At 46.2% G+C, this 57,671-nt stretch carries 54 protein-coding genes, 1 riboswitch and 1 other annotated feature (2 of these 56 cut by a window edge); of the genes, 51 read left to right on the top strand and 3 right to left on the bottom strand.

Features of this window, described 5'->3' with window-relative positions:
* From ACTNBF_RS02795 to ACTNBF_RS02775, 5 genes are all read left to right on the top strand, one after another.
* Positions 1-774: the 3' portion of a YihY/virulence factor BrkB family protein gene (locus ACTNBF_RS02795; protein ID WP_427820197.1), read on the top strand. It extends 60 nt beyond the left edge of the window; the window shows 774 of its 834 coding nt (coding positions 61-834); its start codon lies off the left edge, out of view; it ends in the stop codon at positions 772-774.
* Positions 775-813: 39 nt separating this feature from the next.
* Positions 814-1,032 (top strand) — a binding site (T-box leader).
* A gap of 78 nt (positions 1,033-1,110) precedes the next feature.
* The gene (gene pheS / locus ACTNBF_RS02790) at positions 1,111-2,130 is read left to right on the top strand and encodes a phenylalanine--tRNA ligase subunit alpha (RefSeq protein WP_427808562.1); all 1,020 of its coding nucleotides are present in this window, start codon (positions 1,111-1,113) and stop codon (positions 2,128-2,130) included.
* 558 nt (positions 2,131-2,688) lie between these two features.
* Positions 2,689-5,109, top strand: a complete 2,421-nt coding sequence (gene pheT / locus ACTNBF_RS02785; protein ID WP_441016800.1) for a phenylalanine--tRNA ligase subunit beta — start codon at positions 2,689-2,691, stop codon at positions 5,107-5,109.
* Between the two features lie 82 nt (positions 5,110-5,191).
* Positions 5,192-6,217, top strand: coding sequence for a tRNA preQ1(34) S-adenosylmethionine ribosyltransferase-isomerase QueA (gene queA, locus ACTNBF_RS02780; protein ID WP_427807192.1), 1,026 nt, complete (start codon positions 5,192-5,194; stop codon positions 6,215-6,217).
* Positions 6,218-6,242: 25 nt separating this feature from the next.
* On the top strand, positions 6,243-7,598 hold the full coding sequence (locus ACTNBF_RS02775; RefSeq protein ID WP_427820830.1) for an MATE family efflux transporter: 1,356 nt from the start codon (positions 6,243-6,245) through the stop codon (positions 7,596-7,598).
* Here ACTNBF_RS02775 and ACTNBF_RS02770 read toward each other — a convergent pair.
* Positions 7,595-8,215: an HAD family hydrolase gene (locus ACTNBF_RS02770; RefSeq protein WP_427820831.1), complete on the bottom strand. Its 621-nt coding sequence runs from the start codon at positions 8,213-8,215 to the stop codon at positions 7,595-7,597. The two genes, ACTNBF_RS02775 and ACTNBF_RS02770, sit on opposite strands and share 4 nt — an antisense overlap.
* Before the next feature lie 265 nt (positions 8,216-8,480).
* Here ACTNBF_RS02770 and ACTNBF_RS02765 point away from each other — a divergent pair, with 265 nt between their 5' ends.
* The 15 genes from ACTNBF_RS02765 (at position 8,481) to cobK (ending at position 21,374) form a co-directional block, all read left to right on the top strand.
* Entirely contained in the window at positions 8,481-9,659 is a 1,179-nt protein-coding gene (locus ACTNBF_RS02765; protein WP_427807195.1) for an ABC transporter substrate-binding protein, read from the top strand.
* A gap of 91 nt (positions 9,660-9,750) precedes the next feature.
* Entirely contained in the window at positions 9,751-10,635 is an 885-nt protein-coding gene (locus ACTNBF_RS02760) for a branched-chain amino acid ABC transporter permease (protein WP_427807196.1), read from the top strand.
* 9 nt (positions 10,636-10,644) lie between these two features.
* Positions 10,645-11,724: a branched-chain amino acid ABC transporter permease gene (locus ACTNBF_RS02755; RefSeq protein WP_427807267.1), complete on the top strand. Its 1,080-nt coding sequence runs from the start codon at positions 10,645-10,647 to the stop codon at positions 11,722-11,724.
* Positions 11,725-11,726: 2 nt separating this feature from the next.
* Complete coding sequence (locus ACTNBF_RS02750; RefSeq protein ID WP_427820833.1) at positions 11,727-12,485, top strand: ABC transporter ATP-binding protein; 759 nt, start codon at positions 11,727-11,729, stop codon at positions 12,483-12,485.
* Between the two features lie 14 nt (positions 12,486-12,499).
* Entirely contained in the window at positions 12,500-13,210 is a 711-nt protein-coding gene (locus ACTNBF_RS02745; RefSeq protein WP_427807198.1) for an ABC transporter ATP-binding protein, read from the top strand.
* An 11-nt stretch (positions 13,211-13,221) separates the two neighbouring features.
* Positions 13,222-13,842, top strand: a complete 621-nt coding sequence (locus ACTNBF_RS02740) for an AAA family ATPase (RefSeq protein ID WP_427807199.1) — start codon at positions 13,222-13,224, stop codon at positions 13,840-13,842.
* Positions 13,843-13,989: 147 nt separating this feature from the next.
* Entirely contained in the window at positions 13,990-14,295 is a 306-nt protein-coding gene (locus ACTNBF_RS02735; protein ID WP_427820834.1) for a metal-sensing transcriptional repressor, read from the top strand.
* Between the two features lie 76 nt (positions 14,296-14,371).
* Positions 14,372-16,897, top strand: coding sequence for a heavy metal translocating P-type ATPase (locus tag ACTNBF_RS02730; protein ID WP_441024647.1), 2,526 nt, complete (start codon positions 14,372-14,374; stop codon positions 16,895-16,897).
* A 221-nt stretch (positions 16,898-17,118) separates the two neighbouring features.
* Positions 17,119-17,565 carry a metalloregulator ArsR/SmtB family transcription factor gene (locus tag ACTNBF_RS02725; protein WP_441024648.1) on the top strand — a complete coding sequence of 149 codons (447 nt, stop codon included), beginning with the start codon at positions 17,119-17,121 and terminating at the stop codon, positions 17,563-17,565.
* A gap of 17 nt (positions 17,566-17,582) precedes the next feature.
* Positions 17,583-17,921 (top strand): hypothetical protein, encoded by a 339-nt coding sequence (locus ACTNBF_RS02720; RefSeq protein WP_441024649.1) that lies wholly within the window; start codon positions 17,583-17,585, stop codon positions 17,919-17,921.
* A gap of 563 nt (positions 17,922-18,484) precedes the next feature.
* Positions 18,485-18,823 (top strand): cyclic-di-AMP receptor, encoded by a 339-nt coding sequence (locus ACTNBF_RS02715; RefSeq protein ID WP_427807205.1) that lies wholly within the window; start codon positions 18,485-18,487, stop codon positions 18,821-18,823.
* Entirely contained in the window at positions 18,823-19,902 is a 1,080-nt protein-coding gene (locus ACTNBF_RS02710; protein ID WP_441024651.1) for a cobalt-precorrin 5A hydrolase, read from the top strand. The genes ACTNBF_RS02715 and ACTNBF_RS02710 overlap by 1 nt, the downstream gene beginning before the upstream one ends.
* Positions 19,903-19,913: 11 nt before the next feature.
* Positions 19,914-20,114 (top strand): hypothetical protein, encoded by a 201-nt coding sequence (locus tag ACTNBF_RS02705; RefSeq protein WP_441088713.1) that lies wholly within the window; start codon positions 19,914-19,916, stop codon positions 20,112-20,114.
* Positions 20,115-20,118: 4 nt separating this feature from the next.
* Entirely contained in the window at positions 20,119-20,556 is a 438-nt protein-coding gene (locus ACTNBF_RS02700; protein ID WP_441088712.1) for a zinc ribbon domain-containing protein, read from the top strand.
* Between the two features lie 35 nt (positions 20,557-20,591).
* Positions 20,592-21,374 (top strand): precorrin-6A reductase, encoded by a 783-nt coding sequence (cobK, locus tag ACTNBF_RS02695; RefSeq protein ID WP_427807209.1) that lies wholly within the window; start codon positions 20,592-20,594, stop codon positions 21,372-21,374.
* A gap of 52 nt (positions 21,375-21,426) precedes the next feature.
* Here cobK and ACTNBF_RS02690 read toward each other — a convergent pair whose 3' ends face one another.
* Positions 21,427-22,983, bottom strand: coding sequence for an ABC-F family ATP-binding cassette domain-containing protein (locus ACTNBF_RS02690; protein ID WP_441024653.1), 1,557 nt, complete (start codon positions 22,981-22,983; stop codon positions 21,427-21,429).
* Between the two features lie 147 nt (positions 22,984-23,130).
* Positions 23,131-23,329, top strand: a riboswitch (cobalamin riboswitch).
* 128 nt (positions 23,330-23,457) lie between these two features.
* On the opposite strand from ACTNBF_RS02690, the gene ACTNBF_RS02685 reads away from it, so the two are divergent.
* The 6 genes from ACTNBF_RS02685 (at position 23,458) to ACTNBF_RS02660 (ending at position 29,018) form a co-directional block, all read left to right on the top strand.
* Complete coding sequence (locus ACTNBF_RS02685; RefSeq protein ID WP_441024655.1) at positions 23,458-24,666, top strand: ABC transporter substrate-binding protein; 1,209 nt, start codon at positions 23,458-23,460, stop codon at positions 24,664-24,666.
* Between the two features lie 30 nt (positions 24,667-24,696).
* Positions 24,697-25,749, top strand: coding sequence for a FecCD family ABC transporter permease (locus ACTNBF_RS02680; RefSeq protein ID WP_441024656.1), 1,053 nt, complete (start codon positions 24,697-24,699; stop codon positions 25,747-25,749).
* Complete coding sequence (locus tag ACTNBF_RS02675; protein ID WP_427820618.1) at positions 25,749-26,879, top strand: ABC transporter ATP-binding protein; 1,131 nt, start codon at positions 25,749-25,751, stop codon at positions 26,877-26,879. Before ACTNBF_RS02680 ends, ACTNBF_RS02675 begins: the two co-directional genes overlap by 1 nt.
* Positions 26,864-27,391: a cob(I)yrinic acid a,c-diamide adenosyltransferase gene (locus ACTNBF_RS02670; protein ID WP_427820598.1), complete on the top strand. Its 528-nt coding sequence runs from the start codon at positions 26,864-26,866 to the stop codon at positions 27,389-27,391. Before ACTNBF_RS02675 ends, ACTNBF_RS02670 begins: the two co-directional genes overlap by 16 nt.
* Positions 27,392-27,450: 59 nt before the next feature.
* Complete coding sequence (gene yfcE / locus ACTNBF_RS02665) at positions 27,451-28,005, top strand: phosphodiesterase (RefSeq protein WP_441024657.1); 555 nt, start codon at positions 27,451-27,453, stop codon at positions 28,003-28,005.
* Positions 28,006-28,493: 488 nt separating this feature from the next.
* Positions 28,494-29,018: a hypothetical protein gene (locus ACTNBF_RS02660; RefSeq protein WP_441024658.1), complete on the top strand. Its 525-nt coding sequence runs from the start codon at positions 28,494-28,496 to the stop codon at positions 29,016-29,018.
* Between the two features lie 118 nt (positions 29,019-29,136).
* Here the strand turns inward: ACTNBF_RS02660 and ACTNBF_RS02655 are convergent, their stop codons facing one another.
* A complete protein-coding gene (locus ACTNBF_RS02655; RefSeq protein WP_441024659.1) occupies positions 29,137-30,441 on the bottom strand; it encodes a glycosyltransferase family 2 protein in 1,305 nt (434 codons plus the stop codon).
* Positions 30,442-30,619: 178 nt separating this feature from the next.
* On the opposite strand from ACTNBF_RS02655, the gene cbiD reads away from it, so the two are divergent.
* The 25 genes from cbiD to ACTNBF_RS02530 all read left to right on the top strand — a co-directional run.
* Positions 30,620-31,759, top strand: a complete 1,140-nt coding sequence (gene cbiD, locus ACTNBF_RS02650) for a cobalt-precorrin-5B (C(1))-methyltransferase CbiD (RefSeq protein ID WP_441088711.1) — start codon at positions 30,620-30,622, stop codon at positions 31,757-31,759.
* An 18-nt stretch (positions 31,760-31,777) separates the two neighbouring features.
* Complete coding sequence (gene cobI, locus ACTNBF_RS02645) at positions 31,778-32,524, top strand: precorrin-2 C(20)-methyltransferase (protein ID WP_441088710.1); 747 nt, start codon at positions 31,778-31,780, stop codon at positions 32,522-32,524.
* Positions 32,524-33,282: a precorrin-4 C(11)-methyltransferase gene (cobM, locus tag ACTNBF_RS02640; RefSeq protein WP_427820619.1), complete on the top strand. Its 759-nt coding sequence runs from the start codon at positions 32,524-32,526 to the stop codon at positions 33,280-33,282. The genes cobI and cobM overlap by 1 nt, the downstream gene beginning before the upstream one ends.
* 9 nt (positions 33,283-33,291) lie before the next feature.
* Positions 33,292-34,023, top strand: coding sequence for a precorrin-3B C(17)-methyltransferase (gene cobJ / locus ACTNBF_RS02635; protein WP_427820604.1), 732 nt, complete (start codon positions 33,292-33,294; stop codon positions 34,021-34,023).
* Complete coding sequence (cbiE, locus tag ACTNBF_RS02630; RefSeq protein ID WP_441088709.1) at positions 34,016-35,233, top strand: precorrin-6y C5,15-methyltransferase (decarboxylating) subunit CbiE; 1,218 nt, start codon at positions 34,016-34,018, stop codon at positions 35,231-35,233. Before cobJ ends, cbiE begins: the two co-directional genes overlap by 8 nt.
* Positions 35,234-36,637: a cobyrinate a,c-diamide synthase gene (locus tag ACTNBF_RS02625; protein ID WP_427820606.1), complete on the top strand. Its 1,404-nt coding sequence runs from the start codon at positions 35,234-35,236 to the stop codon at positions 36,635-36,637. It begins immediately after the preceding gene.
* On the top strand, positions 36,622-37,707 hold the full coding sequence (cobT, locus tag ACTNBF_RS02620) for a nicotinate-nucleotide--dimethylbenzimidazole phosphoribosyltransferase (protein ID WP_441024663.1): 1,086 nt from the start codon (positions 36,622-36,624) through the stop codon (positions 37,705-37,707). Before ACTNBF_RS02625 ends, cobT begins: the two co-directional genes overlap by 16 nt.
* An 18-nt stretch (positions 37,708-37,725) precedes the next feature.
* Entirely contained in the window at positions 37,726-38,487 is a 762-nt protein-coding gene (locus ACTNBF_RS02615; protein ID WP_427807225.1) for an adenosylcobinamide-GDP ribazoletransferase, read from the top strand.
* Positions 38,478-39,059 (top strand): histidine phosphatase family protein, encoded by a 582-nt coding sequence (locus tag ACTNBF_RS02610; RefSeq protein WP_441088708.1) that lies wholly within the window; start codon positions 38,478-38,480, stop codon positions 39,057-39,059. Before ACTNBF_RS02615 ends, ACTNBF_RS02610 begins: the two co-directional genes overlap by 10 nt.
* Positions 39,056-40,012, top strand: a complete 957-nt coding sequence (cbiB, locus tag ACTNBF_RS02605) for an adenosylcobinamide-phosphate synthase CbiB (RefSeq protein WP_427807227.1) — start codon at positions 39,056-39,058, stop codon at positions 40,010-40,012. Before ACTNBF_RS02610 ends, cbiB begins: the two co-directional genes overlap by 4 nt.
* Before the next feature lie 44 nt (positions 40,013-40,056).
* Positions 40,057-41,163: a pyridoxal phosphate-dependent aminotransferase gene (locus tag ACTNBF_RS02600; RefSeq protein ID WP_427807228.1), complete on the top strand. Its 1,107-nt coding sequence runs from the start codon at positions 40,057-40,059 to the stop codon at positions 41,161-41,163.
* Entirely contained in the window at positions 41,126-42,652 is a 1,527-nt protein-coding gene (locus tag ACTNBF_RS02595) for a cobyric acid synthase (RefSeq protein WP_441016756.1), read from the top strand. The genes ACTNBF_RS02600 and ACTNBF_RS02595 overlap by 38 nt, the downstream gene beginning before the upstream one ends.
* Positions 42,640-43,527, top strand: coding sequence for a hydroxymethylbilane synthase (gene hemC, locus ACTNBF_RS02590; RefSeq protein WP_427807230.1), 888 nt, complete (start codon positions 42,640-42,642; stop codon positions 43,525-43,527). The genes ACTNBF_RS02595 and hemC overlap by 13 nt, the downstream gene beginning before the upstream one ends.
* Complete coding sequence (cobA, locus tag ACTNBF_RS02585) at positions 43,517-45,121, top strand: uroporphyrinogen-III C-methyltransferase (RefSeq protein WP_427807231.1); 1,605 nt, start codon at positions 43,517-43,519, stop codon at positions 45,119-45,121. The genes hemC and cobA overlap by 11 nt, the downstream gene beginning before the upstream one ends.
* 2 nt (positions 45,122-45,123) lie before the next feature.
* Positions 45,124-46,041 (top strand): ABC transporter permease, encoded by a 918-nt coding sequence (locus tag ACTNBF_RS02580; protein ID WP_427807232.1) that lies wholly within the window; start codon positions 45,124-45,126, stop codon positions 46,039-46,041.
* A complete protein-coding gene (locus ACTNBF_RS02575; RefSeq protein WP_427820615.1) occupies positions 46,038-46,826 on the top strand; it encodes an ABC transporter permease in 789 nt (262 codons plus the stop codon). The genes ACTNBF_RS02580 and ACTNBF_RS02575 overlap by 4 nt, the downstream gene beginning before the upstream one ends.
* A gap of 3 nt (positions 46,827-46,829) precedes the next feature.
* The gene (locus tag ACTNBF_RS02570; RefSeq protein ID WP_441088707.1) at positions 46,830-48,611 is read left to right on the top strand and encodes a dipeptide ABC transporter ATP-binding protein; all 1,782 of its coding nucleotides are present in this window, start codon (positions 46,830-46,832) and stop codon (positions 48,609-48,611) included.
* A 17-nt stretch (positions 48,612-48,628) separates the two neighbouring features.
* Positions 48,629-50,236, top strand: coding sequence for a peptide ABC transporter substrate-binding protein (locus ACTNBF_RS02565; protein ID WP_441088706.1), 1,608 nt, complete (start codon positions 48,629-48,631; stop codon positions 50,234-50,236).
* A gap of 4 nt (positions 50,237-50,240) precedes the next feature.
* The gene (locus ACTNBF_RS02560) at positions 50,241-50,792 is read left to right on the top strand and encodes a bifunctional adenosylcobinamide kinase/adenosylcobinamide-phosphate guanylyltransferase (protein WP_441024674.1); all 552 of its coding nucleotides are present in this window, start codon (positions 50,241-50,243) and stop codon (positions 50,790-50,792) included.
* Positions 50,789-51,178, top strand: a complete 390-nt coding sequence (locus ACTNBF_RS02555; RefSeq protein ID WP_427807238.1) for a bifunctional adenosylcobinamide kinase/adenosylcobinamide-phosphate guanylyltransferase — start codon at positions 50,789-50,791, stop codon at positions 51,176-51,178. Before ACTNBF_RS02560 ends, ACTNBF_RS02555 begins: the two co-directional genes overlap by 4 nt.
* Positions 51,175-51,816 carry a precorrin-8X methylmutase gene (locus ACTNBF_RS02550; protein WP_441088705.1) on the top strand — a complete coding sequence of 214 codons (642 nt, stop codon included), beginning with the start codon at positions 51,175-51,177 and terminating at the stop codon, positions 51,814-51,816. The genes ACTNBF_RS02555 and ACTNBF_RS02550 overlap by 4 nt, the downstream gene beginning before the upstream one ends.
* Before the next feature lie 3 nt (positions 51,817-51,819).
* A complete protein-coding gene (locus ACTNBF_RS02545) occupies positions 51,820-52,272 on the top strand; it encodes a precorrin-2 dehydrogenase/sirohydrochlorin ferrochelatase family protein (RefSeq protein WP_427807240.1) in 453 nt (150 codons plus the stop codon).
* Between the two features lie 270 nt (positions 52,273-52,542).
* Positions 52,543-53,595: an L-threonine 3-dehydrogenase gene (tdh, locus tag ACTNBF_RS02540; RefSeq protein WP_427807241.1), complete on the top strand. Its 1,053-nt coding sequence runs from the start codon at positions 52,543-52,545 to the stop codon at positions 53,593-53,595.
* A gap of 20 nt (positions 53,596-53,615) precedes the next feature.
* Positions 53,616-54,812: a glycine C-acetyltransferase gene (locus tag ACTNBF_RS02535; protein ID WP_427807242.1), complete on the top strand. Its 1,197-nt coding sequence runs from the start codon at positions 53,616-53,618 to the stop codon at positions 54,810-54,812.
* 222 nt (positions 54,813-55,034) lie between these two features.
* Positions 55,035-57,671, top strand: partial view of an SNF2-related protein gene (locus ACTNBF_RS02530; protein WP_441024676.1) — the 5' portion only. 1,701 nt of this gene lie beyond the right edge of the window; only the first 2,637 of its 4,338 coding nucleotides appear in the window; it begins with the start codon at positions 55,035-55,037; the stop codon falls past the right edge of the window.

Here is a 57,671-nt window from a genome sequence, read left to right as displayed (position 1 = left end):
GGTGCATATGCAGCTCAGTCAGCTTATTTCTTTATTTTAAGTCTGATTCCGATCATTCTGCTTCTACTTACGATCGTACAGTATACTCCGGTTACGAAAGCGGACGTAATGACGGCAATGGTAATGGTCTTCCCGGAAAAGAATATGCAGGATTTTATTATAGGCATTGTGAATCAGGTTTATAATCAATCACGGACTGTTATTCCGGTCACTGCAGTTGTTGCACTCTGGTCGGCAGGAAAAGGCGTACTTGCGATGAGCAACGGATTGAACTATAGTTATGAGATTCGAGAAACAAGAAATTATGTGTTTATGAGGATCCGGGCATCTTTTTATACCATATTGTTTATTATTGCGATCGTACTTGGACTGGTACTGTCTGTGTTTGGAAATAGCATAAGCCTGTTTATCAATACCCGGTTTCCATTTATGAAAGAGACAACGGAGTCGATTCTTGAGATGCGTACATTTATAACGTTTGCAATCCTGCTGGGATTTTCTCTTATGATCTATCGGTTTCTTCCGAACCACAAGGTCCGGGTTAGAGAACAGATTCCCGGTGCAGTCTTTACCGCAGTGGGATGGCAGGTGATTTCGTTCATCTTTTCGATGTACCTGACTATATTCCAGGGGTTCAGCGGATTATACGGAAGTATGACGGCAATCATTCTTGTTATGCTGTGGCTGTATTTCTGCATGTATGCGATACTTCTTGGTGGCTTGCTTAATTGTATATGGCAGGAAAATAAGAAAAAGAGTGGGGAAACAGCTTGACATAAAAAAAACATATGTTACAATAATTAGGTATATGTTGAAAAGGCTTAGACCGTGTAAGTAGAGCACTGTTTTCCAACAGAGAGAGGGGATCTCCGGCTGTAAGTTCCCTCGGGTTCAGACAGGAATCGAATTTCCCACGCGAGCTGCGTTTTTGAAAGTATCAGTAGAGAACGACGTCCCTGCACGTTACGCAGTCCGAGTGCCTGTTCATTTGAGCAGGAAACAGGGTGGTACCGCGAGTTTCTCGTCCCTATCAGGGGACGAGTTTTTTTTGCCATGCAAATGTCAAAAAGGTCCGGCTGACCTTTATTTAGTTGTCAAAAGGAGGAAATTATGAAAGAAAGACTTGAGAGCATCAAACAAGAGGCGATCAGACAGATTCAGGCTTCTGATGTACCGGAAAAACTGAATGATGTACGTGTGAGATTTCTTGGAAAAAAGGGAGAACTCACCGCAGTTTTAAAAGGAATGAAGGATGTAGCACCGGAGGAGCGTCCGAAGGTAGGACAGCTTGTCAATGAGACCCGAGCAGCAATCGAAGAGCTCCTTGAAGAAACCAAGAAGAAGATGGATGCTGCGATCCGTGAAGAAAAATTAAAACAGGAAGTAATCGATGTCACACTTCCTTCCAAAAAGAATATGGTAGGACATCGCCATCCGAATACGATCGCCTTAGAAGAAGTAGAACGTATCTTCATCGGAATGGGATACGAAGTGATCGAAGGACCGGAGATCGAATATGACGAATACAATTTCGAAAAATTAAACATTCCGGCAGATCATCCGGCAAAAGACGAACAAGATACCTTCTATATCAATAAAGAAATCGTACTGCGTACCCAGACCTCCCCGGTTCAGGCACGTGTAATGGAACAGGGCAAACTTCCGATCCGTATGATTTCCCCGGGACGCGTTTTCCGTTCCGACGAAGTAGATGCAACCCATTCACCATCCTTCCATCAGATCGAAGGACTTGTCATTGATAAGAACATTTCCTTCGCTGACCTGAAAGGGACATTGGAAGTATTCGCAAAAGAACTTTTCGGACCCGAAACCAAGACTAAGTTCCGCCCGCACCACTTCCCATTCACCGAACCAAGCGCCGAAGTAGACGTTTCCTGCTTCAAATGCGGCGGCAAAGGATGCCGTTTCTGCAAAGGCTCCGGTTGGATCGAAATCCTCGGATGCGGAATGGTACACCCACATGTCCTCGAAATGTGCGGCATTGACCCCGAAGAATACACCGGCTTCGCATTCGGCGTAGGTCTCGAACGTATCGCACTGCTGAAATACGAAATCGATGATATGCGGCTGCTGTATGAAAATGATATTAGATTTTTGAGACAATTTTAGCGCTGGCAATGAGCAGTGCGAAAAAAGACTGATAAGCATACGCGGGTGCTTGCACACAAGCGAATGCTTATCCGGCTTTTTTCATAGGGCGAAGCCCGTAAAGCGAGAAGGAGCGAAGCGGATTCGAGCTTAGCACTGCGGAGAAAAACATTCAGCGAGAGAGCGAAGCGAATCGAGCTTAGCACTGCGGAGAAAAACATTCAGCGAGAGAGCGAAGCGGATTCGAGCTTAGCACTGCGGAGAAAAACATTCAGCGAGAGAGCGAAGCGAATCGAGCTTAGCACTGCGGAGAAAAACATTCAGCGAGAGAGCGAAGCGAATCGAGCTTAGCACTGCGGAGAAAAACATTCAGCGAGAGAGCGAAGCGGAATCGAGCTTAGCACTGCGGAGAAAAACATTCAGCGAGAGAGCGAAGCGAATCGAGCTTAGCACTGCAGAGAAAAACATTCAGCGAGAGAGCGAAGCGAATCGAGCTTAGCACTGCGGAGAAAAACATTCAGCGAGAGAGCGAAGCGAATCGAGCTTACCAGACACAAACAAATAAAGAGGAGAAAAAGTATGAATACTTCATTATCATGGATTAAAGCGTATGTTCCTGACCTCGATGTGACCGCCCAGGAATATACAGATGCAATGACGCTTTCAGGAACCAAAGTAGAAGGTTATGAAAAGCTGGATGCAGATTTAGATAAAATTGTAATCGGTCAGATTGAAAAAATTGAAAAACATCCGGATGCCGACAAACTGATTATCTGTCAGGTCAATGTGGGAACAGAGACAGTACAGATCGTTACCGGAGCACCGAACGTAAAAGAAGGAGACAAAGTTCCGGTCGTTCTGGACGGCGGACGCGTTGCCGGTGGACATGAGCCGGGACAGAGAGTTGCCGGAGGAATCAAGATCAAGAAAGGAAAACTCCGCGGAGTAGAGAGCTGCGGTATGATGTGCTCGATCGAAGAACTCGGCTCTGACAGAAATATGTATCCGGAAGCACCGGAATATGGAATCTATATCTTCGGTGACGATGCGGTTGTAGGAGAGAGCGCAATCAAGGCACTGGGACTGGACGATGTAGTATTTGAATATGAAATCACATCCAACCGTGTAGATTGTTTCAGTGTGGTGGGAATTGCAAGAGAAGCGGCAGCGACATTTGGCAAAGAATTTCACCCGCCGGTAGTGACTCCGACCGGAAACGATGAGGACGTTAACGATTATATCAAAGTGCGTGTGGAAAATACAGATCTTTGCCCGCGTTACTGCGCAAGAGTTGTTAAGAATATTAAGATTGGCCCGTCTCCGAAATGGATGCAGAGAAGACTGGCTTCCGTCGGAATCCGCCCGATCAACAACCTGGTTGATATCACCAACTATGTTATGGAAGAATATGGACAGCCGATGCATGCATACGATCTGGATACGATTGCCGGACATCAGATTGTAGTTCGTAATGCTGAAAAGGGAGAGAAATTTGTCACACTGGATGGACAGGAACGTGAAATGGACGATTCCGTCCTGATGATCTGTGACGGGGAAAAGGCAGTAGGTATTGCCGGTATCATGGGTGGCGAGAACTCCATGATCACCGATCATGTTCAGACCATGTTATTTGAAGCAGCCTGCTTTGACGGAACCAATATCCGTAAATCAAGCAAAAAAGTCGGACTTCGTACCGATGCTTCCGGAAAATTCGAAAAAGGTCTGGATCCGAACAATGCTCAGGCAGCCATCGACCGCGCATGCCAGTTGGTTGAAGAAATGGGAGCAGGTGAGGTTGTCGGAGGAATGGTAGATGTTTATGGCAAGAAGAAAGAGCCGGTAAGAGTACCGTTTGACGCAGATGCAATCAATGCACTTCTGGGAACCGATATTCCGGAAGCGGATATGCTCGGATATTTTGAAAAAATCGGACTGGAATATGACGCTGACGCGAAGGAAGTGATTGCACCGACATTCCGTCATGACTTATTCCGCCTTGCCGATCTTGCAGAAGAGGTTGCAAGATTCTACGGATATGATAACATTCCGACTACCCTCCCAAGCGGCGAAGCTACTACCGGTAAGCTTTCCTTCAAGAATCGAGTGGAAGACGTTGCAAAGGATATTGCTGAATTCTGTGGTTTCAGTCAGGGAATGACCTATTCCTTTGAAAGCCCGAAGGTATTTGATAAATTACTCCTTGATGAGGATGATGTGCTTCGTCAGGCAATTCCGATCATGAATCCGCTTGGGGAAGATTACAGTATTATGAGAACGATTTCTCTCAATGGTATGCTGACTTCTCTGGCAACTAATTATAACAGAAGAAATAAAAATGTACGCCTGTACGAAATGGGAAATATTTATCTTCCGAAAAGCCTTCCGCTTACGGAACTTCCGGACGAGCGTATGCAGTTTACACTTGGAATGTACGGAGAAGGCGATTTCTTCAGTATGAAGGGAATCGTAGAAGAGTTCTTCGAAAAAGTAGGTCTTCATAAGAAAGAGACCTACGATCCGAATGCCGGAAAGAACTTCCTGCACCCGGGACGTCAGGCTAACATCATTTACGAAGGAAGAGTTGTAGGATATCTGGGCGAGGTTCATCCGCAGGTGGCAGATAATTACGGAATCGGAGAACGTGCCTATGTTGCAGTGATTGATATGCCTGAAATCGTGGAACTCGCTACATTTGACAGAAAATACGAAGGCATTGCAAAATATCCGGCGGTAAGTCGTGATATCAGTATGGTTGTTCCAAAGGAGATTCTTGTCGGACAGATTGAAGAGGTGATCGAGAAGAAGGGCGGCGCTTATCTGGAAAGCTACAAACTCTTCGACCTCTATGAGGGAGCACAGATCAAACCGGGATTTAAATCTGTTGCATACTCAATTACCTTCCGTGCAAAAGACAGAACCCTGGAGGAAGCCGATGTATCTGCAGCTATGAAGAAGATCCTGAAAGCTTTGGAAGAAATGGGAATTGAATTGAGACAATAATAAGAGTAATAATCAGAGAAATGAGGAGACCGTATCTTGTATACGGTCTCTTTAATGACGTATATGCAGAAAGGAAAACAGAATGAAGAAAGAGGATTTTTATTTTGATCTGCCGGAGGAACTGATCGCACAGGATCCGCTTGAAGATCGTTCCGGTTCACGGCTTCTGGTTCTGGATAAGGAAACCGGTGAGACGGAGCACCATATTTTCCGTGAAATCGTAAACTACCTGAACCCGGGAGACTGCCTTGTGATCAATGATACAAAGGTTATTCCGGCGCGTCTGATCGGAGAGAAGGAAGGAACCGGTGCAAAGGTGGAAGTACTTCTTCTGAAACGGAAAGAGAATGATATCTGGGAAACATTGGTGAAGCCGGGAAGAAAGATGAAACCGGGAGCACGTCTGGTTTTTGGAAACGGGCTTCTGAAAGCGGAAGTGATCGGGGTGGTAGAAGAAGGAAACCGTCTGATCCGATTCGAATATGAGGGGATTTTTGAAGAAATCCTGGATCAGCTGGGACAGATGCCACTTCCGCCGTATATCACGCACCAGTTGGAGGATAAAAACCGCTATCAGACCGTATACGCAAAGCATTCCGGTTCTGCGGCAGCGCCGACAGCGGGGCTGCATTTTACACCGGAGCTATTGGATGAGATCAAGGAGAAAGGCGTGGAGATTGCCCATGTGACCCTGCATGTGGGACTTGGCACATTTCGCCCGGTAAAAGTCGAGAATATTCAGGAGCATCATATGCATTCCGAATTTTACCGGATCGAGCAGAGCGAAGCAGATAAGATCAATCGGGCAAAAGAGGAAGGACACCGGGTTATCTGCGTGGGAACAACGAGCTGCAGGACAGTGGAATCCGCAGCAGACGAAAATGGACGATTGCGAGAATGCAGTGGATGGACAGAAATCTTTATTTATCCGGGATACAAATTCAAAGTTCTGGATGCGCTGATCACGAATTTCCATCTGCCGGAATCGACCCTGATCATGCTGGTTTCTGCACTGGCAGGAAGAGAACACGTTCTGGCTGCATATGAGGAAGCAATTCGGGAAAGATACCGTTTCTTCAGTTTCGGGGATGCGATGTTCATAAGATAATGTAGTAAGGAAAAGGAAAGGGAAAATGGTAAAGGATTTGACGGTCGGAAGACCGGAGAGTGTGCTTTGGAGGTTTTGCCTGCCATTGTTCGGAAGTGTTGTTTTTCAACAGCTTTATAATATTGCGGACAGTCTTGTAGCAGGAAAATTTGTCGGAGAGAATGCGTTGGCGGCAGTGGGGAACAGTTATGAGATCACTTTGATATTCATCGCGTTTGCATTCGGATGTAACATTGGGTGCTCGGTGATCGCCTCTCAGCTTTTTGGGGCGAAAAAATACAATGATATGAAAACGGCAATCTATACGGCGCTGATTTCAAGTGGTGTATTATGTGCAATGCTGATGCTTGGAGGACTCCTGTTAGGAGGGCAATTGTTGCAGCTTATCCATACACCGGAGAATATACTTGCAGATTCCAAACTCTATCTGGACATTTATATCTGGGGATTGCCATTTATGTTTTTCTATAATATTGCAAATGGTATTTTTTCGGCTTTGGGAGATTCGAAGACACCGTTTGTGTTTCTGGCTTTATCATCTACGTCAAATATTGCGGTTGATATTCTGTTTGTCACAGTGTTGAAGATGGGAATTGCCGGAGTGGCATGGGCGACTTTTCTGTGCCAGGGGGTGAGCTGTGTGCTTGCAATGATCGTGGTGTTCCGGAGACTTGCCGGTATTCATACGGAAGGGAATCTGGATGTGTTTTCCTGGAAACTTTTTAAGAAAATTGCGGTTATCGCCGTGCCGAGTATTCTACAGCAAAGCTTTGTTTCTGTAGGGAATATTATCATACAGAGTGTGATCAACAGTTTCGGAGCGGGAGTGATTGCCGGTTATTCTGCGGCAATCAAGCTCAACAATCTGGTTATCACATCGTTTACGACTCTGGGAAATGGAATTTCCAATTACACAGCCCAAAATCTCGGGGCAAAGAAACCGGACAGAATCCGGGAGGGAATGCGTGCCGGGATCAAGATGGTATGGGGCCTGTGTGTACCGCTGGTGTTATTATACCTTCTGGCGGGCAAAATGCTTCTGCTCCTTTTTATGAATCAGGATTCGGTGACGGCACTGGCGACCGGGAATCAGTTCCTGAGGATCGTGGCACCGTTCTATTTTGTGGTATCAGTGAAACTGGTTGCTGACGGTATTCTGCGAGGAGCAGGAATGATGAAACAATTTATGATTGCCACTTTTGCGGATCTGATTCTCAGAGTAGCACTTTCGATCGTATTTTCAAAGGTGATCGGCCTTGGTCCCGTCGGAATCTGGCTGTCGTGGCCGGTGGGATGGACTTCGGGAATGCTGCTTTCAGTCTTGTTTTACAGAAAGAGTCCGTGGATGAAGAAAATGAATAAAGAAAAGAACAGCTTCTAAAGGAGAAGCTGTTCCAATTCCCGTATATTCTGAATCCGTACTTCGGCTTCCGGAACCTCGCCAAAACCGTATTCCGCAAAGATGAACGGAACACCGGCTTTTTGGCAGGCATCATAATCTCCCATGGTGTCACCGATATAGCAGACGTCTTTTAAATGGTTTTTTTCCATTAAAATGCGGATGCTCTCATTCTTGGGCCGTCCTGTCTGGCCGAAGCAGAGTGTATCTTTTACAAAAGGACCCAGGTTCGTTCCTTCAAGAAAAACTTCAATGTATCCACATTGACAATTGCTGACGATATAGAGATCAAATTTCTCGGACAGTGCCTGGAAAGCTTCCCGCACACCGGGATAAAGGGTTCCTGGCTCTGTGGCGAGCAGCCGGTTTTCGTATGCAAAGCAGAGATCTCCAAGGCGGCTGCGATCTTCCTCTGAGAAGGAAGGGAAGAGTGCGGCTGTGATTTCGTTCATGGTTTTGCCGAATAAAGATTTGATCTTTGCGGCAGTCAGATCGGCGGGAAGATCTGAATTTTCATTTATGGCCTGGTTCCAGGAACGGGCGACGACTTTAGTCGAATCCCAAAGTGTTCCGTCTACATCAAAAATAATTCCATCCATTTTTAATATCCTCCGGAAATAGTTTGTAAAATTTGTACTATTATAACATAGAAGAAAACATGCGTCAAAATTTGAATCAGGATTGTTTCTGTAAAAATGTAAAAAATAAAGACGCATTATAGAAAAAAATGAAGTTGAATTTGTGCATATTTCCTAATGCATCAAAATATGGTGTTTTTTCTATTGACAAACAGGAGGATTTGGTGTAAGATTTCAAACATAATTTTAAACAGAGTGCGCTCTGTTTGTTGGGAGGAAAAAGAATATGAGAAATGTGAAAAAATGGTTAGCCGTTGCTATGGTTGCCGCGATGACCGTATCGATGGCAGCAGGCTGTGGCTCAAAAAGTGAAGGAGAAAAAAGCAGCGGCTCAGACAGTGAAGTAATCAAGATCGGTGCAATCGGACCGGTTACCGGTGCAGCAGCTGTTTATGGACAGGCTGTTAAGAATGGTGCTGAACTGGCAGTTGAAGAGATCAATGCAGCCGGCGGTATCAACGGAGCACAGGTTGAATTCAAATTCGAAGATGATGAGCATGATGCAGAGAAAGCAGTTAATGCATACAATAACCTGAAAGACTGGGGAATGCAGGCACTCCTCGGAACCGTAACTTCAGCACCGTGTGTTGCTGTAGGTGAGGTTGCAAATCAGGACAATATGTTCCTTCTTACACCGTCAGGAACAGCAGTAGAATGTGTACAGTATGACAATGCATTCCGTGTATGTTTCTCTGACCCGATGCAGGGACTTGAATCAGCAAAATATATCGGAGAAAACGGCCTTGCTTCAAAAGTAGCTGTGATCTATGACAGCTCTGATGTTTATTCAACCGGTATCTACGAAGCATTCGTAAAAGAAGCAGCTAATCAGGATTTCGAAGTAGTTGCTGCAGAAGCATTTACATCAGAAAGCAAGACAGACTTCTCTGTTCAGCTTCAGAAAGCAAAAGACTCCGGAGCAGAACTTGTATTCCTGCCATTCTACTACTCAGAGGCTTCTCTGGTATTGAAACAGGCAGCAGGAATGAACTACAACCCGATCTTCTTTGGATGTGACGGTATGGACGGAATTCTTGCAGTAGAAGGATTTGATGCGAACCTGGCTAATAACCTGATGTTCTTAAGTCCGTTTACACCAACTTCTACAGATGAAGCAATTCAGAAATTTGTAACAGCTTTCAAAGATAAATACGGCGATACTCCGAACCAGTTTGCAGCAGATGCTTACGACGGAATTTATGCAATGAAGGCTGCAATGGAAAAAGCAGATGTGAAACCGGGAATGGCTTCATCCGATGTGTGTGATGGCCTGAAATCTGCAATGGTTGAAATCGAAATTGATGGTGTTACTGCAAAAGGTCTTACATGGGAAGCAAGCGGAGAACCGAGCAAGGAACCAATGGTTGTTAAGATTGAAAATGGTGACTACGCTGTTGTAGAATAGGATTCATTTTATGGAAGGCTATCTTATGGTAGCCTTCTGTTTTTGTACATGTTATAATATATTTCAAAAAGGAAAGGAATGTGAGAATTATATGAGTTTTATATCTTATCTCATTAATGGCATAAGTCTGGGCAGTGTTTATGCTATTATAGCGCTTGGCTATACAATGGTTTATGGTATTGCTAAAATGCTGAACTTTGCTCACGGGGATGTCATAATGATCGGTGCTTATGTGGTGCTGACTGTGATTACGGGGGCAGGGCTTCCTCCGGCAGCGGCAGTTCTCATTGGAATTGTTTTTTGTACAGTACTTGGTATATTGATCGAGACAATTGCATACCGACCGCTTTTAAATGCATCTTCTTCACTTGCTGTGCTGATTACGGCAATTGGTGTCAGCTACCTGCTTCAGAATCTGGCACTCTTGATTTTCGGAGCTAACACGAAGTCTTTTACATCTGTAGTCAAGGTACCTTCATTGGTGCTTGCAGGTGGTAAACTGACAATTTCAGGAGAAACGATCGTTACGATTCTTTCTTGTGTTGTGATTATGACCGGTATGCAGCTTTTTATCAAGAAGACAAAAGCAGGACAGGCAATGAGAGCAGTTTCGGAGGATAAGGGGGCTGCACAGCTGATGGGTGTGAATGTAAATGGAACGATTGCGCTGACATTTGCAATCGGATCTGCACTCGCGGCAATCGCAGGTGTTCTTCTTTGCTCTGCATATCCGACTCTTACTCCGTATACCGGATCTATGCCCGGTATCAAGGCTTTCGTTGCGGCGGTATTCGGCGGAATCGGATCGATTCCGGGTGCTATGATCGGCGGGATCCTTCTTGGTGTGATTGAAATATTCGGTAAAGCATATATTTCTTCACAGATGGCAGATGCAATCGTGTTTGCAGTGCTGATCGTGGTTCTGATCGTGAAACCTACAGGGCTTCTTGGCAAGAATATTCAGGAGAAAGTGTAGGTGGCAATGATGAAAAATATAAAGAAAATGAACAAAACGACAAAGAGCAATTTGCTTACATACCTGATGGTCATTGCGATTTATGCGGTTGTACAGATTTTAGTGGCTACAGGAAATGTGTCCAGTCTTCTTCAGGGACTTCTGGTGCCGCTCTGTGCATACATTATTCTGGCTGTCTCTCTTAACCTTACGGTTGGTATTCTGGGTGAACTGAGCCTGGGACATGCCGGATTTATGTGTGTGGGAGCATTTACCAGTGCATTCTTTTCAAAATGCATGGTGGATGTGATTCCATCTTCCGGAATCAGATTTTTTCTGGCACTTTTGATCGGAGCGGCTACAGCGGGAATTTGTGGAATCTTAATCGGTATTCCGGTGCTTCGGCTGAAGGGCGACTATCTTGCGATTGTAACGCTGGCGTTTGGTGAGATTATTAAAAATATTGCCAATATCCTTTTCATCGGAAAAGATTCGAACGGACTTCATTTTTCTACGAAGGATTCCATATCCCTTGGACTGGAAGAAGGCGGCAAGGTTATCATCAACGGACCGCAGGGAATTACAGGAACACCTAAGGATTCTACATTCACGATCGGTGTACTTCTGATTCTTCTGACGCTGTTCATTGTTCTGAATCTGATTCATTCACGCAGCGGCCGTGCAATCATGGCGATCCGTGATAACCGTATTGCGGCAGAATCAGTCGGAATCAATATTACAAAATACAAGTTGATGGCATTTGCGATTTCTGCCGCACTTGCGGGAGTTGCAGGAGTTATGTATTCCCACAACCTTGCGACGCTGACAGCTACAAGCAAAAACTTCGGTTACAACATGTCAATCATGATTCTTGTATTCGTTGTTCTTGGCGGTATCGGTAATATCAGAGGTTCGATCATTGCGGCAATCGTTCTGACGCTTCTGCCGGAGCTTCTGAGAGGTCTGCAGGACTATCGTATGTTGATCTATGCAATCGTTATGATCGTGATGATGTTATTCAACTGGGCGCCGAAAGCGATTGAAATGAGAGAAAAATTAGCGGCTAAACTTAAAGCCGGCAGGAAGAAAAATACAAAGGAGGCTGCATAGTTATGGCATTATTGGAAGTGAAGAATCTCGGAATCTCCTTTGGCGGTCTTCACGCGGTAAATGAATTTCATATGGAAATTGAAAAAGGGTGCCTGTATGGGCTGATCGGACCGAATGGGGCCGGAAAAACGACGGTATTTAACCTTCTTACCGGAGTATATAAACCGACAGAAGGAATCATTACACTGGATGGAGAGAATATCGTAGGAAAGAAAACGATTGATATCAACAAGGCCGGAATTGCCAGAACGTTCCAGAATATTCGTCTGTTCAAGGGACTGTCTGTACTGGACAATGTCAAGGTAGGGCTTCATAATCATCATAAATATTCGACAATTGAAGGAATCCTCCGTCTGCCGAAATATTATAAAGTGGAAAAAGAAATGGATGAAAAAGCGCTGGAGCTTCTTAGCGTGTTCGGACTTGATAAATATGCCGATACGCTTGCCGCAAACCTCCCATACGGCAAGCAGAGAGAGCTTGAGATCACAAGAGCACTGGCAACAGAACCGAAGCTGCTTCTTCTGGATGAGCCGGCGGCAGGTATGAACCCGAACGAGACACAGGATCTGATGAACACGATCCGTTTTGTAAGAGACAAATTTGACATGACGATCCTTCTCATCGAACACGACATGAAGCTGGTATCCGGAATCTGTGAAAAACTGACTGTGCTGAACTTTGGACAGGTGCTTGCTGAGGGTGAAACCAGTGAAGTGCTGAATAATCCGGAAGTAATCAAGGCATATCTGGGCGAATAGGAGGGATGACGGACATGGCAATGCTTGAAATTAAGGATATTGAAGTATATTACGGCATGATTCAGGCAATCAAGGGCATTTCCTTCGAGGTCAATGAAGGGGAAGTCATCGCTCTGATCGGTGCCAACGGTGCGGGAAAGACGACGACCCTGCACACGATCACAGGTCTTCTGTCACCAAAGAAAGGCTCTGTAATCTTCGAAGGAAAAGACATTACAAAGGTTCCGGCACATAAGATCGTGTCTCTGGGAATTGCGCATGTACCGGAAGGACGAAGAGTCTTTGCGGAACTGACCGTATATGAGAACCTGAAGATGGGCGCTTATACAAGAAAAGATAAGGACGAGATCGAGAAGACGCTGGAAATGGTCTACAAACGTTTCCCGCGTCTGGAAGAGAGAAAGAATCAGCTCGCAGGAACCCTAAGCGGCGGCGAGCAGCAGATGCTGGCGATGGGACGTGCACTGATGTCTCATCCGAAGATCATTGTAATGGATGAACCTTCCATGGGACTTTCTCCGATTCTGGTTAATGAGATCTTTGATATTATTCAGGAAGTAAGCAAGGGCGGAACGACGGTACTTCTTGTAGAACAGAATGCAAAAAAAGCACTTTCTATTGCGGACAGGGCATATGTACTTGAGACAGGTAGAATTGTTCTGGAGGGCGATGCAAAAGTATTGATGAACGATGATTCTATTAAAAAAGCATATCTTGGTGAATAGGAGGAGTGCAAATGGAAAACATTGTAATTACGGTTGCGAGACAGTATGGAAGCGGCGGAAAGACGATCGGAGAGATGTTTGCAAAGGAAATGGGGATTCCCTGCTACGGAAGCAATCTGCTTGAGATGGCATCTGAAGAAAGCGGAATTGCTGAGCATCTGTTCCGGCAGTTGGATGAAAAGCTGCAGAACAGTCCGATCCTCCGCATGACGACGGACGTCTACACAGGCGATGTGATCCCGCCGTCCAGCAGTGATTTCGTTTCGGCGAAGAACCTGTTTAATTATCAGGCGAAAATCATGAAACGGCTGGCGGAAACCGAAAGCTGTGTGATCATCGGGCGTGCGGCGGATTTTGTCCTGAAGGACTATCCGAATGTAGTCAGTGTGTTCGTCCATGCATCGGAAGAATTCAATCTTGCGAGAGCGATGGAACGCAACAGCATGACAGAAAGTGAGATGCAGAAGTTCATTGCAAAGACCGATAAATATCGTGCGGATTACTACAGGCACTATACCGGACGTGAGTGGACCGATGCGAGAAACTATGATCTCTGTCTGAACAGCGGAAAGCTGGGATTTGAGAAATGTGTGGAAGAAATCAAGGCATACATTAAAGTCAGATTTGAATAAGAATCGGGAAAAGAACCCGGAAAGAATGATGAGTGTGTCATTCTTTCCGGGTTTTTACTATTTAGAAATTTTGAAATTTTGTGAAATAATAGTTGAAATATACCCATATGGGGTATATAATAAGCGAAAAAGGAGGTGTAAAAGAAGATGGAGGAGCGAGTAGAATGTGCGTGCCATAAGACAAAGGAACGTTCTGAAAAAGAGTATAAAGATCTGCTCAATCGCCTGAACCGGATCGAAGGACAGGTACGCGGAATCAAAGGAATGGTAGAGCGGAATGCATATTGTACGGATATCCTGATCCAGGTATCGGCAGTCAATGCCGCACTGAACAGTTTTAATAAAGTGCTTCTTGCGAATCATATAAAGACCTGTGTGACAGACGACATCCGGGCAGGTAAGGAAGAGACGGTGGATGAACTGGTCGCGGTACTTCAGAAGCTGATGAAGTAGGAAAGCATACTTGAATTTCTAAGAATGATTCGTTTTTATGTAGTAAAGAATAAGAGAAAACGAAAAGGAGACATAAATGGAACAATATACAGTTACGGGAATGAGCTGTGCGGCGTGCAGTGCCCGTGTGGAAAAGGCAGTATCGAAAGTGGAGGGAGTCACGTCCTGTTCGGTGAGCCTTTTGACGAATTCAATGGGCGTGGAAGGAACTGCTTCCTCTGCCGCTATCATAAAGGCGGTGGAAGAAGCCGGTTATGGGGCGTCCAGAAAAGGAGAGACTGTGCAATCCGGAAAGAGCAGGAGTATGGAAGCGGAGGAGATGCTGAGAGATCATGAGACACCGATTTTGAAAAAAAGGCTGGTCGCATCCCTTGGATTTCTCATTGTACTTATGTATTTTTCTATGGGGCACATGATGTGGAACTGGCCGCTTTCCCCGTTTTTCGAGGGAAACCATGTTGCAATGGGGCTTTTTCAGATGCTGCTTACGATCAGCATTATGGTGATCAATCAAAAGTTTTTCATCAGTGGATTTAAAAGTCTCTGGCATAAGGCACCCAATATGGATACACTGGTGGCTCTTGGATCGGCAGCATCTTTTATTTACAGTGTGTATGCGCTGTTTGCGATGACGGATGCGCAGGTCAGAGGAGATATGGAAGCAGTCATGTACTATATGGATGAGTTTTATTTCGAATCGGCGGCGATGATCTTAACATTGATCACAGTTGGCAAAATGCTGGAGGCCCGCTCGAAAGGGAAGACGACGGATGCGCTGAAAAGCCTGATGAAGCTGGCACCGAAGACGGCTGTTGTGGAAAGAAATGGAAAAGAAATGGAGGTTTCCATCGAACAGGTCAAAAAGGGAGACATTTTCGTGGTCAGGCCGGGTGAGAATATTCCGGTTGACGGCATCGTGCTGGAAGGAATGAGTGCAGTCAATGAGGCGGCGCTCACAGGAGAGAGTATTCCGGTCGACAAGGCTGCCGGGGATATGGTGTCGGCGGCGACATTGAATCAGTCCGGTTTTATGAAATGCGAAGCTACGCGGGTAGGAGAAGATACGACATTGTCGCAGATCATTCAGATGGTAAGTGATGCGGCTGCGACGAAAGCACCGATCGCCAAAGTGGCAGATAAGGTTTCCGGTGTGTTTGTACCGGCGGTCATCACCATTGCTGTGATTACAACTATTGTCTGGCTGCTCGCAGGTGAAAGCATTGGATTTGCCCTTGCAAGAGGAATCTCAGTGCTGGTAATCAGTTGTCCGTGTGCGCTGGGACTTGCCACTCCAGTTGCAATCATGGTCGGAAACGGTATGGGGGCGAAACACGGAATCATGTTTAAGACCGCTGTGTCGCTGGAGGAGACCGGGAAAATGGAGATCGTCGCACTGGATAAGACCGGCACGATCACGAATGGAGACCCGAGGGTAACGGACATTATACCGGCAGAGGGTATTACAGCAGATGAGCTTCTTCGGATGGCATATGCGTTGGAGAAACCAAGTGAGCATCCGCTGGCAAAAGCGATCATAGCATATGCTTCCCAGAAGGAAATGAAAGCGGTGGAAGTCAAAGAGTTTCAGGCACTTCCGGGAAATGGGCTCACAGCTTTATGCGGAGAAAACAGGTTGAATGGCGGAAACTATGAATTTATCCGGAGCAGGGCAGAAATTTCCGCAGAAATGAAAAAGCGGTCTGAGGTTCTGGCAGAGGAAGGAAAGACTCCGCTGTTCTTTGCAAAGGATGAAAAGCTTGCCGGTATCATCGCCGTGGCAGATGTGATGAAAGAAGAGAGCCGGCAGGCGGTAAAAGAACTGCAGAATATGGGAATTCATGTGGTTATGCTGACCGGAGACAACGAGCGTACGGCGAAGGCGATCGGAAGGCAGGCCGGTGTGGATGAAGTGATCGCGGGGGTACGTCCGGAAGGAAAAGAAGCTGTGATCCGCAGACTTAAGAAGCAGGGAAAAGTTGCCATGGTCGGTGACGGAATCAACGATGCACCGGCGCTGACCCGTGCAGACATGGGAATTGCCATCGGAGCAGGTACGGATATTGCGATTGATGCGGCGGATGTGGTTCTGATGAAGAGCCGTCTTACCGATGTACCGGCAGCGATCCGGTTAAGCCGTGCGACTCTGAAAAATATCCATGAAAATTTGTTCTGGGCATTCTTTTATAATACAGTCGGGATTCCGCTTGCGGCGGGGGTATGGATTCCGGTCTTTGGCCTGAAACTGAATCCGATGTTCGGCGCTGCGGCGATGAGCCTTTCCAGCTTCTGCGTCGTGACAAATGCATTGCGGCTGAACTTATTCCGTATGTATGATGCGGGAAAAGATAAGAAAATCAAAAAGAAAAAAACGAAAAAAGTGGAGGAAAAATCAATGGAAAAAACAATGAAAATTGAAGGCATGATGTGCGGACACTGTGAGGCGAGAGTGAAAAAATGTCTGGAGAAACTTCCGGAAGTAGATGTGGCAGAAGTCAGCCATGAGGCAGGGACGGCAGTGGTGAAGCTGAATGCAGAGATTTCTGATGACGTACTGAGAAAGACGGTGGAAGATCAGGACTATCAGGTGATCTCTGTGGAGTAAAATGTAAGATTTGATTTCTTTGAAACGGATGAGCGGGAAAACGTTCATCCGTTTTTTCTTTGGAAAATTATGAATCGTATGTTGTTTTTGATTCTGCAATTATTTCTTGACAACTCAGCCAAATCTCTCTATAATAGCCCCACTTCGAAGGATTATTGTTTTGATTAACCGAAAAGTTAATTAATCAGGTGTACACCAACAATGGCAGGAGATGAGGAAAAGTGGTATTGAATGAATTTAATACGGAAGGGGTAAAGGTCAGCTTTGTATATATGCCTTCCTGGGAAATGTTCATGTCGATGCATGTTTTGGCTGTTCCGGAACACCACCTGGAGCGTCGGCGGTGGTATCAGCGGATTGAAAAAGAGCATGGGAACCTGGTTGAACACAAAGACGAAGGAATTCCGCAGGATTTTCTGAATGTGTTCCGTGCATTGGGAGATGAGACACGACTGAAAATTATACGTGAAATACTAAATGGAACACGGACAACGAAGGCTTTGGCAGGAAAGGTCGAAGTGACGGAGGCGGCAGTTTCAAAACATCTTAAGATACTCTGGGAAGCGGGGCTTCTGGAGAAAAAGCGGTGCGGTAACTATGTAGAGTATTATGTCTGCAGAGATGTGATTGATTTTATTCCCTATCGTTTTTATGAACTGATGCAGTAAGAAAAGAGGGAAGAAAAATGTTTCAGGTAGTTGTATCAACATATCAAAAAAACCGAATTGGAATCCGGCGGGCTATGCCATGGTCTTTTATTGTTTCAAGGATCATAACCGGCGTGACTCAGATCGTATTTCCGTTTTTTATTTACCATTATTTCCTGAAAGGGAATTTGAACGCTCAGTATTATCAGTATACAGGAGGAGCGGATTACATGACCTATGTGGTTCTTGGATCGGCAATAAATGTTCTGGCGGTATCGACACTTAGGAATGTCGGAAGAGCACTGATCACGGAATTGCATTTCCGATCCAGTACCTGCCGGAATGGATGCAGAGATTTGCACAGATTTTTCCACTAACACCGGCTGTGGAGCTGTTCAGGAATGTGGTGATACATCAGAAAAGCTTTATAGATAATAGATACCTTATATGGAGAATCCTTCTGCTGGGAGGAATTTATGCCGGACTTGGAAGTCTGTGGCTATGGAAAAAGGAACAGACAGTTGTGGAAAATATTTTCGGAAAAGAGGAATAGGTATGGAAAAAAAGTATGAGAACAAGATCGTAGCAGAACACTTAACAAAAGCTGAAAATAATATTTGAAGAATTACGTGGGCAAAGTCAGGAAGATTTGAAGCTCGAAGATATTCTGATGTACCTGATTCAGAATTCCCGGGAGGCGGTGGTGATATGAGAAAGATTTGGATTGTTTTTGCAGCAGAAATCCGAAAGCAGCAACAGCACAATTAAATGCCAGATAATTATAGAAATTATTTCGAATGCTTTGAAAAATAATTTTATATATCTTAACATGTTTAGCTTACGATGACAAGTCTCTTTTTTTGTGGTAATATACTAGATATTACTATGGAGTACCATTTATACTCCGATATCCAACAAAACCGTCAGGGGGTATGAGTCTATGAAGATGATTATGGCAATTTTACAGAAAAATGATGAGTTACAGACGATAGATGAGCTGAATACAGCAGGATATTTTGTGACGAAGCTGGCAACTTCGGGCGGATTTCTGAAAGGTAAAAATACGACGATCATGACCGTTGTAGAGGATGAAAAGGTTCCGGAAGTTCTGGAAATAATCCGCGCGAACTCCGGAGAACGTAAGACGATTACTTATGCGAATCCGGCATTGGTTTCCGGACAGGGAAGTCTGGGTGCAGCGCCGACAGTACCAATCAATATCCAGGTAGGAGGAAGTACGGTGTTTGTACTGAATGTGGAACAGATGGAGAAGTTCTGATGAGACTGTTGGTGTTGAGTTTTACAGAAAAAGGGAGCCATCTGAACAGGCAGCTCTGTCTGCAAATGTCGCAAATGGGATATTTTTGTGAGGGTTATGCACCATCAAAATATGCCAAGTGTGCAGATTTGAAGACATTAGATAAGGATATATCGGAATGGATTGGAGAAAACTGGGGGAATGCTGCGTTTTTATTTATCGGCGCGGCGGGCATTGCTGTGCGGATGATTGCACCGTGGGTGAAGGATAAATTTACAGATTCTCCGGTACTTGTGATGGATGAGAAAGGGACATATATCATACCATTGCTTTCAGGACATGTGGGAGGAGCGGTACAAATCGCACATGATATTGCAGAAGTGACAGGAGCAATACCTGTGATCACAACAGCGACGGATGTGCAGAAGAAATTCGCAGTCGATGTATTTGCGGTAAAGAACCATCTTTTGATCTCGGACCGGGAGAAGGCAAAGCAGATCTCAGCGTCCGTGCTTCGAGGGGAGAAAATTGAATTTGAATGTGATTTTCCTATAGAAGGAGATGTACCGGAGGAATTGTCGCTTTCAAGTGGTGAAAAGATGGAGACAGAGGATCGGAAGGATAAGAGAGCCGCAAATTTCCGGATCGCTGTCAGACAGTTTTATGATTCTTGTGATGAGAAAAATGAGAATACGCTGTTCCTTTATCCGAAGAATGTAATCATCGGAATAGGGTGCCGGAAAGGTGTGCCTGCAGAGCAACTGAAGGAAGGTATGGATAAGATTTTGCAAGATCTGAGGCTGAAACGGGAGCAGGTAGAAGCCGTTGTGAGTATTGACCTGAAGAAAGAAGAAGCTGGCATTCTGGAAATGACCGATGAATGGAAGATACCATTTTACACATTTTTAGCGGAGGAGCTAAAGACAGTAAAATCGGTAAGCACAAGTTCTGAATTCGTGAGTCGTATTACCGGTGTAGATAATGTGTGTGAGAGGGCTGTGAAATATTATTGCCCGGACGGAGAACTGATCCTTCCGAAGACGAGTCTGGAACAGATGACATTTGCAGTTGTTTGTCGGAAAATGAAATTGTCATATTAGTGTACTGATATTTGATTGGAGCCATTGAACTTAAACTGAATGGTCATGCGGGATTTGTCTATCATCACACTTGTGATGAAGTTCCGGTACCGCTGATGAATGATATAAGAATTGCAGATTCCATTTCCCAGAACAGATCAATTTATCTGCAGCAACAGCGGGTTGCTTGCATGAAAAATAAAAAATTGTTATATTTTTCTTATGGAGGATAAAACAATGGAGACAAAAGATATTATTTTAGAACTCCGCAGAAAAAGCGGACTATCGCAGGAAGAACTTGCACAAAAAGTAATGGTTACAAGACAGGCTGTGTCTCGTTGGGAAAACGGTGAGACTGTACCTAATACTGACACATTAAAACTGTTATCCAGGGTATTTGATGTTTCAATTAATATCCTCTTGGGTGCACCGAGACAGTTGATATGCCAATGCTGTGGAATGCCGCTTGACGATTCCACAATCAGCAAAGAGCCGAATGGCGATTTCAATGAAGAATACTGTAAGTGGTGCTATTCGGATGGCGAATTCAAGTATACGAGTAAAGAACAGCTGATCGATTTTTGTGTAGAACATTTGGCAAATGAGAATTGGCCTGCAGAACAGGTGCGAGCGCATATGGAAGCAGTGGTGCCGAAACTGAATTATTGGAAATAACTGGGAAGAACCGTCCCCAACGACAGGGAGAAAAAATGGAGAAGATTTTGATTTTTGCAGGAACGACGGAGGGCAGGGAACTGGCAGAATTTGCTGGGGGATTAAAGGTTCAGGCTCTCGTAAGTGTGGCAACGGAATATGGTAAAACGTGTCTGGATGATTGTGATAATATACAGACTTTTGTTGGAAGAATGGATGAGGGGCAGATTGAAGCGTTTATTAGGAAAGAAAAGGTTGAGCTTGTGATTGATGCGACTCATCCGTTTGCGGTTCTTGTGACACGGAATATTCGTAAAGCATGTGAGAATACGGGGACGGAGTATTTGAGGTGTCTGCGGAGGGAGTGTGAAGAGGCATTCACGGTAGAGACCGGAGAGATCGTTTGGACGAGTACTGTGAAGCAGGCGGTGGAATATCTGGAGAAAACGGAGGGGAATATTCTGATTGCGACGGGAAGTAAGGAACTGGAAAAGTATGCTTCCATCCCCAATTATAAAGAGCGATGTTTTGCTAGGGTTCTGTCGACGGGGAAAGCGGTGGAGGACAGTATCCGGCTTGGGTTTGAGGGGAAACATCTGATTGCTATGCAGGGACCGTTTTCGGAGGAAATGAATCTGGCAATGCTCCGGCATGTGGATGCAAAATATTTTGTCACGAAAGAGTCCGGCAAAGCGGGGGGATTCCCGGAAAAAGTTAAGGCTGCAAAGGAGGCCGGGACTGTGCTGGTTGTGGTGGGAAGACCGGAGGAAGAAGGACTTGCGCTGGAAGAGGTATTTGATGAATTAAAGAGAAGATACGGGGATAAGAACAGGGGGTGATTGATAACATAATATCAGTCAACCCCTGAAATTGTTTTTGTGTGAATAACAATTACACAATCTTTGTCGTCCATTTGGAGCAGTCCCACACCGCATTTACAATATCCTGGTAGAATTCCGGCTCATGGCAGATGAGGAGCAGGGTCCCGCGGTATTCCTGAAGTGCCTTTTTCAGTGAATCCTTGGCATCTACATCCAGATGATTGGTAGGTTCGTCCAGCATCAGCACATTGGTTTCTTTGTTCAGGATCTTGCACAGGCGCACTTTTGCCTGTTCCCCGCCGCTCAAGACGCGAATCTGGCTTTCGATGTGTTTGGTCGTAAGTCCGCATTTGGCGAGCGCGGAGCGTACTTCATACTGAGTGTAGGAAGGGAATTCTTCCCAGATCTCATCGATGCAGGTGGTTCGGTTGTTGTGGTCTGCCTCCTGTTCAAAATAGCCGGTCAGCAGATTCTCGCCCAGCTCACATTTACCGGAAAGCGGAGGAACCAGACCGAGAATACTCTTGATCAGCGTAGTCTTTCCGATTCCGTTTGCACCGGTCAGCGCAATTTTCTGGCCACGCTCCAGCGTGAGGTTCAGAGGCCGTGAAAGGGGTTCGTCGTAACCGATGACGAAATCTTTGGTCTCAAAGATGTATTTACCCGGTGTCCGGCCGAGGCGGAAATGGAATTCCGGCTTCGGACGCTCGGCGGCGAGCTCTATGACATCCATCTTATCCAGCTTTTTCTGACGGGACATGGCCATGTTGCGGGTGGAGACGCGCGCTTTATTGCGTGCCACAAAATCCTTGAGTTGGCTGATTTCCTGCTGCTGCTTCTTGTAGGCAGCCTCAAGCTGGGCTTTCTTCACTTCGTAGATTTTCTGGAAATTGTCATAATCTCCGACGTAGCGGTTCAGTTCCTGATTTTCCATATGATAAATGATGTTCACCACTTCATTCAGAAACGGAATGTCATGGGAAATCAGGACGAACGCATTTTCATATTCGGTGAGATAACGTTTCAGCCAGTTGATATGCTCTTCGTCCAGATAGTTGGTTGGCTCGTCCAGAAGCAGGATGTCCGGCTTTTCCAGAAGGAGTTTGCCGAGCAGGATACGGGTGCGCTGGCCGCCGCTTAAGTCGGTGACATCCTTGTCCAGTCCAAGATCCAGAAGCCCCAGCGCGCGTGCGACTTCTTCGACCTTTGCATCGATCACATAGAAATCGTGCATGGTCAGTGTGTCCTGGATGGTCCCAAGCTCTTCCATAAGTGTCATCATAGTATCTTCATCCACGTCCCCGAGGCGGTCACAGATCTCGTTCATCTTCGTTTCCAGTTCAAAAAGCCAGGAAAAGGCGGATTTCAGCACTTCGCGGATCGTCATGCCCTTTTCAAGTACAGTGTGCTGATCGAGATAACCGACACGGACATTTTTTGCCCATTCGATTTTCCCTTCGTCCGGCTGGAGTTTTCCTGTAACAATATTAAAAAAAGTAGATTTCCCTTCTCCGTTGGCTCCGACAAGTCCAATGTGTTCGCCTTTCAGAAGACGGAAGGACACATCATGAAAAATGGCGCGGTCACCGAAGCCGTGGGAAAGATGTTCAACATTTAAAATGCTCATTTTCGATTCTCCTTTGTTATGTGGTAACAAGTGACAGTGTCCTGCTTATTATATTATATCTACCGGATAAAAGGCAATGGATTTCGAAAGGATTTCAAGGGAAAAATGCGGTTGCCATACAGGCGGGGATATGTTATAGTGAGGGTGTTCTATATTGGGCTTTTCAGTGCCGGGCAGATGATTCAGATCTGCCGGGTTAAAAGGGAATCAGGTGCAAATCCTGAGCGGTCCGGCCACTGTAAACAGGGAGCGAGGTTATAGATAAGTCATTGCGTATCCAGCGCGAGAAGGCATAACCGGGCGATGAGCTGTAAGTCAGGAGACCTGCTGAGAAGAATGTGAATAGCTTCCGATGAAAGCATAGATTTGCAGAATATTTCAGGGGGAAGTCTGCTTTCGTACAGGAAAAGCGGGCTTTTTTGAATGGGAAATTTGTGCTTTGCGGATCGGATCGAAAGTGGAAAGAGGGATACGATGAAAAAGAGAGCAGCACGGTTCCTGTGTATGATACTGATTGCGGTACTGATTTTCGGAATTCCGGGATGTGGTTCGGAAGAGAAAACGATGCCGGAAACGGAAGAAAATAAGATGACATCTGAACCACAGCGGGAAGAGGCGAAAGAAACGCCGGGACCAATGGAAATCAAGGGACTTACTTATGAATCTGCGATGGAACTTGATTATGCAAAAGGGTTCGGGGTATATTATTATCAGGATGGATATAAGCTGATCCGGATCCGGGACGGGGAAGACTATCTTCTTGTTCCGGAGGGCAGGAATATTCCGTCGGATCTGGAAGAAGACATCGTGATTTTACATCAGCCGCTGGACCGTATTTATCTTGCGGCAACATCGGTGATGGCATTATTTGATTCGCTTGATGCATTGGATGCGATTCGCCTGAGCGGGACACAAAAATCCGGCTGGTACATTGAAAATGCGGTGCAGGCTATGGAAGATGGCGCCATCCTTTATGCCGGAAAATACAGTGAGCCGGATTATGAACTCCTGATCGATGAGGAATGTGATCTGGCTATTGAATCCACGATGATCCTGCATACTCCGAAGGTGCAGGAGATGCTTGAGATGCTTGAGATTCCGGTATTTATCGACCGGTCCAGTTATGAGACGCATCCGCTTGGAAGAACGGAGTGGATCAAGGTCTATGCCGCGATGCTGGACAAAGAAGAACAGGCAGAGACATTTTTCAAGGAACAGTCCAAAGTAATCGAAGAACTGAAGGACTTTGAAAATACAGAGCAGACGGTTGCCTTTTTCTATGTGAGTACCGATGGAACCGTCGTGGTCAGAAAGTCCGAAGATTACATTCCGAAAATGATCGAGATTGCGGGTGGACGTTATGTTTTCGATGATCTTGAAAATACGGAAAATAACAGTGCGTCGATCAGCATTTCTATGGAAGAATTCTTTGCATCTGCAGCCGACGCGGACTATCTGATCTACAATTCATCGATCGATAATCCGGTGGAATCGATGGAGGATCTTCTGGCGAAAAGTGAGCTGTTTGCAGATTTTAAAGCGGTGCAGGAAGGAAATGTGTGGTGTACCGGAAAGTACCTGTATCAGGCGACAGACATTGTCGGAAATCTGATTACAGACATTCATCTGATGCTTACCGATGGAAAAACGGAGGAGATGACATTTTTATATAAAGTGTCATGACGATATCAGGATATGAGAAAGTGAGGAACAATGGAGAAAAGGAAGAATAAGCCGGTACGAATGGAAGAGATGAGAAGACGGATCCGGTATTTGCTGGTGTTTGCCGGACTTCTGGCTGCATTTTGTGTGATTATTGTGCTGAATATTAATACGGGAAACGTACATATTTCTGTTTCTGAGATTTTGAATATTCTATTCGGACAGGCAAAGCAGGATGCGAATTACAGAATCATCTGGAAAATTCGTCTGCCAAGAGTTCTGATGGCAGCCCTTCTCGGAGGTGCCCTTTCTCTGTCCGGGTTCCTGCTTCAGACTTTTTTTGCCAATCCGATTGCAGGCCCCTTTGTGCTTGGCATTTCCTCGGGCGCGAAAATGGTGGTCGCCCTGACGATGATCGTATTTCTGAAGTACTTCAGCAGAGTCTCTTCGTATACGCTCATTATAGCGGCATTTATAGGTTCACTGATTGCGACCGGATTCATCCTTCTGATGTCAAGAAAGATCAATCATATGGCAACCCTTCTGGTGGCCGGAATCATGATCGGCTATATCTGTTCGGCGGTTACGGATTTTGTGGTTACATTTGCGGAGGACTCGGATATCGTGAATTTGCACGGCTGGTCTCAGGGAAGCTTTTCCGGGATGAGCTGGAGCAACGTGAAGGTTGCTTTTGTATTGATTGCTGTCACCGTTGTGATTACCTTCCTCTATTCCAAGCCAATCGGTGCGTACCAGCTTGGCGAAGCCTATGCGAGAAGCGCAGGAGTCAATATCCGAGTTTTTCGTGTGCTTCTGATCCTGCTCTCCAGTATGCTGTCGGGCTGTGTGACCGCATTTGCCGGACCGGTTTCTTTTGTTGGGATCGCGGTTCCGTTTCTGGTAAAGAGGATGCTGAATACGGCGAAACCGCTGATCGTGATCCCGGGAACATTTCTGGGAGGAGCGGTGTTCTGTATGGGGTGTGATCTTATTGCACGGATGGCATTTGCACCGCTGGAACTCAATATCAGTACGGTCACTTCCATTTTCGGAGCACCGGTCGTCATCTTTATGATGCTGCACAGACAGAAGGGAAGAGAATGATGGAAAATGCATATGTAAAGCTGCAGGATCTGACGGTAGGCTATCATGGGAAACCCCTGATCCGCGATATTTGCACGGAGATTCAAAAAGGGGAGATCGTAACACTGATCGGTCCAAATGGTGCTGGAAAATCGACCATTTTAAAAAGTATCACCCGACAGATCAAAACGCTTGGAGGAAATGTCTCCATTGCGGATGAGAGGATCGATGCTATGGAAAATGCTATTCTTGCCAGGAAAATGGCGGTGGTGCTGACGGAGCGGATGAAGACGGAACTGATGACCTGCCGCGATGTGGTGGAAACCGGTCGGTATCCGTATACCGGAAGGCTGGGGATCCTCACGAAGAAAGATAAAGAAATCGTAGATGAGGCAATGGAAGCGGTGCATGTCCGTGAGCTTGAAAATCAAAGCTTTCAGGCGATCAGTGACGGGCAGAGACAGCGGATCATGCTTGCGCGTGCGATCTGCCAGGAGCCGGAGGTTCTGATCCTGGATGAACCGACTTCCTATCTGGATATTCATTATAAACTCGAACTTCTGTCGATGCTCCGGAAACTGGCAAAGGAGAAAAAAATCACGGTCGTCATGTCGCTTCACGAGATCGATCTGGCACAGAAAATATCGGATAGGATTCTCTGCGTCAGGGGTGACCGGATTTTCTGCTATGGGAAACCGGAAGAAGTATTCAAAGAAGAAGTAATCCGGGAACTCTACGGACTCGACAACGGATCCTATGACCCGTGCTTTGGAAGTGTCGAGCTTCCGAGACCGGAGGGAGAGCCGCGTGTTTTTGTAATCTCCGCCTGCGGAACAGGCATTCCGGTATACAGGAAACTGCAGAAAGAAAATATTCCGTTTGCTGCCGGAATACTATACCGCAATGACGTGGACTATCATGTGGCGAAAAGGCTTGCGGCAAAGGTGATCGAAGAAGAACCATTTTGCAGTATCCGTGATGAGGCATATCAGGAGGCAAAAGCAACGATCGATTCCTGCCAGTACGTTATCAACGCAGGCGTTACGATCGGAGAGGGAAACCAGCGGATAGCAGAACTTCTGCATGCTGCCAAAAAGAGTGGCAAAATCTGTGAATGGAAGGAAGGGAGCGGTGGATGGAAAGTGGAATGATTCATATTTATTGCGGAGACGGAAAAGGGAAAACGACAGCGGCAACAGGACTTGCCGTCCGTGCGGCTGGCTGTGGACTTAAGGTGCTGTTCGTACGTTTTCTGAAAAATGAGAATTCTGGAGAACTGCGGATTCTGGATCTCATACCGGAAATCGAAGTGATGCATATGACAAAAAGCTTCGGTTTCTTTAAGACGCTTGACGCAAAAGAGCAGGAAGAGGCACGAAGCGCCTATGCGAAGCTGTGGGATGACGCAATTCGGAAAATACAGGAAGAGCCTTATGATATGCTGGTCATGGATGAGTTTATGGCGGCTTATCAATACGGAATGATCGACCACGAAGCGGCTGTAACGTTTCTGAAAGAACGGCCGAAAGGCTTGGAGGTCGTTCTGACCGGAAGAAATCCGGAACCGGAGCTTCTGGAACTGGCGGATTATATCTCTGAGATTACAAAAAGAAAGCACCCATTCGATCAGGGAATTTATGCCCGGCGCGGGATCGAGTATTAAAACAGGATTCTGTTGGAATTGGTTTAGTGGAAAAAAGACAGAAAGATGAGGAAAGAAAAATGAAATGGATGATCGCATCCGACATTCACGGGTCGGAATATTATTGTAAAAAAATGCTGGAGGCATATGACAGAGAAAAGGCGGGGAAGTTATTGCTTCTCGGCGATGTCCTGTATCATGGGCCGCGAAATGATCTGCCGAGAGATTATGCACCGAAGGCAGTTATAGAACTGTTGAACGCGCGGAAGAATCAGATTCTCTGCGTGAGAGGAAACTGTGATACAGAAGTAGATCAGATGGTGCTGAAGTTCCCGGTTCTGGCGGATTATTGTATTGTATGCGATGGAAAAACGACGATCTATGCGACACATGGACACGTTTATAACGAAAAGAATTTGCCTCCGATTCAGAAAGGAGATATCCTTCTGAATGGACACACTCATGTGCCGAAATGCACGCAGCATGAGGAGTATGTTTATATGAATCCGGGTTCCGTTTCCATTCCGAAAGAGGAAAGCCATCATGGATATATGATTCTGGAGCAGGATGAATTTGTTTGGAAAGATCTGGATGGAACTGAAATAATGCGGTGGAAAAATGAACATGTAAAATGAACATGTAAAATTAAACTACAACTTCAATGACAGGGAACGAAACATCTGTTATAATAATACTTGTCCGAAAGAGGTGGCGGAAGACGAGGAGTTATTATCTGAAACCGACACTTCTGCATGACAAGAGGATTGGAGCATGAATATGATTTATGGAAATGTGATATGCTCACGGAACGTCAGATTTATACGAAGGAGGGTGATCGTCATGGATATTTAAGGAATTGACCTAATCAGACAGTTGTTATATCTTTCAAGGACAAAAATCTATTATTACTATCAATTTATTATCATGGATACATGTGCTTATCATGTATTTTGTTTTCAAAAGCGTTCTGGCTCTTTTTTAAGAGCTTCAAAATTTACCAGTTTTGAAACAATAATCAGTCGTAATTGTTCGATAATTACACAAATAATCACATCATTACCATATTGATTGCCGGTATGGCAGGCTCATTCCTCACATCTAAAGAAAAGGAAGGTAAAAAATTATGAAAAAAATGGTATCATTTGTAACTGCACTCGTTTTATGTGCAAGTTCTTCATTGCCGGTATTTGCCGCGACACCCAAATATTCTATCAGTATGCCAAAGATTCCGCAGATCCATGTTGAGTTATCCGACAGTGTGAAGGAAGCTGTCAATCAGGCTGTAAAGAAGCAGATTGAAAAGATGATTCTGGACAAACCGGAGTTGACTTCAACTACGTATCGCCATAAAGGGAAAATATATGGCACATATTCATTCCTCAAGATTGAATGGGGAGAAGTAGAAGGTGCGACTTCTTACAAAGTGGAGATTACCAAACCGGATGGAACCAAAAAGACTTATGAGACATCAAATGCTTATCTCAGTGTGAAAGAAGGAAGTGATGACTTTATCACAGAATGTCCGAAACAAAAGACGGAAAACGGTGTTGAGTGTGCGACGGTCAGAGTGCGCGCGTATGGTGAGGATGAGACTTACAGTGCGTGGTCTGAAGAAGAGCGCATCAGCTGTAATGCAATCCATTCGTAGTACTTAAGCCGTGTGCAAACGACGGTGATGATTATTGCGTTGTCCTCTGTAAAAATGTGAAAGAGAAAAAGGATTGCGGTGTACGGGTGGCATCGCAATCCTTTTATATAGCATTTTCTTATAGTATTTTCTGTATGTTGTTTTTGATCTTTTCTGTGAGTGCGGCATACTGGATCAGTTCATCTTCTGTAAAACCTGCATATTTGGCCTGCTCGAAATTACTCTGGGCAGCGGCGATCTCATTTTGAATCGGAGATGCAAGCGGAAGGAATGTGATCTTCAGCTCTTTTGTGGTGCGATTTTCTTCACATTTCAGCATGTTTTTTAAGGAAAGCCGTTGAAGTAAAAGTGAGAGACTGCGCACGGTGATTCCAGCAAAGTCTGCAATTTCCTTTCTGGTTCCGATATGCCTGAGCTGGCTGAGACATAAAAGCAGACGCACTTCGCCCAAAGTGAGATTGTTCTTCTGGGCAATCGGTTCCAGATAGTAATCCAGAAGCTTACGGTCACGATAGTCATCCATAAGAATGCCTTCTCCTGCAACAACTTCCTGACTGACGCTGTTGCGTTCTTCCCCAAGCTTTTTGGAGCCGGAGAAGAAAGAAGGTGGTACAGCTCCGTCGCCTGCCGCGTCCACCAGAAAGCGATAAACCTGCAGACGGTTCTTCTCATAATCTTCCTCATCGAGGACATGTTTGTAAAAATTATTATAGTATTCAAATACCATCAGTTTCATTTTAATGGTTTTGCTGATACTCATTCCCTGGCTTGCGAGGGAACCTTTTGTCTTCACATAGTAATAAACCGGAACCTGCAGTGCATAGAAAACTTCTGCATGCCTGATATACTCAAGATTAAACATAAAATCTTCACACCAGCTGATCTGAGGGTTCATTCGAAGATGGTATTTTTCAACGATGTCACGTCGATAGAGCTTGTTCCAGAGGACTCCGTAATAGAAATCAGCAGGATTCTGGAGCATATGTGCGGAAAATTCTTCCTGAGTCAGTACGCAGTCATCGTCGATATCTCCTTTCTGGGCAACTCGTTTTCCTACAACTCGGTAGAAATCAGAGATGACCATATCACAATGATAGCGCTCTGCTTCTTCGACAAACAGTCTGGTGGCGTTCGGAGTGATCCAGTCATCGCTGTCGAGAAACTGCAGGTAAGTGCCGCATGCAAGATCCAGCGCCATATTCCTGGTTTCGGAAACTCCGGTATTTTCTTTATGTATCAAACGGATTCTGGAATCTTCAGCAGCATAACGGTCACAGATCGTTCCTGAAGAATCGATACTGCCGTCATCGATGAGTAAAAGCTCAAAATCCCGGTATTCCTGGTTGATAATACTTTCAATACAGCGGGAAATCGTTGCCTCGGCGTTATAAACCGGTACAATAATACTTACGGTCGGGTTCATCAGTGCACACTCCTAACTATTTATAAACTAGTAACATTGTATCGCATTTATCCATAAAAATACAGTGGATTCTCAAAAATGTCTGGTGTAAAATAATGGCATGGTTGCAGGAAACGGGAAAATTCCTTATAATATAGAAGTGATTTTGGAAAATGGATTGGAAAAGGATTCATATATCATGGAAAACAGCAGAATAGTCTGGAAGAATCAGAAGAAGATGAGAACAGGATACACCACCGGAAGCTGTGCCGCCGCTGCTGCGAAGGCCGCTGCTGTCATGCTGTTAACCGGTGAGAAAATACAGAATGTCAGGCTTATGACACCGGCCGGCATTTTGCTCTATCTGGAAATTGAGCACATTGAGAGACAGAATGATTTCGTCAGCTGTGCGGTGAAAAAGGACAGCGGGGATGATCCGGATGTGACGAACGGAGTCTATGTATTTGCTAAAGTTGCAAAGAATGAGTCCGGCCGGATCACGCTTGACGGAGGGGAAGGTGTGGGCCGCGTGACGCGCAAAGGCCTGGAGCAGGCGGTCGGAGAGGCGGCAATCAATAAGATCCCCAGACAGATGATATTAAATGCCGTTGAAGAGCAGATGAAACTGGCCGGATATGACGGAGGCCTGGAAGTGGTTATTTCCATTCCGGAGGGAAAGAGGCTTGCTGCGCAGACGTTTAATCCGCGGCTTGGCATTGAAGGTGGCATTTCTGTACTTGGAACGACCGGAATCGTGGAGCCTATGAGTGAACGGGCACTGACCGATACCATTTTCATGGAAATGAAGATGCTGAAAGAAAACGGGGCATCTTACTGTTATCTGGTTCCGGGAAATTATGGAACGGATTTTTTGAGAGAAAGTCTTGGTTATGACGGGAATCTGGCTGTGAAATGCAGCAACTATATAGGAGAAGCACTGGATGATGCGGTTTGTCTGGAAATGGAGGGTGTTCTTCTGGTTGGGCATATCGGCAAGCTGGTGAAACTGGCCGCCGGTGTCATGAACACACATTCCAGACAGGCGGACTGCCGGATGGAAGTGCTGGCGGCTCATGCGGCAGTTGCAGGGGCCAAAAGGGAGGATGTGGTCAGCATCATGGAGTGCATTACGACAACGGAGGCACTGGATATTCTGAAAAGTGCCGGGATTCTGGAAACGACGATGCGTGGCATCATGGAGAAGATCGAGGAACATATGAGGCATAGAGTGGGGGATCGTGTGGAAACAGCAGCGGTCATGTTTGAGACATCTTACGGGATTCTCGGGAAGACGCCCCTTGCCGATGAGATAGCGGCTAGTATACAAAAAAGGTTATAGAGCAGGGAGAAAAAAGTCATGAAAGGTAGATTTTATGTGGTAGGAACGGGACCGGGGGATCCGGAACTTCTGACGATAAAGGCAGTCAGGATTCTGAGGGAGAGTGACATCATTGCGATTCCTGTTTCGGGTGCGGACTTTTCGGGGACCTATTATGAAGAAGAGAAGGAAACAGCTGTGAGGGAAGAACTGCTGGAACGCTGCGCGGCATGGAAAATCGTGCGGCAGGCGGTACCGGAACTGGAAAAGAAAGCAAAGCTGTATTTGTCCATGCCGATGATGAAGCAGAAGGATATTCTTCGGAACATTCATGATGAGGATGCAAAAGCAGCGGCAGGGTGGCTGGAGAAAGGAAAAACGATTGCATTTATTACACTCGGGGATCCATCTGTGTACTCGACGGGGATGTATCTTCATCACAGGATCAAAGAATGGGGATTTGATACCGTTATGGTTCCGGGAGTGCCGTCTTTCTGTGCTGCTGCTGCCCGGCTTGATATGGAAATCGCGAAAAACCGGGAGGAAATCCATATCATCCCGGCATCTTACGGAGTGAAGGAGAGCTTGTCGCTTCCCGGGACAAAGATTCTCATGAAAGCGGGTAAGAAGCTCCCGGATGTCAAAGAAGAAGTTAGATCCCGGGGCATGGAAATCTGTATGGTGGAGAATTGTGGAATGGAGCAGGAGAGAATCTACAGATCAGCGGAGGAGATCCCGGATGAGGCAAGTTATTATTCCCTGTTGATCGTGAAGGAGGAAGAATGATGATTCAGTTTGTAGGAGCAGGACCGGGGGCAGAAGATCTGATCACGGTTCGGGGGCAGAAGCTGCTCATGGAGGCGGACATTGTGGTTTACGCAGGATCTCTTGTGAATCCGAAACTGCTGGATATGTGTAAGGAAACATGTGAAATATTCAACAGCGCATATATGACACTGGAGGAAGTACTGGAAGTGTTGATTCGCGGGGAGAAGGAAGGAAAGCATGTGGTGAGACTGCACACGGGGGATCCTTGTCTGTATGGGGCAATCAAGGAGCAGATGGATGCGCTTGATGCCGAAGGGATTTCCTACGAAGTCTGCCCGGGGGTCAGTTCCTTTTGCGGGGCAGCATCGGCACTAAAAGCGGAATATACACTTCCCGGAATTTCCCAGTCGGTGGTGATTACCAGAATGGCGGGACGTACGCCGGTGCCGGACAGCGAATCCATCCGCAGTTTTGCAGTGCATCAGGCGACGATGGTGATCTTCTTAAGTACCGGTATGCTGGGTGAACTTTCAAAAGAGCTGATTGCAGGAGGATATCCGGAAGATACACCGGCGGCTATCGTGTACAAGGCAACCTGGCCGGAGGAAGAGGTGCATCACTGCGAGGTGAGGACTTTGAAAGAAACTGCAGAAAAATATGGGATCCGTAAAACAGCGCTGATTGTTGTAGGGTCCATCTTAAATGGAGATTACAGGCGTTCGGAGCTCTATAATCCGGCGTTTACGACTGAATTCAGACAAGGAAAGGCAGAATAAGGAGCAGGTATGGGAAAAGTATATGTAGTGGGAATCGGCCCGGGTGCGAAGGACCAGATGACGGTACGAGCGGCAAAGGTTTTAAGCGAATGTCAGGTAATCGTGGGTTATACGGTGTATATTGATCTGATCAAGGAAGAATATCCGGACAAGATCTGTTTGTCTACTCCGATGAGGCAGGAGGTGCAGCGTTGCCGGATGGCGCTTGAGGAGGCCGGGAAAGAACAGAATGTAGCAGTGGTCTGCAGTGGAGATGCAGGGATATATGGAATGGCAGGGCTGGTGTATGAGCTTGCAGCGGATTATTCGGGTGTGGAGATTGAAGTAGTTCCAGGTATCACAGCCGCTTCCGGAGGAGCCGCAATACTTGGAGCGCCGCTGATGCATGATTTTGCAGTCATCAGTCTCAGTGATCTGATGACGCCCTGGGAAAAAATAGAAAAGCGTCTCCGGATGGCTGCAATGGCAGATTTCGTAATCTGCATTTACAATCCTTCCAGCAGGAAAAGAGTGGATTATCTGAAGAAAGCCTGCCTCTGTATGATGGAATATAAAAAGGAAGATACGGTGTGCGGCATTGTAAAAAATATCGGTCGGGAAGGCGAATGTATGAAGATACTGAGTCTTAAGGAACTATCTGAGACGGATGTGGATATGTTTACGACTGTATTTGTAGGAAATGAAGAGACCAGAATAATCGGAGATAAAATGGTGACGCCAAGGGGATACAAGAATGTGTAGAAATTGCAGGGTTTTCTGTGTCGGAGTCGGAGTGGGAGATCAAAAGCTTCTGACGCTGGAAGCAGAGGAATGTATTGAAGAAAGTGATCTGATCATCGGAGCAGCCAGGATGGTAGAATTATTTGCGGATGGGAAACGGCCGCAGTTTATAGAATACCGGCCGGAGAGGATCCGGGATTATCTGGTGGAACATATAGAACATGAAAAATGTGCGGTCCTTTTTTCCGGGGACACCGGATTTTACAGCGGGGCAAAAGCACTGGTAAAGGTCTTGGAGGAAAGTGGGATTGCGGTGCAGATTCTGCCGGGGATTTCTTCAATCGTGTATTTGGCGGCACGCCTTCACACAAGCTGGGAAGATGCTGCGATCTGCAGCATTCACGGAAGAAAGCAGAATTTTATCCAGGCAGTCAGAGAGAACCGAAAGACGTTTCTGATTCTTGGTAAAGATTCCGGCGCGATGATCTGTGAAAAACTGGAATACTACGGACTGCAGAATTTGAAGCTCTATATTGGAAATCGCCTTTCTTATGCGGAGGAAGAGATTCTTACCGTTCAGGCATCGGACGCGAAACCGGAGAATTTCGCGGAGCTTTCTGTTGTGATGATCGAAAACCCGGAGCCATCACGGAGAGTCTGTGTGCATTTGCCGGATGAAGCATTTATCCGTGGAAAAGTGCCGATGACGAAGGAGGAAATCCGAACGTTAAGTCTTGCCAGTCTTATGCTCACCCGGGATGCGGTCCTCTATGATGTCGGCGCCGGAACCGGATCTGTATCGGTCGAAGCGGCACTTCAGGCGCCGGGGATCCGCGTTTATGCTGTGGAAAAAAAGGCGGAGGGCATTGAACTGATTCTGGCAAATAAGAAAAAGTTTATGACGGACAATCTGGAGGTTATTCATGGTGTGGCACCGCAGGTGCTGGAAGGCCTGGAAATACCCACCCATGTATTTATCGGAGGAAGTTCCGGAAATCTGAAAGAAATCCTGCGATGCGTCCGCAGGAAGAATCCGGACGCAAGGATCGTGATCAATGCAATCTCGTTGGAAACACTGAAAGAAGTGATGGAAGCTGCAGAAGAAGGACTTCTTCAGGAACCTGAGATCCGTCAGATCACGGTATCAAGAGCGCATAAGCTTGGAGATTATCACATGATGATGGGAATGAATCCTGTTTATATTGTATCAGATGGGAGAATAGATGGATAAATGAAAATACCTGGAATTATGATTGCGGCTACGGCGAGCGGAAGCGGGAAGACGGCAGTCACCTGTGCTCTGATGGAAGCTCTTGTGAAAAAAGGAATAGGTGTGGCAGCATGCAAATGTGGTCCGGATTATATTGATCCCATGTTTCACCGGAACGTGCTGGGAATCGATTCGGAAAATCTGGATCTGTTTTTCTGCGAAAAAGAGCAGCTGCGCTCTTGTTTTACACGACATGCGTCAAATGCCGATGCAGCCGTCATTGAAGGCGTTATGGGATATTATGACGGGATGGGCCTTGGCACAGAGGAGGCGAGCTCCTATGATGTGGCACGAACGCTTGGCGTTCCGGTGATCCTGGTGCTTCCGTGCCGCGGAATGGCTCTGTCGATTCTGGCTGTGCTAAAGGGAATGCTGGAATTCCGGAACGACAGCCATATCAGCGGAATCATTCTAAACCGTATTTCACCGTCACTGTATCCGAAAATGAAAGAGATGATCGTGCACGGGCTGCGGGAGATGGGGCATGATGTGAAAGTACTGGGATATGTGCCGGAACATCCTGCGTTTCAGCTGGAGAGCCGTCATCTGGGACTCATCCTTCCGGAGGAAATTGCTGATCTTAAGAAACAGATTGAAGAGGCGGCAGAGATCCTTGAGAAAAGTGTGGATCTGGATGCGGTGCTCGCACTGATGGATTCGGATGTAGAAAGAAAGAATTCAGCAGAAAGCGAAGTGGTACCGGGAAACCGGGATGCAAAGGAGCCTGTTACAATTGCTGTTGCGTGGGATGCTGCGTTTTGCTTTTATTATAAAGAAAATCTGGAAATTCTGAAAACGCTTGGATGTAGGCTGGTCTGGTTCAGTCCTCTGGAGGATAGCAAGATACCTGAAGAGGCAGATGGGATACTGCTTGGCGGAGGATATCCGGAAATCTATGCCAGACAGCTTTCTGCCAATGCATCCATGAGACAGGATCTGAAAGAAAAGCTGAATCAGGGAATGCCGTGTATCGCAGAATGCGGAGGGTTTCTGTATCTTCTGGAACAGCTTCAGGGAACGGACAAAAGCTTTTATCCGATGGTAGGATTGCTCGAAGGAAGTGCAGAAAAGAAAGAGCGGCTGATCCGTTTCGGGTACATGAATGTAAGAGCAGAAGCAGACGGATGTTATCTGCGGAAGGGAGAGTGTATCCGGGGACATGAATTCCATTATTGGGAAGCCCAAAAAATAGGAGAAGACTGTCTGGCTGAGAAGCCGGACGGAAGACGGAGCTGGAGAGAAATCCATATGAAGAACAGGATTTTTGCGGGATTTCCGCATCTTTACTGGGGCTCAAACCCGGAATTTGCCGTAAGATTTGTGAAAGAATGCCAAAGGAGACGAAAAGAATGCAGGAGAAAATAAAAACAGAACAGGAACAGCTGGAAGAGATAAAAATGCAGATTCGGCCTCTGGATGAAAAGAGCATGGATCTTGCAAAGAAGAGGTGGATGAGCGTTGCAAAGCCACTGTTCAGTCTGGGGAAGCTGGAGAAAGCAGTGATTCAGATTGCGGGGATCCTGGGAACAGATTACTATGAATTGAAAAAGAAGGGCCTTATTATCATGTGTGCCGATAATGGAGTGGTAGAAGAGGGAGTCACACAGACCGGGCAGGATGTGACGGCGGCTGTGGCGGATAATTTCACCAAAGGGCAGGCGAGTACCTGTATTATGGCTCAGGTAGCAAATGTTGATGTCTTCCCGGTTGATATCGGAATGGTATGTGATGTTGCTTCTGTCACAAAACCGGCTGATAAGGTGGCGTACGGCACAGCCAATCTGGCCAAAGGACCGGCAATGACCCGGGAACAGGTGCTGCAGGCAACTATGGTCGGCATCCGTCAGGTGAAAGAAAAGAAAGAGGCCGGTTATGCCATCCTGGCGACCGGAGAAATGGGAATCGGAAATACGACTACCAGCAGTGCGGTGGCAGCGGTGCTTTTGAATGAAGAAGCAGAGACTGTAACAGGAAAAGGAGCCGGACTTAGTAGTGATGGACTGAAGAGGAAGATCCGGGTCATCCGGGAAGCAATTGAAAAACAGAAACCGGAACAACAGGATGTGATCGATGCCCTTTCTAAAGTGGGCGGCCTGGATATAGCGGGCCTTATGGGGGTATTCCTGGGAGGAGCCATGTATCGGATTCCAGTCGTGATCGACGGGTTTATCTCTGCTGTGGCGGCACTTTGCGCGGTACGTCTTGTGCCGGAGGCGGCCGGATATATTCTGCCTTCTCATGTGTCAAAGGAACCTGCCGGGCAGCTTGTACTGGATGCGCTCGGCATGTCTCCACTTTTGACCTGTGACATGTGTCTCGGTGAAGGAAGTGGAGCGGTGGCGGTGATGCCGCTCCTTGAAATGGGCCTTCAGGTGTATCGGAAAATGGGAACATTTTCGGAAATGGATATTGAGCAGTATCAGGTATTATCATAACAGTGTGGAGTGAGTACGATGAATTGGATACAATCTTTGATCATTGCATGTTCCATGTATTCCAGGATCCCGATGCCGGTGATCGAATGGAATGAAAAAAATATGAAGTATGCGATGTGTTTTTTCCCGCTGATAGGCGTGGTAACAGGGGGTATACAGTATCTTGCCGGAAGCGTGATGTACCATCTTTCTGTAGGGAGAATTTTGCTCGCGGCGGTGATGACGTTACTCCCTGTCGTGGTAAGCGGCGGAATTCATCTGGATGGATTTATGGATACGATGGACGCGCTTGGTTCCTGCGGGGACCGGCAAAAGAAGCTGGAAATTCTGAAGGATTCTCACAGCGGAGCATTCGCTGTCATGGGAATGGGATGTTATCTGGTGTGGAGTCTGGGAATCTGGTCGGAACTTACGGAAGAAATGCTGGCACCGGCTGCGTGTATCTATGTCATTTCCAGAGCCCTCAGCGGATATTCGGTGGTCACTTTTCCTGCGGCGAAAGACAGCGGGCTTGCGCGGACCTTTAAGGATCGCGCACAGAAAAGAACGGTGCAGATTACGTCTGTCCTGTGGCTGCTTGCGGGAGCTGCGCTGATGTTGTGGACGGATGCACGTGCTTCGATAGGAGCGGCCATCGGCGTTTTCTGTTCCTGGGTCTATTATCGCAGGATCTGCAGAAAACAATTTGGAGGAGTGACAGGGGATCTGGCAGGATTTTTCCTTCAGGTCAGTGAACTTGCCATGCTGACAGGAATGGTGGTGATGCAGGCATGGAAGTGATATTGATCCGTCATTTTAAGACAAAAGGGAATCTGGAAAAAAGATATATCGGAAGAACGGATGAGCCGCTTGACCGGATGGCGATACCACAGCGTATGCAGGAGCTGAAGACCGAGCGGGTAATTGTAAGCCCGATGAAACGTTGCAGGCAGACCGCGGAGATCCTCTTCCCCGGGCAGACACAGACTGTCTGTGATAGCCTTAGGGAATGTGATTTTGGAGAGTTTGAAGGTAAGAATTATTTAGAATTGTCAGCGAATCCGCTTTATCAGGGATGGATTGATTCCGGCGGTACGATGCCATTTCCGGGAGGGGAAAGTCATGATGAATTCCGGAAACGGTGTGTGCAGGGATTTGAGCATATGATGGATCAGCTTGAGAAGGATGCCTGTAAAAATGCCGCTTTTGTTGTTCACGGAGGAACAATCATGTCAATTCTGGAAACGTTTGATCCGGAACACAGAGAATTTTATCACTGGCAGGCGGCAAACGGAGAAGGATTTCGAATTAAGGTTCCGGACGAAGCATGGAAGTCCGGCAGAAAATATTTTGCGGAGATTGAGAAACTATGAGAATACTTTGTGTCTGTGTGGCAGGTTTTGTGCTGGATGCCATTTTGGGGGATCCGGTGTGGCTGTATCATCCGGTGCGGCTGATTGGGAAATGGATTGAAATCATGGAAAAGGTGCTTCGGGCGATATGCGGAGAAACAGACCGGGCGCTGCACGTGGCGGGGATCGTTCTCTGGTTTGCAGTCGTTATCGCTTCGACAGGGATTCCTGTAATTCTTTTATACTTTATAAATTCTGTAAATCCGTGGCTGGCATTTGTCGTGGAAATGTTCTGGTGCTATCAGATTCTTGCGGGGAAATCACTGAAAACGGAAAGTCGGAAGGTGTATGATCGTTTGAAGGAACATGATCTTCCTGGAGCGAGATATGCGGTCTCCATGATCGTCGGAAGGGACACGAAAAATCTGAGTGAGCAGGGTGTGACAAAGGCAGCTGTAGAAACGGTGGCTGAAAATACATCTGACGGGGTGATCGCGCCACTATTTTACCTGATGATAGGCGGGGCGCCCCTCGGATTTTTCTATAAAGCTGTGAATACGATGGATTCCATGGTAGGATATAAGAATGACAAGTATCTGTATTTCGGAAGGTTTGCTGCGAAAATGGATGATCTGTTCAATTATATTCCGGCAAGGCTTTCCGCATTTTTTATGATACTGAGTGCGTTTTGCCTTGGAATGGATGGCAAAGGAGCCCTTCGGATCTATTTGCGTGACCGGAGAAAACATGCCAGTCCCAATTCGGCACAGACAGAAGCAGTCTGCGCAGGGGCGCTGGGAGTACAGCTGGCGGGAGATGCATATTATTTTGGAAAATTATATCATAAGGAAACGATCGGTGATCCGGTCAGAGAAATAGAGGCGGAGGATATTGTCCGGGCGGGCCGTCTGATGGACGGAACAGCGGTGTTAACGCTGATCGTACTGGGCCTTCTCCGGATTGTGGTTCTTTAGAAATAACAGAAGAAGTGTACAAATCAACAGAAAGGGGAAGAACATTGGAATATATACATGGCGGAGATATTTACACATACACGGGAATGACAGACTTTTCCGTTAATGTAGGACCGTTTGGACCAAGTATGGCAGTGATGGAAGCGGCGAGAAAGGCAGTCGCTGAGATTGGTAATTATCCGGACAGCCGGTGCGGGAAGCTGAGAGAGGCGTTGGAAAAAGACACCGGAATACCGGGAAAACAGTTCGTCTTTGGAAACGGCGCTGCAGAGTTGATTTACGATGTGGTTCGTGCGGTGCGTCCGAAGAAGGCAGTCATCAGTGTTCCGACGTTTGCAGAGTATGAGCAGGCCCTTCAGACAGAGGAATGTGAAATTCTGTATCATGAAAAGAAAGAGGAGGAAGGATTTGCGCTGGGTGAGGATTTCCTGGAGTTTTTGCGGGATGATGTGGATATAGTGTTCCTTTGTTCACCAGATAATCCGTCCGGAAGAAGCGTGCCGAAAGGACTGCTTCGAAAAATACTGAGAATATGTGAAGAAAAACAGATCTTTATGGTGTTGGATGAATGTTTTCTGGATTTTATGGAGAATGCATCCGAAATGACAATGATAAAAGAAGCGGCAAAGAGCAGTTATCTCATGGTGATCCGGGCATTTACCAAAATGCATGCCATGCCCGGACTCCGCTCGGGGTATGCAGTGAGTAGAAATGAAAGCATTCTGGAGAAAATGGAACGATGTCGGCAGCCCTGGAATGTATCAATCCCTGCTCAGGCGGCATCACTTGCGGCACTTAAGGAAAAGAAAAGAGTGCAGACGACCAGGGAATTTATTACCAGGGAAAGAAAATGGATGGAAGAAGGGCTGGCGGAGATTGGAGTTACCTTCTTCCCATCGGAAGTAAACTACATTTTGCTGAAAAGTGATCTGGATCTGTTTGAGAAGATGAAGGAATATCGGATCCTGATCCGGGACTGCAGCAATTACCGGGGACTCGAGAAAGGATTTTACAGGATTGCGATCCGGCAGCGCGGGGATAATCACAGATTGCTGGAAGCATTGTATGATATATATTCGAAGAGTGTGAAGGTAGAAGAAACGGAGGAGACAGATGGCGAAATCGATCATGATCCAGGGAACGATGTCTAATGTGGGCAAGAGTATTCTTGTCGGAGGGCTATGCCGCATTCTGAAGCAGGACGGCCTTCGCGTAGCACCGTTTAAATCCCAGAATATGGCACTCAATTCCTTTATCACCACGGAAGGTCTGGAGATGGGGCGCGCTCAGGTGATGCAGGCTGAGGCGGCAGGTATTCAGCCGTCTGTTGATATGAATCCAATCCTGCTGAAACCGACCACGGATACGGGATCGCAGGTAATCGTGCGGGGTGAAGTGACGCGAACGATGTCTGCATCGGAATATTTTCGAAAAAAGAAAGAATATATACCGATGATTCTGGAAGCGTATCATCGGTTGGAAGAACAGTATGATGTTATTGTGATCGAAGGTGCCGGGAGTCCGGCCGAGATCAATCTGAAACAAAATGATATTGTCAATATGGGACTGGCGGATATGGTGGATGCGCCGGTCCTTCTGGCGGGCGATATAGATCGTGGCGGAGTGTTTGCACAGATCGTGGGGACGATTGAACTTCTGGAAGAACATGAGAGGATGCGGGTCAAAGGAACCATCATCAACAAATTCCGGGGGGACAAAGGAATTCTGAAACCGGGACTTACGATGTTGGAGGAAAGAACCGGGATACCGGTCTGTGGGGTGGTACCGTATCTGCACCTTGACATTGATGAAGAGGACAGTCTGACGGAGCGGTTTGAAAGAAAAGGTGGTTCCGGCCTGGCAGACATTGTTGTCATACGGCTTCCGAGAATCTCGAATTTTACAGATTTTGCACCGCTGGAACACAGGAAAGAACTTTCTGTCCGATATGTCTCATCTGCAAGGGATTTTGGTAATCCGGATGCGGTTCTGATCCCGGGGAGCAAGAATACGATGGAAGATCTGTTGTGGATGCGCCAGAATGGTCTGGAAGGGAAAATACTCCGGCATGCGTCTTCCGGAAAATTAGTTTTCGGGATCTGTGGCGGATATCAGATGCTGGGAGAGGAGATTCTTGATCCTGAACAGGTGGAAAAAGGCGGCAGCATTCAGGGAATGGGACTGCTTCCGGTTTGCACTGTTTTTCAGGGGGAAAAGACAAGGAGCAGAATTCATGGATGTTTCGGTGATACACAAGGAATCCTAAGCGGACTTTCCGGATCACATCTGGAAGGATATGAGATCCATATGGGCAGGACAACTCTGAGAAAAGGAAACCCGCTCCTTAAGATTCAGGAAGAACTGCATGAAGAGACGGGAAAAGTGGATGGCACCTGGCAGGGAAATGTGTATGGTTGTTATATCCATGGAATCTTTGATTCGGCTGAAGTGTCGGACGGATTGGTAAGGGCTGTCTTAAAAGCAAAGGGAGTGGATACGGATCAAGTCATGACGATGGATTACAACCGATATAAGGAAAATCAATATGACCTTCTCGCAGATGCCCTGCGGGAGAATCTGGATATGAATTATATTTATGAAGTAATTGAGAAAGGGATGAAGATGCCATGCAGTCTGTGATTCGAATCGGAAGCAGAAAAAGTAAGCTTGCGGTGATACAGGCCGAAATTGTAAAAAAACGGATTTTGCAGTTTCATCCGGAACTGGAAATTGAAATTGTAACGATGAAAACAACCGGAGATAAGATCCTGCATCAGAGCCTTGAGAAGATCGGGGGAAAGGGGCTGTTTGTGAAAGAACTGGATCATGCACTCATGGAGGGCAGGATCGATCTGGCAGTGCACAGTCTGAAAGATATGCCTTCGGAAATATCGAAGGAGTTACCGGTCTTTGCATTTCCGAAAAGAGGAGATCCGCGGGATGTGCTGGTCTATTCAGAGCAGGCCGTGCAAACGGGAAGGCTACAGATCATTGGGACCGGCAGCAGGAGAAGGCAGATCCAGATGGCAGAACGGTTTGGGGACTGCAGATTTGAAGGAATACGGGGAAACATCCGGACCCGCCTGGAGAAGCTGGAGACGGAGTCATACGATGCTCTTGTACTGGCGGCAGCAGGACTTCAACGGCTGGGGATGGAGTCGCGGATCGGAAGATATTTCGATGTGGAGGAAATGATCCCGGCAGCGGGTCAGGGGATTTTGGCAGTGCAGGGAAGAAAAGGAGAAAACTGGATCTGGGAAGAGATTCTGGATCACAGAGAGACGCGAGCAGCAGCGCTTGCTGAACGGCAGTTTATTGCGGAACTGGGAGGAGGGTGTACATCACCGGTTGCGGCACACGCGAGGACGAAAGGGGAAGAACTCTGTCTGTCGGGACTTTATTATCGTGAGTCGGATGGTCGGTTTTTTAAGGAAAAGATCGCGGGGACTTGTCAAAAAGCGCAGGAAGCAGGCGCCCTGCTTGCAAAAGAGATGAGACGGAAATATGGTGATTGATAAAAAAATCAGGGAGACGGACATGGAGCAGCAAGGAAAGGTATGGCTTGCGGGAGCAGGACCCGGCGATGTCGGCCTATTAACAATAAAAACAAGAAAAATCATGGAGGAGGCAGATACAATCGTATATGATGCACTGGTCAGTACAGAAATCCTCAGCTTGATTCCGGATGAAAAAGAAATGATTGATGTAGGAAAACGCCAGGGAAATCATCCTGTCCCGCAAAAAGAGATCAATCAGATTTTGCTGGAAAAGGCAATGGAAGGAAAAAAGGTACTCCGTCTTAAAGGCGGGGATCCATTTGTGTTTGGAAGAGGAGGAGAGGAGGCAGAAGTGCTTGCGGAACACGGAATACTATTTGAAGTGGTTCCGGGAGTTACATCTGCAGCAGCTGTTCCGGCCTATGCAGGAATTCCGGTGACACATCGCGATTACACGTCTTCTTTTCATGTAATTACAGGACATCCGAGAAAAGACGGAAGCAGCCGGATCGATTATCCGGCGTTGGTTTCATTAAAGGGGACATTGGTTTTCCTCATGGGGATCACTTCGCTTGGAAAGATCTGTCGTGGACTTATGGATGCAGGTATGGATCCAGATACCATGGCAGCTGTCATAGCGAAAGGAACAACGGCTGGACAAAAAAATGTGGTTTCCACGTTGGAACATTTGGAAGACGAAGTCCTGCTTTCCGGAATCGGGACACCTGCATTGGTCGTAGTCGGGTCGGTCTGTTCACTGGCAGGACGGTTTGCTTGGAGGGCAGCTCTGCCTCTTAACGGGAAACAGATTGTAGTGACCAGACCCAGGGAAAATCCGGGACATCTGGCTGGGTGGCTGAGAACATTAGGAGCACAGGTCATTGAAATGCCTACTATACGTACCAAGGTGATCTCGCCGAATGAGAGACTATGTGAAGTGATGAAAAAATTCGGAACATGTGCCGATCAGGAATGGCTGGTATTTACCAGTGTGATCGGTGTGCGGGTATTCTTTCAGGAACTGAAACATCTTAAAATCGATCTGCGGCAGCTGCTTGGGGGACCGGCGGATATAAAAATTGCCGCAATCGGTGCTGCAACAGAAAGGGAGCTTGCAGGAACAGGCATTTTTGCGGATGTGGTTCCGGAGATTTTTAACGCGGAGAGTCTGGGAACTTGTATTGCAGAAAAGGCAGCTCCGGGAAGTCATATCGTCATTGTGCGGGCGGAGCAGGGATCTCCCGAATTGTTGCCTCCACTTGCGAGAAAGAGACTTGCTGTTGAAGATATTCCGCTCTATACTACGGTGTATACAGAAAATGATGCTGTGACCGGAAGAGTGAAGCATCTGCTTGAAAATGGAGAAATTGATATCGTAACATTTACCAGCGCTTCTACGGTAAGAGGGTTCGTGGCTTCTTTCGAGAAGAGTGGATTTGAAAACATGTGTGCAGTTTGTATCGGGGAGCAGACAAAAAGAGAAGCCGAGCGTTGCATGAAGACATCGGACGAGAGAAATGCACTACAGATTCTGACGGCAGAAGAAGCCTCAGAAGAAGGAATCCTTCAGACAATTTGTGATCATTTCCTGCAGAATACGAAAAGAGAATGAATATGGGGAACTATATTATAAAAAGAATTTTAACAGGCATTTTTTCTTTGTTTGTTCTGATCACGGTTACATTTTTCCTGACGAGAAGTATGCCCGGAAGCCCATTTCAGAGCAGCAACATTTCACCCAATATGGTAGAAACGATGGAAAAAGAATATGGACTGGATGAACCGGCAGCAGTTCAGTATAAGAATTACCTGACAGGCTTGTTAAGGGGAGATATGGGGATTTCTTATAAAAAGCAGGGTGTACGGGTTTCTGATGTAATCGCAAGGGCCTGGCCGTATACGGTGAAAGTCGGAGGACTGGCAATCCTGACGGCGCTTGTTCTGGGAACGGCGCTGGGAATCTGTCAGGCGTGCAGTAGAAAGACTCTGGTAAGAGAAGGAATTTTTATCGGAACTGTACTTGGAGGTGCGATTCCGAATTTTGCGGCGGCAGTCTTGCTTTTGCTGATATTTGGAGTAAAGCTTGGGTGGTTTCCGGTTTCCGGTCTTTTATCCCGGGCGCATTATGTGCTCCCGGTCTTATCTCTTGCTTTATATCCGACTACGGTTGTGGCTAGAATGATGAACCAGTCCATACGGGAGGAGTCTGCAAAAGAATATGTGGTCATGGCAAAAGCGAGGGGAATCAGCCAGAAGAAAATTTTGTATTGTCATATTCTGAGGCATGCGTGGACTTCGATCCTGGGGTATCTGGGCCCTGCGGCCGCTTATCTCATTACCGGAAGTTTTGTGACGGAAACGGTATTTAATATCCCGGGACTTGGAAGAGAATTTGTGAATGCGGTATCCGGAAGAGATTATACGATGATCATGGGACTCACAATCTTTATGGGAATGGTCGTTATTATCGTTAATCTGGCAATGGACATCCTGCGCATGATACTGGAACCGTCGGTAAGGAGGAGCAAATGAAGACTTTCTGGAAAAGTAAATACAGCCGTCTGGGAATCTGTATACTGCTGGTATTGACTTTTTTTACGGTTTTGGTTCCGTTTCTTCCGTTTTATGATCCGGTTACGCAGAATGCAGATCTGAGAAATGCAGGTAGTTCTTTGATGCATTTGTTTGGCACCGATAAATTTGGCCGTGATATTTTCAGCAGAGTGTGGTATGGGGCCGGAATCAGTATGAAGGTGGGCATTCTTGCCAGTCTGATCTCATCGATAGTGGGACTTCTGTATGGCGGGATTGCCGGATATGCCGGAAAGAAAACGGATATGATCATGATGCAGGCAGCAGATATTGTGGATTCGATTCCATCGCTTTTGTATGTCATCCTGTTCATGCTGCTTTTCGGAGCCAGTGTAAAAACGGTGATTTTGGGAATCTGTATCTCCGGGTGGACACGGATGGCGCGCGTAGTTCGTGGCGAGATTCTGCGATTAAAAGAGATGGATTACATTCTTGCGGCCCGTCTCGAGGGATCCGGGGCAATGCGGATTCTGATCAAACAGATGCTTCCGAATCTGAAGGAAAAAGTGATTTTGAACGCAGTACTGCTTGTCCCGGAAGCTATTTTCACAGAGGCTTTTTTGAGCTTTCTGGGTGTTGGAATTGCTGCACCGGCTGCAAGTCTTGGAACTCTGATCCAGGAGGCAAGAAGCCAGATGCAGATTTATCCTACACAAATGATGTGGCCGGTACTGGTGCTGGTCTTATTGATCTTTTCGCTGAATCTGATCGTCAGGGAGAATTAGGTTATGAGTTTACTTAAAATAGATGATTTAAGTGTAAAATTTCATAAACGGCAGGAAGGAGACGGTGTAGTAAACCATTTCTCATTTGAGCTGAGAGAGGGAGAAATCACTGGACTGGTGGGGGAATCCGGTTGTGGAAAGACCACGGCAATGCGAGCGGTCTTGGGACTGCTTTCTTCAGAGACAGAGGTTTCTTTTGGGTATATGGAAGCCGAAGGAGAAGAAATCCTGCGAGGATACCACGAAATGGGCGGGGATTGTCCGGAAAAGATGAAGAAATTGAGAGGACATGTAATTTCTATGGTGTTCCAGGAACCGTCGGCGTATCTGGATCCTGCAATGACGGTGGGAAAACAGCTGACAGAGACGATAAGAGAGCATGCTCGATGTGGAAGGAAAGATGCGGAACAAGAAGCCGGTAAGCTTCTCAAAATGGTGGAGATCACGCGGGAGAAAGAGGTAATGAAGCAGTATCCGTTCGAACTGTCGGGAGGAATGTGCCAAAGGGTTTCAATCGCACTTGCGCTTGCCTGTCATCCGTCTGTTTTAATTGCGGATGAGCCGGTGACTGCGTTAGATGAAGCCATCCAGGAAGATATTCTGATCCTTTTTCGGCGGATCGCAAAAGAAAATGACATGGCAGTCATGCTGATCAGTCATGATCTGAGTGCGGTCGCTTCTATCTGCGACAGAGTTCTGGTTATGAAGGAAGGAAGTCTGATAGAAGAAGGTTCTGTGGAAGAGATTTTCCAAACACCCAGACACGAATATACAAGAGAATTGCTGCGATGTGTGAAAAATCTGGGTCAGAGGGAACTTCGGGAGGTCCAAAGAAATGCAGAAGAGATTCTGAAGCTTGAGCATGTGAGTAAATCTTACAAAGTGACAGAAGCGGTCAAGGATGTGAGTCTGACGATTTTTCGAGGAGAATGCTATGGCATAATCGGGGAGAGCGGATGTGGTAAAACGACGCTTGCACGGATGATAACCGGAATGTTGAGACCGGATGCGGGAGAAATTCGGTATATGGGAAAGCCTATTGTGCCTTTAAGAAAATGGAAAAAGAACCGGCATCAGGAAGGAATACGTATGATTTTCCAGAATCCTCTTACAGCTTTGAATCCGGCATTAACAATCGAACAAATGTTGACGGAGACGATTTTTGCCGGTGGGAAAACAGACAAAATAGAAATGAGAGAGCACTATGTAACAGTATTGGAAAGAGTTGGAATGGGAGAAGAGGTATTGACGAAATATCCGGATGAATTTTCGGGAGGACAGAGACAGAGACTTGCTCTTGCCCGTGCACTCTTAAGAAATCCCAGCTTCCTGGTCTGCGATGAGCCGGTATCGGCACTGGATTTTCCGGTGCAGGAACAGATACTGAGGCTATTAAAGGAAATACAGAAAAAAGAGAAAGTGACAATTTTATTTATTTCTCATGATTTACATGCAGTGCACTTTTTATGCCAGAGAACGTGTGTGATGTATCTGGGAACGATGGTTGAAGAGGGCTACACAGATGAGGTTTATAGGAAGCCTCTTCATCCCTATACCAGAGCACTTCTGAATGCAGGACACAGAACAGAACCAGAAAGTGTAAGGCAGAACTCAGAATCTGAAAATATGAATCTGGAGAATACAAATATGAGAGAGGAAGAGTCACATGGTTGTCCTTATGCCGGAAAATGTCCGGATGTCAGAGCGTATTGTTATCGAAAACGTCCAAAGATGTATTCAATCGATGGACGAAGAGTGGCATGTTTTTTATATACGGAACGGTAAACAAGAGGAGAGACAGGATGAAGAGAATATATGCAGTATTGACAGTGCTTCTTGCTGTCAGTTTGATTTGCGGCAGCTGTAGCCAAAAGAAAGATGAAATAAGAAATGAAGAGAAGGAGCTTACAGTGGCAATCAGTGCAGATACCGGATCAATGGATCCGGCCGGAAGTATCGCGCTGACCTACCTCGCGTATTCTGTAACTGCACTGGATGAACTTCTGACATATGACTCTGATGGAAGGATTGAGTACCGCGCAGCTAAATCTTATGAAGTGAATGAAGACTCAACGATTTGGACATTTCATCTGCGGGAAGAGGCGGTGTGGTCGGACGGAAGTCCGGTCACTTCTTCTGACTTTGTAAATACAATGCAGCGTGCGCTGGATCCGGTGAGCCAGAGCGGATATGCTGTCTATCTCTTTCCGATCCGGAATGCAGAGGCAATCTATAATGGGGAAAAAGGGATAGAAGAACTGAGGGTGGAGACTCCGGATGAGTATACACTGATTTTTTATCTTGAAAGTCCCTGTGTGTATTTCCTGGATCTGCTGCGCCTTCCGGTCTATACGCCATCCTGTCAGAAATATGCGACTGAGACCGGAAACGGCTGGGATAAAGATCCATCGACCAGTGTCTCAAACGGTCCTTTTTATCTGAAAGAATATGTGCCGGAACAGTATTTTGTGCTGGAAAAGAACGAACGGTACTGGAATGCAGATCAGATCCAATTGAACAGAATCACGTACCGCTTTTTTGCAGATCAGCAGTCCATGGCGAATGCATATGAGGCGGGAGAAGTGGATGTGGCGACTTCTCTCCCATCCTATGTTATGGAACTGTATCAGGGAAAAGCAGATCTGGTTGTGACAAATCAGATCGCAACACGGTACATTTACCCGAATCTGGATGTGGAGCCGCTTCAGGACGTGCGGGTCCGGAAAGCACTGAGTCTCGCAATCGAGCGGGAAGAACTCTGTAAAATCGTAGGCGATGATACGGAACCTACCGTCAATCTTGTCGCAAAGCGCATGAAAGATAAGGCTACCGGCAATTATTTTGTGGAAGAAGCGGATCCTCCATTTGAAGAGAATATAGAAGAAGCCAGAGAACTGCTGGCGGAAGCAGGCTATCCGAACGGAGAGGGCTTCCCGACATTGACTTATAATTACCCTACACTGGAGTTGGATTCGGATACGGCGCAGGTTCTGAAGGAACAGCTGAAACGAAATCTGAATATCAACGTGGAACTGAAGGCGCAGGAACTTCAGGTTAATTATTCCGATCGCCATGCAGGAAATTTTGAATTGTGCCGGATGAACTGGACGGCGGATTTCACAGATCCATATACCTATTTGTCGCTCCTTCTTACCAACAGTACATATAATTGCAGCGGAGTGAAGGATGCAGAATATGATGCACTGGTAAAGGCATCGGACTCTGAGACGGATCCGGAGAAACGATCACAGCTTCTTCATCAGGCGGAACAGCTTGCGGTGGGAAAGCAGTTTTATGTGATACCGTTATTCTCGATGAAGAGCTGCAATTTGATACGGCCGGAAATTATCGGGATTACGCAGATAGCCGCTACCGGTGCACTGGAATACCGGTACGCAGACAGGAGGTAGGAGTATGTTCCATCTGGTGACAGGAGGAAGCGGAAGCGGAAAATCGAAATACGCAGAACAGCTGATCACGGAATTTGGAGAAAAAGAGCCCTGGAGAAAACGGTATTACCTTGCTACGATGATGCCCTTTGGGGAGGAGACAAAACAGAAAATCGAACGCCACCGGAAAATGAGAGAAGGAAAAGGGTTCTGTACTGTTGAATGCTATCTGGATTTGAAAAAACAGCTTATCGGGCTGTTTGATGAAGAAAAACAAGCATGTAAACCATTGGTTTTGTTGGAGTGTATGTCGAATCTTGCCGCAAATGAACTATATGAAGAGAACGGTGCAGGGGAGAATTCGGCTGAAATAATTATGGAAGGAATCCGCTTTCTTGTCGATCACAGCTGTCTGCTTGTGGTCGTTACAAATGAAGTTTTTGCCGAAAGTGTACCGGATTCCCCCGAGATGACTGTATATAAAGAGGTGCTTGGGACGGTCAACTGCCGTATGGCAGGAATGGCAGATCAGGTAACGGAAGTGGTTTACGGAATTCCGGTGGAGGTGAAGAGATGAGAATGATCATTGGCGGGGCATTCCAGGGAAAAATGGAATATGCCCAAAAAGAATATCCCGGGATCAGATGGGTGGATGGAGCGGCGTGCTCGGAAGAAGAGCTGCTTCAGTGTGAAGGAGTCTATCATTTTCATCTGTATATCCGAAAGTCAATGGAAAAATATGAAGAGATGAGACTGTTTGCAGACAGAATCATTCGGGAAAATCCACAAATTGTGATCATAACAGATGAAATTGGATACGGACTCGTCCCGATCGATGCTTTCGAGCGCAGATATCGTGAAGAGACAGGACGGATCTGCACCAGGCTTGCAGCATTTTCCGAACGCGTGGACCGGGTGGTGTGTGGTATCGGACTGCCAATCAAAGGAGGAGATGTGCGATGAAAATAGAATTGGAGCAGGTAAAGCCTGCGGAGATAGAAAAGAGAAGTTTTGAGATTATTACAGAGGAACTGGGAGATACGATCCTCATTCCGGGGACGGAGCCAATCGTAAAGCGATGTATCCATACCAGCGCTGATTTTGATTATGTCGACAATCTGGTTTTTTCGGATCATGTTGTGGAAAGGGCGCTTAAAGCCCTGCGCGGCGGTGCGTCGATCGTGACGGACACTCAGATGGGAAAATCAGGGATCAACAAAAAGAAGCTGGCTGAATACGGAGGACACGTGTACTGCTTTATGTCCGATGAGGACGTGGCAGAGGCCGCAAAAAAAGGAGGAACAACCCGTGCCCAGGCCAGCATGGACAAAGCGGCCGAGTTAAGCGAGAAGCTGATTTTCGCAATCGGTAACGCGCCGACAGCGCTGGTGAGATTGTATGAATTAATTAAAGAAGGTAAAATAAATCCCGAGCTGATCATCGGAGTGCCGGTGGGATTTGTGAATGTGGTACAGTCCAAAGAGCTGATCCTTGGACTGAAGGATACACCTTATATCGTCGCAAAGGGAAGAAAAGGAGGAAGCAATATCGCAGCATGTATCTGCAATGCCCTTCTTTATATGCTGGATCAGGAGGCGTAAACCATGCGGAAGTCTTATTTCCCTATGTTTGTGGATATTTCGGAGAAAAAGATCGTTGTGATCGGGGCAGGCGTGATCGCGGCACGGCGTATACGGACCCTTTTGGCATTTTCAGGGAACATTCATGTCATAGCATCTGAGATATGTGAAGAGGTCCTGAGACTGAAAGAAGAACAGAAGGTTCATTGTATCAGAAAAAAGTTCGAAGAGCAGGATCTTGCGGGGGCGGACATCGTGTTTGCAGCCACTAACAATCACAGATTGAACAGGCAGATCGTGTGTTACTGTAATGCACATGGAATCCCGGTCAATACTTGTGATCAGAAAGAACTGTGCGATTTTTATTTTCCATCTATTGTTATAAAAGACGAAATCGTGATCGGAATTGGCTCCGGTGGGACGGATCCCGGAAAAGTAAAGTCTGTCAGAGAAAGAATTGAAGGGATGTTGGAGTGAGCGGTGTACGCTGTACAAAGACAAAAATATGAGGTTTGTGCAAATTGTTGCAGCGTATTTGGTAAAAATATATAAAAATACGGGATTGGGTTTGTACTTTGTGCATAAATGTGTTCTTCGGTGAAAAACGTTTGTTTATGTGCGTGACACAAAAACATAAACTTGTAGAATGTGCGCAATACACGGAAAAAAGTGTTGAAAATCCGGCTGATTTTCCTTATGATATAAGTAACGGTTAAGGGAAATATTTCAAGCACGGAGGTTGAAAACATGAATGATAATATGATGTGGGCACTGGTGAAAGAAAAACCGGAACAGGGACTTTGGATGAAGAGAGTACCGATCCCGGAGGTTGGACCAAATGATGTGAAGATCAAGATCCACAAAAATGCAATTTGTGGTACGGACGTACACATTTATCAGTGGAATGACTGGGCACAGCACACGATCCCGATCGGACTTACAGCCGGACACGAGTATGTAGGCGAAGTTGTAGAAGTCGGAGCCGGTGTACAGGGATTCAAACCGGGCGATCTGGTATCCGGTGAAGGACATATCACCTGCGGCAAATGCCGTAACTGTCTGGAAGGACACAAGGAGAACTGTAAAGATGCAAAGGGCGTTGGCGTAAACAGAAACGGTGCGTTTGCTGAGTATCTGGTAATTCCGGCATCCAATGTATGGCCATGCAACCCGGCTATCGATGAGGAACTCTATGCAATATTTGATCCGTTTGGAAATGCAACACATACAGCACTTTCTTATGATATGCTTGGCGAAGACGTTCTGATTGCAGGTGCCGGTCCGATCGGTATTATGGCAGCAGCAATCGCAAAATTCTCAGGAGCAAGACATGTTGTTATTACAGATATGAACCAGTATCGTCTGGATCTTGCGAAGAAACTCGGAGCAACAAGAACGGTCAATCTGACACAGGAAAAACTGCCGGATGTCATGAAGGAAATCGGAATGACAGAAGGATTTGACGTGGGTCTTGAAATGTCCGGAAGCCAGGTGGCTCTTCATGATATGATCCACAACATGAAACATGGTGGAAATATCGCACTTCTGGGTCTTCAGAGAACAGATGCTACGGTAGATCTGGAGACCGTAATCTTCAACGGACTGAATATCCGCGGTATTTACGGAAGAAAAGTATGGGATACATGGTACAAGATGTCTACTATGGTTCAGGCCGGACTGGATATCTCTCCGATCATCACGCATCGTTTTGACATCAGAGATTACGAAAAGGGATTTGCAGCAATGATTTCCGGAGAATCAGGAAAAGTAATTCTTGACTGGGCACATATCAACGATTAATAGAAAGGGGACCGCAGTAAATGGCACGTAAGAATGATATTTTAAGTATTTATACAAAAGAAGTAGAAGACATTAAGGAAGCAGGACTTTTTAAAGGCGAGGCTCCGTTCGTTTCTCCGCAGGGAGCTAGAGTAAAGATGGAAGACGGCAGAGAGTTGCTTTGCATGTGTGCAAATAACTATCTTGGACTGGGAGACAGCCCGCGTCTGATTGAAGCAGCAAAGAAAACATATGATGAAAAGGGATACGGAGTTGCATCTGTCCGTTTTATCTGTGGAACACAGGACATTCATAAACAGCTCGAGAAGAAGATCTCCAGCTTCCTCGGAACCGATGACACGATTCTTTACTCTTCCTGCTTTGATGCAAACGGTGGCCTTTTTGAGACGATCCTGACAGCAGAAGATGCAGTCATCAGTGATGAACTGAATCACGCATCCATCATCGACGGAGTACGTCTCTGCAAAGCAAAACGTTTCCGTTATAAAAACAACAATATGGAAGACCTGGAAGCACAGCTGAAAGCTGCAGATGAAGCAGGCGCAAGAATCAAACTGATCGCAACAGACGGTGTGTTCTCTATGGACGGAATCATCTGCAATCTGAAAGGTGTATGTGATCTTGCTGATAAATACAATGCGCTGGTTATGGTTGATGACAGCCATGCCGTTGGCTTTGTAGGAAAACATGGACGCGGAACTGCAGAGTACTGCGGTGTAGAAGGACGTGTTGATATCATTACCGGAACACTTGGAAAAGCACTTGGCGGAGCTTCCGGCGGATATACGAGCGGACGTAAGGAAATCATCGATCTTCTTCGTCAGAGAAGCCGTCCGTACCTGTTCTCCAATTCTCTTGCACCGGCAATCGCAGGCGCAAGCATTGAGATGTTCAACATGCTGGAAGAAAGCACAGAGCTTCGCGATCACTTGGAAGAAGTGACTGCTTACTACCGCAAACAGCTCGTTGATAACGGCTTCGACATCATTCCGGGAACCCACCCATGCGTACCGGTTATGCTGTATGACGAAAGACTGGCAGGCGAATATGCAAAGAAAATGATGGAAAAAGGTGTATACGTAGTAGCCTTCTCTTATCCGGTCGTACCGAAGGGAAAAGCAAGAATCCGTACACAGGTTTGCGCAAGCCATACAAAAGAAGATATCGATTTCATTGTAAAATGCTTCAAGGAAGTTAGAGAAGAAATCGGAAGATAATTATAGATAGATTTTGGAGGATGTCTCTTTGGGGAAGGAGATGTCCTCCTTTTTTGTGCTTCGGAGAAACGGGTTGAATAGTTGCCAACGATGAAGAATGTTCAGTTGTAAATGAAGAAAGGAACTGATATACTGAAAAAGAATGTATTTAAAGTCAGAGATTTGTTTTTGTAGGCTAAATGGTAGTAATTGCGTAAAGATAGATATGATGGAGCATTACAAATGAAAGAATGGAAAGAAAGATTCGATGAAACATCACTGGAATGGGGCAAAAAGGCATGCTTGAACAGAAAGGTTGTTGATTTGACCAGGACAGAGAAAGGGTATTCGGCAGCAGTATTAGAGAGACAACGAGCAGAGGTTGTTATCAAAATGACGGATGATGACATTTCACGTATGAACTGCCAGTGCGCAATCGCGAAAAGTGGGAAAAACTGCAGGCACATGGCGGCAGTACTCTATGCGATTGACATGAGAAAAGAGGCAGAACAGAGTCGAAAAAATGAAGAGGAACTCATGAAGCTATGGAGGGAGAACGAAGAAAAGCATGCAGCAGAAGAGCAAAAAAAATCGAAGCTTCAGATAAAAAGGAGAAGAACAGCATATGAAAAAGAAGAACTGAAGCGTCGTGAAGAAGAAAGAGTTGCGGAAGAAAAGAAACGCCTGGAGGAGGAAGAAGCGGCACGCGAAAAGAGACGAATCGAAGAAGAAAAAGCTGTGGAAGAAAAGAAACGTCAGGAAGAAGAAAAAGCTGCAAAGAAGCTTGCCAGAGAGCAGAGAAAAGCGAAAAAAGCACGGCAGGATGAGGAACGAAAGAAAATAGCAGAACAGCGCCGCGAAAAAGAGGCGGAGAGAATCCGTGCGGAAGAGGCCAGGAAGGAAGAAATCCGAAATAAGAAAAAGGAAGAAGCGAAAAGGCGAGAAGAAAAACGGCGTCTGGAGGAAGAAGGAAAACGCAGAGCTGAAGAACTGAAAAAAGAGGAAGAAAAGCGCAAGGCTGAGAAACTCAGGAAGGCAGAAGAAGAACGGATTGCAGAGGAACTGCGCCGAAAAGAAGAACAGCGGCTGGCCGAGGAGAGAATGCTGTCTGAAGTAAAGAAGCGTCAGCAGGAAAGAGCAAGAAGACAGATGCTGAAAAAGGATTATGAGACTTTGGAAAATCCATGGCATGATGACTCAGAAGAAATGGATTCAGAAAAGGCTCAAAAGAGAATGAATGCATTAGAGAACTATTCTTACTTCAGACCCGAGGTTATCAGAAATGCGATGAAATTTTCGAAGGCAGTGCAGAGTGAAGCTGAGAAAGTGATCAGAAACGGCAAACTCAGATTAGATGAGGTAGGAACCGGTTATAATCAGATGACAAGAGAAATACTGGGACAGATCAGTTTCAGTTGTGAGGAAGACGGGATCGAATTTCCGGTTTATGTCCAGTTTGCCAGAGATGAACTGTTGTCTCTTCAGTGTCATTGCCCTGAGTGCCGGATGAATTATTATGGCTGGTATTATTCGAAGAATCAGTTTTGCAAGTATAAGGCGGGAGCCTTACTTGAGACAGAAAGGATTTTAAAGGATCAGAACATCGGAGATGCAACGGACTACAGTGGAAAACGGGTCCTTTCCTCTTTTTCCAATAAACGAATGACGAAATTTGTGTCGGATATGGAAGCAGAACCGAAGAATCTGCGTCTGGTTCCGAGACTGGTCATGAAGGATGGAAAACTGACACTGACTTTCAAGGTGGGAGAGAACAAACTGTTTGTAGTAAAAAAATTGAATGAATTCTGTGAGAATGTTAAGAATGCTTCAACGGCAGTGTATGGAAGCAGTACGAATATTAATCATAATATTGAGAATTTCACAGAAGAAAGCCGGAAATGGATCCATTTTATTAATCAGATTGTCCGGGATGAGAATGCATTTGCGCGGAGAATGATGGAATCAAGAAACTATTATTCTTACCAGAAGCAGGATGTGGGAGGTTCTGTTGATCTCTATGGATGGAGGCTGGACGAATTCTATAATCAGATGGGAGGAGAGCCTGTCGAGTACGAAAACCGCGACAAGTCACCGGTGAAAAAGATTTATCTGGAACCGGGAATCGGTGAACCGAAGATCCAGATGAGAATCAGTGCGGATACACTGGGGACGCACAAGGAATTCCATGGAGTGAGAGTCAGAGGAAACTTGCCGGAATTATTCTATGGAGTAGATACAGCCTACTATATCAGTGGTACTCATTTTATGAAAGTGGAACCAGAATTTCTTGGCAAAATGGAACCTCTGACAAGAGCGGCTGATGGTGGCTCAATTGCCTTCTTGGTAGGACGCAATCATATGGCAGAGTTTTTTTACCGTACTCTTCCACAATTACGTGAAGTAGCAGATATTACGGAAGCGGAACCGGAAAAATTCCGTTCGTATCTGCCGCCGGAAGTACAGTTTCGATTTGATCTGGATGCACCGGAGCAGGATGTCGTATGCCGTGCACTGGCGTGTTACGGAGAACAGGAGTTCTCTCTGACTGACTATTTTGATGATGAATTAATTGAAAACATGGCTGCCTTTCGTGATTATGAGAGAGAACAGGAAACCATAGCATATCTGTTTCAGTATTTACCCGAAATTAATTGGGAAAGTGAAAGCTTCAGTTGTGGAAAAGATGAGGAACGAATCTATAATCTGATGAAGAACGGGCTGGATAAGATGCTGGAGCTGGGCGAAGTGAGATGCACGAAAAGCTTCCTGGGATACCGTACGATCAATAGAGTTCGTGTATCTGCGGGGGTATCTGTCTCCGAGGGAATGCTGAATCTGGAAATTTCGACTACGGATGTACCGATGCAGGAACTGTTGGAA

This window comes from Bariatricus sp. HCP28S3_A4 (assembly GCF_052066395.1).
Taxonomy (GTDB): domain Bacteria; phylum Bacillota; class Clostridia; order Lachnospirales; family Lachnospiraceae; genus Allocoprococcus.
This window is presented reverse-complemented; position numbering and strand designations above follow the sequence as displayed.

Excerpts from the sequence above, each read along its gene's own strand:
- pheS (WP_427808562.1), top strand. The coding sequence starts at position 1,111 with ATGAAAGAAAGACTTGAGAGCATCAAACAAGAGGCGATCAGACAGATT.
- pheT (WP_441016800.1), top strand. The coding sequence starts at position 2,689 with ATGAATACTTCATTATCATGGATTAAAGCGTATGTTCCTGACCTCGAT.
- queA (WP_427807192.1), top strand. The coding sequence starts at position 5,192 with ATGAAGAAAGAGGATTTTTATTTTGATCTGCCGGAGGAACTGATCGCA.
- ACTNBF_RS02775 (WP_427820830.1), top strand. The coding sequence starts at position 6,243 with ATGGTAAAGGATTTGACGGTCGGAAGACCGGAGAGTGTGCTTTGGAGG.
- ACTNBF_RS02770 (WP_427820831.1), bottom strand. The coding sequence starts at position 8,215 with ATGGATGGAATTATTTTTGATGTAGACGGAACACTTTGGGATTCGACT.
- ACTNBF_RS02765 (WP_427807195.1), top strand. The coding sequence starts at position 8,481 with ATGAGAAATGTGAAAAAATGGTTAGCCGTTGCTATGGTTGCCGCGATG.
- ACTNBF_RS02760 (WP_427807196.1), top strand. The coding sequence starts at position 9,751 with ATGAGTTTTATATCTTATCTCATTAATGGCATAAGTCTGGGCAGTGTT.
- ACTNBF_RS02755 (WP_427807267.1), top strand. The coding sequence starts at position 10,645 with ATGAAAAATATAAAGAAAATGAACAAAACGACAAAGAGCAATTTGCTT.
- ACTNBF_RS02750 (WP_427820833.1), top strand. The coding sequence starts at position 11,727 with ATGGCATTATTGGAAGTGAAGAATCTCGGAATCTCCTTTGGCGGTCTT.
- ACTNBF_RS02745 (WP_427807198.1), top strand. The coding sequence starts at position 12,500 with ATGGCAATGCTTGAAATTAAGGATATTGAAGTATATTACGGCATGATT.
- ACTNBF_RS02740 (WP_427807199.1), top strand. The coding sequence starts at position 13,222 with ATGGAAAACATTGTAATTACGGTTGCGAGACAGTATGGAAGCGGCGGA.
- ACTNBF_RS02735 (WP_427820834.1), top strand. The coding sequence starts at position 13,990 with ATGGAGGAGCGAGTAGAATGTGCGTGCCATAAGACAAAGGAACGTTCT.
- ACTNBF_RS02730 (WP_441024647.1), top strand. The coding sequence starts at position 14,372 with ATGGAACAATATACAGTTACGGGAATGAGCTGTGCGGCGTGCAGTGCC.
- ACTNBF_RS02720 (WP_441024649.1), top strand. The coding sequence starts at position 17,583 with ATGTTTCAGGTAGTTGTATCAACATATCAAAAAAACCGAATTGGAATC.
- ACTNBF_RS02715 (WP_427807205.1), top strand. The coding sequence starts at position 18,485 with ATGAAGATGATTATGGCAATTTTACAGAAAAATGATGAGTTACAGACG.
- ACTNBF_RS02710 (WP_441024651.1), top strand. The coding sequence starts at position 18,823 with ATGAGACTGTTGGTGTTGAGTTTTACAGAAAAAGGGAGCCATCTGAAC.
- ACTNBF_RS02700 (WP_441088712.1), top strand. The coding sequence starts at position 20,119 with ATGGAGACAAAAGATATTATTTTAGAACTCCGCAGAAAAAGCGGACTA.
- cobK (WP_427807209.1), top strand. The coding sequence starts at position 20,592 with ATGGAGAAGATTTTGATTTTTGCAGGAACGACGGAGGGCAGGGAACTG.
- ACTNBF_RS02690 (WP_441024653.1), bottom strand. The coding sequence starts at position 22,983 with ATGAGCATTTTAAATGTTGAACATCTTTCCCACGGCTTCGGTGACCGC.
- ACTNBF_RS02685 (WP_441024655.1), top strand. The coding sequence starts at position 23,458 with ATGAAAAAGAGAGCAGCACGGTTCCTGTGTATGATACTGATTGCGGTA.
- ACTNBF_RS02680 (WP_441024656.1), top strand. The coding sequence starts at position 24,697 with ATGGAGAAAAGGAAGAATAAGCCGGTACGAATGGAAGAGATGAGAAGA.
- ACTNBF_RS02675 (WP_427820618.1), top strand. The coding sequence starts at position 25,749 with ATGGAAAATGCATATGTAAAGCTGCAGGATCTGACGGTAGGCTATCAT.
- ACTNBF_RS02670 (WP_427820598.1), top strand. The coding sequence starts at position 26,864 with ATGGAAAGTGGAATGATTCATATTTATTGCGGAGACGGAAAAGGGAAA.
- yfcE (WP_441024657.1), top strand. The coding sequence starts at position 27,451 with ATGAAATGGATGATCGCATCCGACATTCACGGGTCGGAATATTATTGT.
- ACTNBF_RS02660 (WP_441024658.1), top strand. The coding sequence starts at position 28,494 with ATGAAAAAAATGGTATCATTTGTAACTGCACTCGTTTTATGTGCAAGT.
- ACTNBF_RS02655 (WP_441024659.1), bottom strand. The coding sequence starts at position 30,441 with ATGAACCCGACCGTAAGTATTATTGTACCGGTTTATAACGCCGAGGCA.
- cbiD (WP_441088711.1), top strand. The coding sequence starts at position 30,620 with ATGGAAAACAGCAGAATAGTCTGGAAGAATCAGAAGAAGATGAGAACA.
- cobI (WP_441088710.1), top strand. The coding sequence starts at position 31,778 with ATGAAAGGTAGATTTTATGTGGTAGGAACGGGACCGGGGGATCCGGAA.
- cobM (WP_427820619.1), top strand. The coding sequence starts at position 32,524 with ATGATTCAGTTTGTAGGAGCAGGACCGGGGGCAGAAGATCTGATCACG.
- cobJ (WP_427820604.1), top strand. The coding sequence starts at position 33,292 with ATGGGAAAAGTATATGTAGTGGGAATCGGCCCGGGTGCGAAGGACCAG.
- cbiE (WP_441088709.1), top strand. The coding sequence starts at position 34,016 with ATGTGTAGAAATTGCAGGGTTTTCTGTGTCGGAGTCGGAGTGGGAGAT.
- ACTNBF_RS02625 (WP_427820606.1), top strand. The coding sequence starts at position 35,234 with ATGAAAATACCTGGAATTATGATTGCGGCTACGGCGAGCGGAAGCGGG.
- cobT (WP_441024663.1), top strand. The coding sequence starts at position 36,622 with ATGCAGGAGAAAATAAAAACAGAACAGGAACAGCTGGAAGAGATAAAA.
- ACTNBF_RS02615 (WP_427807225.1), top strand. The coding sequence starts at position 37,726 with ATGAATTGGATACAATCTTTGATCATTGCATGTTCCATGTATTCCAGG.
- ACTNBF_RS02610 (WP_441088708.1), top strand. The coding sequence starts at position 38,478 with ATGGAAGTGATATTGATCCGTCATTTTAAGACAAAAGGGAATCTGGAA.
- cbiB (WP_427807227.1), top strand. The coding sequence starts at position 39,056 with ATGAGAATACTTTGTGTCTGTGTGGCAGGTTTTGTGCTGGATGCCATT.
- ACTNBF_RS02595 (WP_441016756.1), top strand. The coding sequence starts at position 41,126 with ATGGCGAAATCGATCATGATCCAGGGAACGATGTCTAATGTGGGCAAG.
- hemC (WP_427807230.1), top strand. The coding sequence starts at position 42,640 with ATGCAGTCTGTGATTCGAATCGGAAGCAGAAAAAGTAAGCTTGCGGTG.
- cobA (WP_427807231.1), top strand. The coding sequence starts at position 43,517 with ATGGTGATTGATAAAAAAATCAGGGAGACGGACATGGAGCAGCAAGGA.
- ACTNBF_RS02580 (WP_427807232.1), top strand. The coding sequence starts at position 45,124 with ATGGGGAACTATATTATAAAAAGAATTTTAACAGGCATTTTTTCTTTG.
- ACTNBF_RS02575 (WP_427820615.1), top strand. The coding sequence starts at position 46,038 with ATGAAGACTTTCTGGAAAAGTAAATACAGCCGTCTGGGAATCTGTATA.
- ACTNBF_RS02570 (WP_441088707.1), top strand. The coding sequence starts at position 46,830 with ATGAGTTTACTTAAAATAGATGATTTAAGTGTAAAATTTCATAAACGG.
- ACTNBF_RS02565 (WP_441088706.1), top strand. The coding sequence starts at position 48,629 with ATGAAGAGAATATATGCAGTATTGACAGTGCTTCTTGCTGTCAGTTTG.
- ACTNBF_RS02560 (WP_441024674.1), top strand. The coding sequence starts at position 50,241 with ATGTTCCATCTGGTGACAGGAGGAAGCGGAAGCGGAAAATCGAAATAC.
- ACTNBF_RS02555 (WP_427807238.1), top strand. The coding sequence starts at position 50,789 with ATGAGAATGATCATTGGCGGGGCATTCCAGGGAAAAATGGAATATGCC.
- ACTNBF_RS02550 (WP_441088705.1), top strand. The coding sequence starts at position 51,175 with ATGAAAATAGAATTGGAGCAGGTAAAGCCTGCGGAGATAGAAAAGAGA.
- ACTNBF_RS02545 (WP_427807240.1), top strand. The coding sequence starts at position 51,820 with ATGCGGAAGTCTTATTTCCCTATGTTTGTGGATATTTCGGAGAAAAAG.
- tdh (WP_427807241.1), top strand. The coding sequence starts at position 52,543 with ATGAATGATAATATGATGTGGGCACTGGTGAAAGAAAAACCGGAACAG.
- ACTNBF_RS02535 (WP_427807242.1), top strand. The coding sequence starts at position 53,616 with ATGGCACGTAAGAATGATATTTTAAGTATTTATACAAAAGAAGTAGAA.